Source organism: Ruegeria sp. CDSA021 (assembly GCF_059612325.1).
Genome location: NZ_JBXWQJ010000006.1, coordinates 111,736 through 167,370, shown reverse-complemented (window position 1 = coordinate 167,370; position 55,635 = coordinate 111,736). Strand labels below are relative to the sequence as shown.

At 56.7% G+C, this 55,635-nt stretch carries 55 protein-coding genes and 1 pseudogene (2 of these 56 cut by a window edge); 26 read left to right on the top strand and 30 right to left on the bottom strand.

From position 1 onward, the window contains the following. On the bottom strand, positions 1 to 174 hold the beginning of the coding sequence (gene dddP / locus AC2FLD_RS10300; RefSeq protein WP_496669135.1) for a dimethylsulfonioproprionate lyase DddP. Its footprint begins 1,170 nt before the window's first position; the window shows 174 of its 1,344 coding nt (coding positions 1–174); its start codon is at positions 172 to 174; the stop codon falls past the left edge of the window. A gap of 123 nt (positions 175 to 297) precedes the next feature. Between dddP and AC2FLD_RS10295 the strand changes: the two genes are divergently transcribed. Further along, positions 298 to 1,041, top strand: a complete 744-nt coding sequence (locus AC2FLD_RS10295; protein WP_496669133.1) for a heme-dependent oxidative N-demethylase family protein — start codon at positions 298 to 300, stop codon at positions 1,039 to 1,041. A gap of 36 nt (positions 1,042 to 1,077) precedes the next feature. Here the strand turns inward: AC2FLD_RS10295 and AC2FLD_RS10290 are convergent, their stop codons facing one another. The 5 genes from AC2FLD_RS10290 to AC2FLD_RS10270 form a co-directional block, all read right to left on the bottom strand. Then, the gene (locus tag AC2FLD_RS10290) at positions 1,078 to 1,989 is read right to left on the bottom strand and encodes a hypothetical protein (protein WP_496669131.1); all 912 of its coding nucleotides are present in this window, start codon (positions 1,987 to 1,989) and stop codon (positions 1,078 to 1,080) included. 199 nt (positions 1,990 to 2,188) lie between these two features. After that, entirely contained in the window at positions 2,189 to 2,977 is a 789-nt protein-coding gene (locus tag AC2FLD_RS10285; RefSeq protein WP_496669129.1) for a lytic murein transglycosylase, read from the bottom strand. A gap of 66 nt (positions 2,978 to 3,043) precedes the next feature. Continuing rightward, positions 3,044 to 3,691, bottom strand: a complete 648-nt coding sequence (locus tag AC2FLD_RS10280; RefSeq protein WP_050602103.1) for an MSMEG_1061 family FMN-dependent PPOX-type flavoprotein — start codon at positions 3,689 to 3,691, stop codon at positions 3,044 to 3,046. Positions 3,692 to 3,817: 126 nt separating this feature from the next. Continuing rightward, on the bottom strand, positions 3,818 to 5,224 hold the full coding sequence (gene glnA, locus AC2FLD_RS10275) for a type I glutamate--ammonia ligase (RefSeq protein WP_496669127.1): 1,407 nt from the start codon (positions 5,222 to 5,224) through the stop codon (positions 3,818 to 3,820). A gap of 33 nt (positions 5,225 to 5,257) precedes the next feature. Then, positions 5,258 to 5,596 (bottom strand): P-II family nitrogen regulator, encoded by a 339-nt coding sequence (locus AC2FLD_RS10270; protein ID WP_050602105.1) that lies wholly within the window; start codon positions 5,594 to 5,596, stop codon positions 5,258 to 5,260. A gap of 169 nt (positions 5,597 to 5,765) precedes the next feature. Between AC2FLD_RS10270 and AC2FLD_RS10265 the strand changes: the two genes are divergently transcribed. The 3 genes from AC2FLD_RS10265 (at position 5,766) to tig (ending at position 10,318) form a co-directional block, all read left to right on the top strand. Beyond that, positions 5,766 to 7,370: an NAD(P)H-hydrate dehydratase gene (locus tag AC2FLD_RS10265; protein ID WP_496669125.1), complete on the top strand. Its 1,605-nt coding sequence runs from the start codon at positions 5,766 to 5,768 to the stop codon at positions 7,368 to 7,370. A 307-nt stretch (positions 7,371 to 7,677) separates the two neighbouring features. Then, the gene (locus tag AC2FLD_RS10260) at positions 7,678 to 8,802 is read left to right on the top strand and encodes a porin (protein WP_496669123.1); all 1,125 of its coding nucleotides are present in this window, start codon (positions 7,678 to 7,680) and stop codon (positions 8,800 to 8,802) included. Positions 8,803 to 8,986: 184 nt separating this feature from the next. Next, positions 8,987 to 10,318: a trigger factor gene (tig, locus tag AC2FLD_RS10255; protein ID WP_496669121.1), complete on the top strand. Its 1,332-nt coding sequence runs from the start codon at positions 8,987 to 8,989 to the stop codon at positions 10,316 to 10,318. Between the two features lie 98 nt (positions 10,319 to 10,416). Here tig and AC2FLD_RS10250 read toward each other — a convergent pair whose 3' ends face one another. The 6 genes from AC2FLD_RS10250 to rpsF all read right to left on the bottom strand — a co-directional run bounded on the left by AC2FLD_RS10250 (position 10,417) and on the right by rpsF (position 14,202). Further along, entirely contained in the window at positions 10,417 to 11,271 is an 855-nt protein-coding gene (locus AC2FLD_RS10250; protein WP_496669119.1) for an acyl-homoserine-lactone synthase, read from the bottom strand. 107 nt (positions 11,272 to 11,378) lie between these two features. Then, entirely contained in the window at positions 11,379 to 12,080 is a 702-nt protein-coding gene (locus AC2FLD_RS10245) for a LuxR family transcriptional regulator (protein ID WP_050602109.1), read from the bottom strand. Between the two features lie 235 nt (positions 12,081 to 12,315). After that, on the bottom strand, positions 12,316 to 12,801 hold the full coding sequence (locus AC2FLD_RS10240) for a transglycosylase SLT domain-containing protein (protein ID WP_083445152.1): 486 nt from the start codon (positions 12,799 to 12,801) through the stop codon (positions 12,316 to 12,318). Between the two features lie 158 nt (positions 12,802 to 12,959). Next, on the bottom strand, positions 12,960 to 13,580 hold the full coding sequence (gene rplI, locus AC2FLD_RS10235; RefSeq protein ID WP_050602110.1) for a 50S ribosomal protein L9: 621 nt from the start codon (positions 13,578 to 13,580) through the stop codon (positions 12,960 to 12,962). A gap of 12 nt (positions 13,581 to 13,592) precedes the next feature. After that, positions 13,593 to 13,820 carry a 30S ribosomal protein S18 gene (gene rpsR, locus AC2FLD_RS10230; protein ID WP_005608650.1) on the bottom strand — a complete coding sequence of 76 codons (228 nt, stop codon included), beginning with the start codon at positions 13,818 to 13,820 and terminating at the stop codon, positions 13,593 to 13,595. A gap of 28 nt (positions 13,821 to 13,848) precedes the next feature. After that, complete coding sequence (rpsF, locus tag AC2FLD_RS10225) at positions 13,849 to 14,202, bottom strand: 30S ribosomal protein S6 (RefSeq protein WP_050602111.1); 354 nt, start codon at positions 14,200 to 14,202, stop codon at positions 13,849 to 13,851. Between the two features lie 283 nt (positions 14,203 to 14,485). Here rpsF and AC2FLD_RS10220 point away from each other — a divergent pair, with 283 nt between their 5' ends. Together AC2FLD_RS10220 and AC2FLD_RS10215 are read left to right on the top strand one after the other, a co-directional pair. Further along, complete coding sequence (locus AC2FLD_RS10220; protein WP_050602112.1) at positions 14,486 to 15,004, top strand: hypothetical protein; 519 nt, start codon at positions 14,486 to 14,488, stop codon at positions 15,002 to 15,004. A 125-nt stretch (positions 15,005 to 15,129) separates the two neighbouring features. After that, positions 15,130 to 15,702 carry a YceI family protein gene (locus AC2FLD_RS10215; RefSeq protein WP_496669117.1) on the top strand — a complete coding sequence of 191 codons (573 nt, stop codon included), beginning with the start codon at positions 15,130 to 15,132 and terminating at the stop codon, positions 15,700 to 15,702. Positions 15,703 to 15,761: 59 nt separating this feature from the next. Here AC2FLD_RS10215 and AC2FLD_RS10210 read toward each other — a convergent pair whose 3' ends face one another. Continuing rightward, positions 15,762 to 16,982: a cytochrome b/b6 domain-containing protein gene (locus AC2FLD_RS10210; RefSeq protein WP_496669115.1), complete on the bottom strand. Its 1,221-nt coding sequence runs from the start codon at positions 16,980 to 16,982 to the stop codon at positions 15,762 to 15,764. 174 nt (positions 16,983 to 17,156) lie between these two features. Between AC2FLD_RS10210 and fabD the strand changes: the two genes are divergently transcribed. The 7 genes from fabD (at position 17,157) to mltG (ending at position 23,465) form a co-directional block, all read left to right on the top strand. After that, a complete protein-coding gene (gene fabD / locus AC2FLD_RS10205) occupies positions 17,157 to 18,095 on the top strand; it encodes an ACP S-malonyltransferase (protein ID WP_496669113.1) in 939 nt (312 codons plus the stop codon). Positions 18,096 to 18,137: 42 nt separating this feature from the next. Beyond that, positions 18,138 to 18,875, top strand: coding sequence for a 3-oxoacyl-[acyl-carrier-protein] reductase (gene fabG / locus AC2FLD_RS10200; RefSeq protein WP_496669111.1), 738 nt, complete (start codon positions 18,138 to 18,140; stop codon positions 18,873 to 18,875). A 208-nt stretch (positions 18,876 to 19,083) separates the two neighbouring features. Beyond that, positions 19,084 to 19,317, top strand: a complete 234-nt coding sequence (locus AC2FLD_RS10195; RefSeq protein ID WP_050602116.1) for an acyl carrier protein — start codon at positions 19,084 to 19,086, stop codon at positions 19,315 to 19,317. Between the two features lie 138 nt (positions 19,318 to 19,455). Continuing rightward, a complete protein-coding gene (locus AC2FLD_RS10190; protein WP_496669109.1) occupies positions 19,456 to 19,995 on the top strand; it encodes a GNAT family N-acetyltransferase in 540 nt (179 codons plus the stop codon). 122 nt (positions 19,996 to 20,117) lie between these two features. Further along, entirely contained in the window at positions 20,118 to 20,861 is a 744-nt protein-coding gene (locus AC2FLD_RS10185; protein WP_496669107.1) for a 1-(5-phosphoribosyl)-5-[(5-phosphoribosylamino)methylideneamino]imidazole-4-carboxamide isomerase, read from the top strand. A 180-nt stretch (positions 20,862 to 21,041) separates the two neighbouring features. Next, positions 21,042 to 22,307: a beta-ketoacyl-ACP synthase II gene (fabF, locus tag AC2FLD_RS10180; protein ID WP_050602119.1), complete on the top strand. Its 1,266-nt coding sequence runs from the start codon at positions 21,042 to 21,044 to the stop codon at positions 22,305 to 22,307. Then, the gene (mltG, locus tag AC2FLD_RS10175) at positions 22,308 to 23,465 is read left to right on the top strand and encodes an endolytic transglycosylase MltG (RefSeq protein WP_496669105.1); all 1,158 of its coding nucleotides are present in this window, start codon (positions 22,308 to 22,310) and stop codon (positions 23,463 to 23,465) included. An 87-nt stretch (positions 23,466 to 23,552) separates the two neighbouring features. On the opposite strand, the gene AC2FLD_RS10170 is transcribed toward mltG, so the two are convergent. Then, the gene (locus AC2FLD_RS10170; protein ID WP_496669103.1) at positions 23,553 to 24,818 is read right to left on the bottom strand and encodes a DEAD/DEAH box helicase; all 1,266 of its coding nucleotides are present in this window, start codon (positions 24,816 to 24,818) and stop codon (positions 23,553 to 23,555) included. Between the two features lie 916 nt (positions 24,819 to 25,734). On the opposite strand from AC2FLD_RS10170, the gene AC2FLD_RS10165 reads away from it, so the two are divergent. After that, positions 25,735 to 27,036, top strand: coding sequence for a DNA-packaging protein (locus tag AC2FLD_RS10165; protein ID WP_496669308.1), 1,302 nt, complete (start codon positions 25,735 to 25,737; stop codon positions 27,034 to 27,036). Positions 27,037 to 27,064: 28 nt separating this feature from the next. Here the strand turns inward: AC2FLD_RS10165 and AC2FLD_RS10160 are convergent, their stop codons facing one another. Continuing rightward, entirely contained in the window at positions 27,065 to 28,024 is a 960-nt protein-coding gene (locus AC2FLD_RS10160) for a cation efflux transmembrane domain-containing protein (RefSeq protein WP_496669101.1), read from the bottom strand. A 179-nt stretch (positions 28,025 to 28,203) separates the two neighbouring features. On the opposite strand from AC2FLD_RS10160, the pseudogene AC2FLD_RS10155 reads away from it, so the two are divergent. The 3 genes and pseudogenes from AC2FLD_RS10155 to AC2FLD_RS10145 all read left to right on the top strand — a co-directional run. Next, a pseudogene (locus AC2FLD_RS10155) lies at positions 28,204 to 28,698 on the top strand (phage portal protein); the annotation flags it as partial. Beyond that, positions 28,637 to 30,625: a phage tail protein gene (locus tag AC2FLD_RS10150; RefSeq protein ID WP_496669099.1), complete on the top strand. Its 1,989-nt coding sequence runs from the start codon at positions 28,637 to 28,639 to the stop codon at positions 30,623 to 30,625. The pseudogene AC2FLD_RS10155 and the gene AC2FLD_RS10150, both read left to right, overlap by 62 nt. Further along, positions 30,625 to 30,921, top strand: coding sequence for a DUF7742 family protein (locus tag AC2FLD_RS10145; RefSeq protein WP_496669097.1), 297 nt, complete (start codon positions 30,625 to 30,627; stop codon positions 30,919 to 30,921). The genes AC2FLD_RS10150 and AC2FLD_RS10145 overlap by 1 nt, the downstream gene beginning before the upstream one ends. Here the strand turns inward: AC2FLD_RS10145 and AC2FLD_RS10140 are convergent. Next, positions 30,902 to 31,240 carry a TraR/DksA family transcriptional regulator gene (locus AC2FLD_RS10140; protein WP_496669095.1) on the bottom strand — a complete coding sequence of 113 codons (339 nt, stop codon included), beginning with the start codon at positions 31,238 to 31,240 and terminating at the stop codon, positions 30,902 to 30,904. The genes AC2FLD_RS10145 and AC2FLD_RS10140 overlap by 20 nt on opposite strands. A gap of 84 nt (positions 31,241 to 31,324) precedes the next feature. Between AC2FLD_RS10140 and cysE the strand changes: the two genes are divergently transcribed. After that, positions 31,325 to 32,134: a serine O-acetyltransferase gene (cysE, locus tag AC2FLD_RS10135; RefSeq protein WP_050602128.1), complete on the top strand. Its 810-nt coding sequence runs from the start codon at positions 31,325 to 31,327 to the stop codon at positions 32,132 to 32,134. Positions 32,135 to 32,140: 6 nt separating this feature from the next. Here cysE and AC2FLD_RS10130 read toward each other — a convergent pair whose 3' ends face one another. The 5 genes from AC2FLD_RS10130 to AC2FLD_RS10110 form a co-directional block, all read right to left on the bottom strand. Beyond that, positions 32,141 to 32,383, bottom strand: a complete 243-nt coding sequence (locus AC2FLD_RS10130) for a hypothetical protein (RefSeq protein WP_496669093.1) — start codon at positions 32,381 to 32,383, stop codon at positions 32,141 to 32,143. Between the two features lie 146 nt (positions 32,384 to 32,529). Continuing rightward, positions 32,530 to 33,834, bottom strand: a complete 1,305-nt coding sequence (locus AC2FLD_RS10125) for a pyruvate dehydrogenase complex dihydrolipoamide acetyltransferase (RefSeq protein ID WP_496669091.1) — start codon at positions 33,832 to 33,834, stop codon at positions 32,530 to 32,532. A 14-nt stretch (positions 33,835 to 33,848) separates the two neighbouring features. After that, the gene (locus AC2FLD_RS10120) at positions 33,849 to 35,207 is read right to left on the bottom strand and encodes a pyruvate dehydrogenase complex E1 component subunit beta (RefSeq protein WP_496669089.1); all 1,359 of its coding nucleotides are present in this window, start codon (positions 35,205 to 35,207) and stop codon (positions 33,849 to 33,851) included. A gap of 15 nt (positions 35,208 to 35,222) precedes the next feature. After that, on the bottom strand, positions 35,223 to 36,212 hold the full coding sequence (pdhA, locus tag AC2FLD_RS10115) for a pyruvate dehydrogenase (acetyl-transferring) E1 component subunit alpha (protein ID WP_496669087.1): 990 nt from the start codon (positions 36,210 to 36,212) through the stop codon (positions 35,223 to 35,225). A 177-nt stretch (positions 36,213 to 36,389) separates the two neighbouring features. After that, positions 36,390 to 36,689, bottom strand: a complete 300-nt coding sequence (locus AC2FLD_RS10110) for an FtsB family cell division protein (protein WP_496669085.1) — start codon at positions 36,687 to 36,689, stop codon at positions 36,390 to 36,392. Positions 36,690 to 37,454: 765 nt separating this feature from the next. Between AC2FLD_RS10110 and AC2FLD_RS10105 the strand changes: the two genes are divergently transcribed. Further along, positions 37,455 to 38,168 (top strand): sulfotransferase domain-containing protein, encoded by a 714-nt coding sequence (locus AC2FLD_RS10105; RefSeq protein WP_496669083.1) that lies wholly within the window; start codon positions 37,455 to 37,457, stop codon positions 38,166 to 38,168. A gap of 189 nt (positions 38,169 to 38,357) precedes the next feature. On the opposite strand, the gene AC2FLD_RS10100 is transcribed toward AC2FLD_RS10105, so the two are convergent. Continuing rightward, positions 38,358 to 39,548: a phosphoglycerate kinase gene (locus tag AC2FLD_RS10100; RefSeq protein WP_496669081.1), complete on the bottom strand. Its 1,191-nt coding sequence runs from the start codon at positions 39,546 to 39,548 to the stop codon at positions 38,358 to 38,360. A 133-nt stretch (positions 39,549 to 39,681) separates the two neighbouring features. On the opposite strand from AC2FLD_RS10100, the gene AC2FLD_RS10095 reads away from it, so the two are divergent. Together AC2FLD_RS10095 and AC2FLD_RS10090 are read left to right on the top strand one after the other, a co-directional pair. Continuing rightward, the gene (locus AC2FLD_RS10095) at positions 39,682 to 40,188 is read left to right on the top strand and encodes a peptidylprolyl isomerase (protein WP_050602137.1); all 507 of its coding nucleotides are present in this window, start codon (positions 39,682 to 39,684) and stop codon (positions 40,186 to 40,188) included. Continuing rightward, on the top strand, positions 40,181 to 40,738 hold the full coding sequence (locus tag AC2FLD_RS10090) for a peptidylprolyl isomerase (protein ID WP_496669079.1): 558 nt from the start codon (positions 40,181 to 40,183) through the stop codon (positions 40,736 to 40,738). Before AC2FLD_RS10095 ends, AC2FLD_RS10090 begins: the two co-directional genes overlap by 8 nt. A 65-nt stretch (positions 40,739 to 40,803) precedes the next feature. On the opposite strand, the gene aqpZ is transcribed toward AC2FLD_RS10090, so the two are convergent. The 6 genes from aqpZ to AC2FLD_RS10060 form a co-directional block, all read right to left on the bottom strand. Further along, complete coding sequence (gene aqpZ / locus AC2FLD_RS10085) at positions 40,804 to 41,493, bottom strand: aquaporin Z (protein ID WP_496669077.1); 690 nt, start codon at positions 41,491 to 41,493, stop codon at positions 40,804 to 40,806. Positions 41,494 to 41,605: 112 nt separating this feature from the next. After that, positions 41,606 to 42,415, bottom strand: coding sequence for a M90 family metallopeptidase (locus AC2FLD_RS10080; RefSeq protein WP_496669075.1), 810 nt, complete (start codon positions 42,413 to 42,415; stop codon positions 41,606 to 41,608). A gap of 120 nt (positions 42,416 to 42,535) precedes the next feature. After that, on the bottom strand, positions 42,536 to 43,036 hold the full coding sequence (locus AC2FLD_RS10075) for a bactofilin family protein (protein WP_050602141.1): 501 nt from the start codon (positions 43,034 to 43,036) through the stop codon (positions 42,536 to 42,538). Then, entirely contained in the window at positions 43,026 to 44,357 is a 1,332-nt protein-coding gene (locus AC2FLD_RS10070; RefSeq protein WP_496669074.1) for a DUF5930 domain-containing protein, read from the bottom strand. The genes AC2FLD_RS10075 and AC2FLD_RS10070 overlap by 11 nt, the downstream gene beginning before the upstream one ends. A 173-nt stretch (positions 44,358 to 44,530) precedes the next feature. Then, entirely contained in the window at positions 44,531 to 45,349 is an 819-nt protein-coding gene (locus AC2FLD_RS10065; protein ID WP_496669306.1) for a ferritin-like domain-containing protein, read from the bottom strand. A gap of 90 nt (positions 45,350 to 45,439) precedes the next feature. Beyond that, entirely contained in the window at positions 45,440 to 45,901 is a 462-nt protein-coding gene (locus AC2FLD_RS10060; protein ID WP_496669072.1) for a peroxiredoxin, read from the bottom strand. Between the two features lie 68 nt (positions 45,902 to 45,969). On the opposite strand from AC2FLD_RS10060, the gene AC2FLD_RS10055 reads away from it, so the two are divergent. The 4 genes from AC2FLD_RS10055 to AC2FLD_RS10040 all read left to right on the top strand — a co-directional run bounded on the left by AC2FLD_RS10055 (position 45,970) and on the right by AC2FLD_RS10040 (position 52,507). Further along, the gene (locus AC2FLD_RS10055) at positions 45,970 to 49,344 is read left to right on the top strand and encodes a YhdP family protein (protein WP_496669070.1); all 3,375 of its coding nucleotides are present in this window, start codon (positions 45,970 to 45,972) and stop codon (positions 49,342 to 49,344) included. A gap of 42 nt (positions 49,345 to 49,386) precedes the next feature. Next, positions 49,387 to 50,433, top strand: a complete 1,047-nt coding sequence (gene queA / locus AC2FLD_RS10050) for a tRNA preQ1(34) S-adenosylmethionine ribosyltransferase-isomerase QueA (protein WP_496669068.1) — start codon at positions 49,387 to 49,389, stop codon at positions 50,431 to 50,433. 111 nt (positions 50,434 to 50,544) lie between these two features. Further along, the gene (locus AC2FLD_RS10045) at positions 50,545 to 51,822 is read left to right on the top strand and encodes an MFS transporter (RefSeq protein WP_496669066.1); all 1,278 of its coding nucleotides are present in this window, start codon (positions 50,545 to 50,547) and stop codon (positions 51,820 to 51,822) included. A gap of 109 nt (positions 51,823 to 51,931) precedes the next feature. Then, positions 51,932 to 52,507 carry a DUF924 family protein gene (locus AC2FLD_RS10040; protein WP_050602147.1) on the top strand — a complete coding sequence of 192 codons (576 nt, stop codon included), beginning with the start codon at positions 51,932 to 51,934 and terminating at the stop codon, positions 52,505 to 52,507. Between the two features lie 49 nt (positions 52,508 to 52,556). On the opposite strand, the gene AC2FLD_RS10035 is transcribed toward AC2FLD_RS10040, so the two are convergent. Then, the gene (locus AC2FLD_RS10035) at positions 52,557 to 52,994 is read right to left on the bottom strand and encodes a hypothetical protein (RefSeq protein ID WP_496669064.1); all 438 of its coding nucleotides are present in this window, start codon (positions 52,992 to 52,994) and stop codon (positions 52,557 to 52,559) included. 214 nt (positions 52,995 to 53,208) lie between these two features. Between AC2FLD_RS10035 and lpdA the strand changes: the two genes are divergently transcribed. Beyond that, entirely contained in the window at positions 53,209 to 54,603 is a 1,395-nt protein-coding gene (lpdA, locus tag AC2FLD_RS10030) for a dihydrolipoyl dehydrogenase (RefSeq protein ID WP_496669062.1), read from the top strand. A gap of 135 nt (positions 54,604 to 54,738) precedes the next feature. Here the strand turns inward: lpdA and AC2FLD_RS10025 are convergent, their stop codons facing one another. Further along, positions 54,739 to 55,635 carry the 3' portion of a dipeptidase gene (locus AC2FLD_RS10025; protein ID WP_496669060.1) on the bottom strand. 489 nt of this gene lie beyond the right edge of the window, so 897 of the gene's 1,386 nt are visible here — the last part of the coding sequence; its start codon lies beyond the right edge, outside the window; it ends in the stop codon at positions 54,739 to 54,741.

Genomic DNA, 55,635 nt, shown 5'->3' with positions numbered 1-55,635 from the left:
ATGTTCGCGCATCCGTGCGAGATTGGGCAACTCAAGCCCTGCAGCGGCCCATTCGTCAAATGCCAGCTGCGTCGGTCCGATTTCAATCCGTTCATTGTCATTTGGGGTGCCATCCCCCAACGTAGCACCTCGGCTGGGGTCAATCTTGCGCGAATCTCGGTAATGCTGGTTCATGACTGACCTCATTGTGTGTTCAAGCAAAGTTAGAGAGCCGCTCTTTTCCGTCTGAAAAAAATGCGACGGCGTGGTTGTCGTTTTTTGACCGAAACGTGGAGAAAGGCATGTTAAGTCTTTTCCATGCCACAGATTTTGCAAGAAACCATCCCTTATGATTTTGCCAACTTGCGTGCCTTACCGGGAATACAGCCGACGACTCTGGACCAGTGGGTGCATCAGGACGAAGCGTTTGTGGGACAGATGCAACGCCGCGAAGAGTTGCTGTCTGAACGTCGCGACGAGGTTCTAATGCTTGATCCACAGGCCGAGCCCGCGGCCCGCGAGCTGCTGGATCTGGTGTTGGCACAGGTCTACCCCTCGGCCGGGACAACTGTGGTCCGAACCGATGGCGTGACGGTTCCTGTCGATGAAGATCGACCGCTGGATACGTTGTGCAAACTGGTGCAGGAAGATTTCTGTATTCTTCAAAAACATGGGGAAGAGCATGTTCTGACCGGTGCGATCCTATGCTTTCCAGCCAGCTGGCGTTTGTCAGAAAAATTCATGCGGCCTCTGATTGGCATTCATGTGCCTGTCGAGAGCTACGATGAAAATATCGCAAAGCGGGTGCAGCGGTTGTTTGACGGTATTCAACCCGGTCGTCCGTTGTGGCGTTTCAATGCACTCTGGTACGAGGACCCCGAGCTTTTCCAGCCCCGCAGTATCCATGCGCCGCGCAAGATAAAGGATCGGCGGCAAGACTCATTTTTGCGCAGTGAGCGACAGACGCTGTTGCGCCTTCCGAAAACGGACGCGGTCGTGTTTTCGATCCACACCTATGTTCTAGCCGCAAACATGGTTGCAGAAATGGAAAACCCCGCCTGACGGCGGGGCCTCCAAGGAGGGTCTTGGGTAATTTGGTTACATGCCCAGTGCGTTTGCAACTCCGGCAAAGGCATCGCTGGCGTTCAGGGCAACAATGGCGAAGGTCAAAACAAGCACCTGGGTATTGAGGCGAAAGTCTTCACCACGGACCAAGTTGACCGCTGCCATCGACGCGGCGATCGGAGTGGAGACAGTGGCCAGAACGCCTGTCATGCACCAACTGCTGAGGCGAAGGGCATCGCTTGGTCGTTCATCGTCTTGCGCGTTTTCCATTTGCGGCTCTGCCTGATCGGATTGAGCCGCGTCTTCGCTGCGGAACGCGATGCTGAGCAGTTGCTCATCGGTCAATTGGATTGGTCGCGCCGACGGAGTGTGAAGGGCACTGATGCTTTCATCCGGTTCGGGTATGGATATGCTGGAAAACTGACCATTCAGCGCTTGAAAGATCTGCTTTCTATCCCGTGTTGCGCGGCTTGGGGTCAGTGTGTCAAAGGCGCTCATGAACTGTTCGACCGTCAGCACCGTTTTTGGCGAAAGCCATTCTACGCGCCGGGTCGAGCAAATATCGACCATGCGATACAGAATGACGACCAGCATCAGTTCGGAAATTTCTGCGTCATCCAGTAACGGTGACACTGGCGTAATCGACAACACAAGGCGGTTCTGAGGATGTGACACGCGGGGCTTTGTTATGGTTTTTAGCCCCGCGGCACGATCCATGCGCTCGTATCGGTCTTCCTGCTCGGGTTTGCCTGCATCCAGTGTCAACCGAACCAGATATTGGCTCGAGACAATACTGGCCTCGGACATGCTCAGCAGGGCCTTGCGCTCGACCAGATGACCGTAGTCCTCAAGCGTCGCTGCAACAATTGTGCCAAACCGCTCAATCGTTCCGCTTGCGTCGCCATCAAATTGCAGGCCGCCATGGTAGCTGTGCTTCCGAGCCACTGCTCTGTCCTTATTCAAGAAGTGTTCCAGAGGTACTCTAACAACTGTTCTGGGGCAGAATTTGGCAAAAAATGCAAAAAAATGATTTTTTCTCGTGATTGGTTACGCTTTGGAAACCAAGAAACTAAAGGCTTTTCTTTGTCACTGTGGCTCAAATGTGGCGAAACTTGGCGTGACGCGTGTTTTCCCTGAGGCGGGGCTATTGATCGATTCGGGCGGCCATGATGGCAATGGTTTGTTGATATACAGAAGCCGCGTTCCACTGCTGCAAGATGCGAAAATTTGGTTCTCCTGGCTGATAGCCGCGCCCCGGTTTCCAGCCCTTCTTGCGAAGAAAATTCGCGGTTGAGGCCAGTGCGTCCGTCATATCGTAAAAGTCGACACGCCGATCGCCGGTGGCGTCGACCCCATAGGTCAGGGCATTGCCCGGTAAGAACTGCGTATGGCCCAACTCGCCATGTTTTGCCCCTTTTGTCGCCATTGTGATGCTACCCATGTCCACCAGTTTCAGTGCCCCAATTGCGTGAGGAATGAAGAACTCGGACCGGCGACAATCATAGGCCAGTGTTGTGATTGCGGAAACAACCTGACTATCGCCCATGAAATTACCAAAGCCGGTTTCCATGCCATGAATGGCGATCAGAACGCCTGCAGGCACACCGTATTGCCGTTCAAAGGCTGCATAATAGTTTGGGTTGGCGGCTTTGCGTTTGCGCCCTTGTGCGACGATCGTATCGGCCCCTCGGACCCGCATGAATTTATCCAGCGAGTATTTAAAGCTTTTCTGATTGCGGTCCGCCGAAATGGTGCGCGTCGCGTACTGTGTCTGGGACAGTGCTTGCAATCCTTTCTTTTTGACCCCGGCCTTGCGTGCCTGTTTGGCAAAATCTGCCTTCCACGCTTCAAAACCTGCACTGGTATTCCCGCAGGGTGCTGCCAGAACAGGGGAAGTCAGGGAAAGAACAAGTATGGCGGCAAGGCGAAACATGGGCGTAATCCGATCGAGTTGAAATCTGGTCTAAGCCTAACGTGGGCTTTGGTTCCGGCAAAGCGGTTAGTACAGGTCCAACTCACCCTTTTCCTTGAGCGTTTCGAACCATTCTTCGGGAGTAGCCTTGATGCGCGCGTGCTTCACCATCATTGCGTTCATGTTTGGCAGATTGGCCGAATCCGGCCAGTCTTCTGGTTGCCACAGGTGCGAGCGGATCACGCATTTCGGACAATGTGCAAAAACGGTCTCGACATGGATCAGCAGCGCCAGTTTAGGCGCGTGCCCGTCTATGGCCATGCTTTCCAACAATTGGGGGTCGGCACAGATGCGGGCTGCGCCGCGGATGCGGAGCGTTTCCAACTTGCCGGGAACAAAGAAAATTACGCTGACGCGCGGGTCCTTCAGAACGTTGTGGAACGTGTCCACACGTTTGTTGCCCGGCCGATCCGGGATTGCGATCAGGGTATCGGACAGCACCTGAACAAAACCGGGCGGGTCGCCGCGGGGTGAAATATCCAGGTACCCGTCCGGATTGGCCGAGGCGATCAGGCAGAACGGTGAGGTCGCGATGAAGTCGCGACACATCTGATCGAGTGAGGGCATTTCCTTGGCAATGATCTGAGGCAGCGGGTGACCGGAAATCTGTCTCAGTTCCTGTTCGGATGTCACGATGTTTGAGTATTCTGAAAAAGGTGAAGGACTATGAGGCATGCGGTTGTCTCCGACCGGAAGTATCCGCACAATTCTGTTGGATCAATGGCGGCGCGTCAAACCTAGTGCAAAGTAATGACAAGGGCGCCCTAATGGACGCCCTTGCAAGTCGTTTCTGTATGCAGCTTAGCAGCTGTAATACATGCCGTACTCAACCGGGTGCGGCGTGTGCTCGTAGGTTTCGACCTCTTCCATCTTCAGCGCGATGTAGCCGTCGATCTGGTCTTTGGTGAACACGTCGCCCTGCAGCAGGAAATCGTGATCCGACGCCAGAGCTTCCAGAGCCTCGCGCAGCGAGCCGCAGACGGTTGGAATGTCTGCCAGTTCTTCGGCAGGCAGATCGTACAGGTTCTTGTCCATCGCTTCGCCCGGATCAATCTTGTTCTTGATGCCGTCCAGACCGGCCATCAGCAGCGCGGCAAACGCCAGATAGGGGTTTGCGGCCGGATCGGGGAAACGGGCCTCGACGCGCTTGGCTTTCGGGCTTTCGGTCCACGGAATACGGACACAACCGGAACGGTTACGTGCCGAGTAAGCACGCAGAACGGGGGCTTCGAAACCGGGGATCAGACGCTTGTAGCTGTTGGTCGCCGGGTTGGTGAAGGCGTTCAGGGTCTTGGCGTGCTTGAGGATGCCGCCGATGAAGTACAGCGCTTCGTCCGACAGGTCGGCATATTTGTCGCCAGCGAACAGAGGCTTGCCGTCTTTCCAGATCGACATGTTCACGTGCATGCCAGTACCGTTGTCACCTGCGATCGGCTTCGGCATGAAGGTTGCCGATTTGCCGTAGGCGTGCGCGACGTTGTGGATGATGTACTTGTATTTCTGCAGCTCGTCGGCCTGCTTGGTCAGGCTGTCGAAAATCAGACCCAGTTCATGCTGACACGAAGCAACCTCATGGTGGTGCTTGTCGACTTTCATGCCCAGACGTTTCATGGTCGACAGCATTTCTGAACGCAGGTCCTGAGCTTCGTCGATGGGGTTTACAGGGAAGTAGCCACCTTTGACGCCCGGACGGTGGCCCATGTTGCCCATCTCGTACTCGGTGTCGGTGTTCCAGGACGCGTCTGTTGCATCAACTTCGTAGGATACCTTGTTGATGCTGTTCGAGAAACGAACATCGTCAAACAGGAAGAATTCGGCTTCAGGGCCCATATAAGCCACGTCACCGATGCCGGATGCTTTCAGGTAGGCCTCAGCTTTCTGGGCGGTGCCACGCGGGTCACGCTCATAGGCTTCGCCAGTATCTGGCTCAACTACCGAGCAGTGCACACAGATGGTTTTTTCTGCATAGAACGGATCGACATATGCGCTGTCGGTGTCGACCATCAGCTTCATGTCCGACGCTTCGATCGACTTCCAGCCCGCGATGGACGAACCGTCGAACATAAAGCCTTCTTCCAGAAAGTCTTCGTCGACCTGATCGGCCATCAGGGTCACGTGTTGCAGCTTGCCACGGGGGTCGGTGAAACGGACGTCGACATATTCGGCGCCCTCTTCCTTGATCAGCTGAAGAACTGCGTCCTTGCTCATTCTCTTGATTCCTCTGACTTGAAGATTGGTGTGTTACAGTGCGTCCGAACCGGTCTCGCCGGTGCGGATGCGGATGGCTTGTTCAACGGGCGAGACAAAGATCTTGCCGTCGCCTATTTTGTCGGTCTTGGCGGCAGACACGATGGCTTCGATGGCGGCATCGACCTGATCATCGTCCAGCACGACCTCGACCTTCACCTTGGGCAGAAAGTCGACGACATATTCTGCACCGCGATACAGCTCGGTATGGCCTTTCTGACGACCGAAACCTTTGACCTCGATCACGCTGAGGCCCTGGACGCCCACGTCCTGCAATGCCTCTTTCACTTCGTCCAGTTTGAACGGCTTGATGATCGCTTCGATCTTTTTCATCCCGGCTCACCTTGAATGGTTGTCTCAGGGGCAGTGATCACGTCTAAGATCGGGCGGCAATGTGATTGCGATTTTGGGCAGTGCGGTATGCGTCGAAAACGGGCGCTGTGCTAATTTATGGGCGCGTTGCCTAAAAACTAATCAGAATTGAATCGCGCGAGGGTTTGGGATGACGGAATTGCTGACAGCGGCGCAAATGCGGGTCATCGAAAAGACAGCCATCGAGTCCGGTGAAGTGACAGGTCTCGAGTTAATGGAGCAGGCCGGGCAGGGCGTTGTAGATGCAATCTTCGAGGAGTGGCCAGCGTTGGACAGGCGAGGGGCCAGCCCCTCGCGCTCCCCGGGATACTTGGGGCCAGATGAAGGGGATCCGCTGCGCGCGGTGGTGCTGTGCGGGCCGGGGAATAATGGTGGGGACGGATTTGTCGTAGCGCGGCTGTTGCGGGAACTGGGCTGGGCGGTTGAGGTCTTTTTGTACGGTGATCCGGAGAAACTGCCGCCGGATGCACGGGTAAACTATGAGAGGTGGGGAGAAGAAAACGAAGTTCGCGTATTCGCCGTCGACCCCGCCCCGTTAGAGGATGATTTTCTTCGGTTTCCGAATGAAATGGATCTGGTTGTCGACGGGGTTTTCGGCACTGGTCTCACCCGGCCATTTGCAGGTGCGTTTTCCATGTTGGCCAACGCACCGGCCAGAACCCTGCTGCGAGTTCGAGGCATAAAGGTCGTTGCAATTGACACTCCAAGCGGCTTGTGCGCCGACAGCGGGCGTGTTCTTGGCCACGCAATTGCTGCGGACATGACGGTGACGTTTCACAGTAGAAAGTTAGGACATGTCTTGAGTGATGGTCCGGCGACATGTGGGACATTGAAAATCAAGTCAATTGGGCTCGATCCAGCAGAAAACGATCAGATCGTTCATGCGACCGATGCCGATAGGGTGAAGCTTTCGAAAGCTTCAGGCGGGCACAAGTATGCGCATGGTCACGCTCTGATTCTGTCCGGCGGCTCTGGCAAAACCGGTGCAGCGCGATTGGCGTCCCGGGGCGCTTTGCGGATTGGCGCGGGTTTGGTGACGCTGGGTGTGCCACCGTCCGCACAGATGGAAGTGGCCAGTCAGATCACTGCTCTCATGTTGCAGCGTGTCGAGGGAAAAGATGGTTTGGCCGACGTTTTGACTGACACGCGCCTGAATGCCCTTTGTCTGGGGCCAGCGCTTGGGTTGGAACGGGCACAGGCGCTGGTGCCGGTTGCCTTGGCGGCGCAGCGGGCGACGGTGTTGGATGCGGATGCTTTGTCTGCTTTTGCAGACGACCCCGATGCATTGTTCGCGAAAACCCACGAAAACTGCGTGCTGACCCCTCATGGCGGCGAATTTGCACGGCTCTTCCCGGACATTACCGAGAAGCTGAATGCGGTGCCTACCAATGGCCCTGCCTATTCCAAGGCCGACGCTGCGCGCGCGGCTGCAAAGCGGGCAGGGTGTGTGGTTCTGTTAAAAGGGCCGGATACGGTGATTGCGTCACCTGATGGGCAATGCTCGGTCAACTCGGCCTCATACGAAAGAGCAGCCCCTTGGTTGGCGACTGCCGGATCCGGTGATGTGCTGGCGGGATACATCACCGGTTTGCTGGCGCGCGGATTTGCACCTATGCACGCTGCTGAAGCTGCGGCGTGGTTGCATGTGGAATGCGCACGCCAATTCGGCCCCGGGCTGATCGCCGAGGACTTGCCAGAGCAGTTGCCAGATGTGTTTAGAAAGATGAATATTTGAGTATATTGGCGGGAGTTGGCTCAAAACTCACCGAGTCGGCGATATTTCGCCGTCAAGATCAACGTCAATGCAGACCGGATGTTTGCCAGACGCATAACTGGGGGTCACAATTCATTTGCGTGCCCTTACAGCAGATGTGCCATGTTTCATGTAAATATATGGAATATATTGTTAAATTGTAATAGTGATCGTGGCTTTTGTTGCGAAATTGCAATGCTTGCGCGGGATAGAATGCGGGCCACTGGAATGCTCGCGCTCAGTAACATTTGGGTAGTACCTGAAACCCGAACCTTTCATGGTGAGTGAAATGACCCCTTGTATCAAATACATGTCAGTTGCAGCCATTTTGACTGCGACAACCGCAATTCCGGCTGTTGCGGAGTTAAAGTATGAGAACAACTCTGGCGGCTATGTGCTGTTGTATGGACAGTTCAACCCGGCCTTGATTTCAGTTGATGACGGGCAGGATACCGAGACCCGTGTTCTCGACAACGATCTATCGAACAGCCGCGTCGGCCTGCGTCTTATGCAGCCTTACGGACAAAACGAATTCACGTTCCGATTTGAATCTGCGCTCGGATTGCCGAACTCGACCGAGTGGAACCAGAACGGTACAAATTTTAGTGGCTGGACCCGTGAAGATATTCGTCACGTGGATTTCGCTTTGAAGGGAAATTACGGTAAATTCTCGGCGGGTCAGGGCAGCATGGTGTCTGATGGTGCCGCAGAAACCGACCTCAGCTACGTTGGAACTGCGCTGTATTCGTTTACCAATGACGAAAACTCGGGCTTCTTCTATCGCGACACGACAGGTTTGCTGAGTGGTATTACGGTTGGCGACAGTTCCAGCAACTTTGACGGCGCGCGTCGCGGACGCGTGCGGTATGACACGGCATCGTTCAATGGGTTCTCGGCTGGTTTTGCCTATGGTCAGAACATCCTGTCCAGCAGTGATGATGATGACTACTACGACGTCGGTTTGTTCTATGAAAACACCTTTGTCGGCGGTGTGGAGTTCGCAGCATCCATTGCTTATGCGGTAAGAGATCGGGACGACAACTCGGGCGATCGCAAAGACACGATCGGCTCAGCGTCGGTCCTGCTGCCCAGCGGTCTGGGTTTTACGATCGCAGGCGGTACACGAGACGATGACCAGGCCGGTGCTACGGATCCGAACTACTGGTACGGCAAGATCTCGTACGAAGGTAACTGGGTATCTTGGGGCAAGACGGGTGTCGGTATCGATTACTATGGCGGCTCGGACTTCGAAAGCAACGGTTCGGACACCAAAGCATGGGGTATCGCCGTGGTTCAGAAGGTCGAAGCGATCAACACAGACGTCTATCTGAAATATCGTAACCACGACTTTGATGACGGTTCATCCTTTGACAACAACGAAGCCTGGGTATTGGGCGCGCGTTGGAAGTTCTGATCGCACTGAAAAAATCAAACATGAACGCTCCGGTTTCCGGAGCGTTTTTTTTGCGGTTTAGGCGATCAAATACTGTTGGATTCCGCCTTTGCCCCTTGCACGTAAGCTGCTGTCCAAATAGAAGGCGTCAAATTTGCCTGGCGCGCCCTTTTTGCGCGCCCCGAATCCTATGGGGACTACCATAATGCAGGTTACCGAGACGCTGAACGAAGGTCTGAAACGCGGCTACAACATCGTTGTGACCGCAGCCGAGCTGGACGCGAAGGTCAATGAAAAGCTGAACGAAGCGCAGCCGGAAATCGAAATGAAAGGTTTCCGCAAGGGCAAGGTGCCGATGGCGTTGCTGAAAAAGCAGTTTGGCCAGCGCCTGCTGGGCGAAGCGATGCAGGAGACCATCGACGGTGCCATGAACAAGCACTTTGAAGACAGCGGCGACCGCCCTGCGCTGCAGCCCGATGTCAAGATGACCAACGAGGACTGGAAAGAAGGCGACGACGTAGAAGTCGCGATGTCCTACGAAGCACTTCCCGCGATCCCCGAAGTCGACCTGAAATCGGTCGAGCTGGAGAAGCTGGTTGTCAAAGCCGATGACGCAGCCGTGGAAGAAGCGCTGAACAACTTGGCCGAAACTGCACAAGACTTCAAAGCGCGCCGCAAAGGCTCGAAAGCCAAAGACGGCGATCAGATCGTGTTCGACTTTGTCGGCAAGGTTGACGGAGAAGAGTTCGAAGGTGGTTCGGCCGAAGAGTACCCGCTGGTTCTGGGTTCGAACAGCTTCATCCCCGGTTTCGAAGAGCAACTGGTTGATGTGAAAGCCGAAGAAGTCAAAGACGTCAACGTCACCTTCCCGGAGGAATACGGCGCGGAGCATCTGGCCGGTAAAGACGCTGTTTTCACCTGCACCATCAAAGAGGTGAAAGAGCCGGTTGCGGCTGAGGTCAACGACGATCTGGCCATGAAATTTGGTGCCGAAGATCTGGACGCCCTGAAAGCCCAAATTTCCGAGCGTCTGGAGGCAGAATATGCCGGTGCATCGCGCGCTGTCATGAAACGCGCCCTGCTGGATGCACTTGACGAGAAAGTATCGTTCGACCTGCCGCCTTCGCTGGTGGAAGCCGAAGCCAAGCAGATCGCGCATCAGCTGTTCCACGAGGAAAACCCGGACGTGGAAGGCCACGACCACGGTGAGGTTGAGCCCACTGAAGAGCACACCAAACTGGCCGAGCGTCGTGTACGTCTGGGTCTGTTGCTGGCCGAGCTGGGTCAGAAGGCCGAGGTTGAAGTGACCGACGCGGAAATGACTCAGGCGATCATGAACCAGGCGCGTCAGTACCCCGGTCAAGAGCGTCAGTTCTTTGAGTTCGTTCAACAGAACGCTCAGATGCAGCAGCAGTTGCGTGCGCCGATCTTTGAAGACAAGGTTGTGGACTACGTCTTCGAACTGGCTCAGGTCGCTGATAAAGACGTCAGCAAAGATGATCTGCAAAAAGCTGTCGAGGCATTGGAAGAGGAGTAATCCTCTTCCGCCCATCCCCAATGGGCACAAAAAAACGGAGCCGCCTGTTCATCAGACGGCTCCGCTTGGGTGGCTTTTGTACCTATGAGGTGAGGGGGTCATGCCTCATGAGCAAAAGCACGGGGGGTTTGTAGCAGAGCGGTTTTCTGCTCTGGTGTGAACGTGTTCGAGAGCGCTTCGATCAGCTTCAGCACATCTTGCCGTTCAGCTTCTGTCTTGGCTGCGCTCATCTGTTCGACAAAATACTTCTCAAGATCCGTCAGTGGTTTGTGATCTTGATTTGCTGGCGCACGCGCTGCGGCTTTCTTGGCGGCGAACAGAGCCAGTGCATCGTCTTCATCGATAAAGACATCGTTGCGAATGCCCGCGAATTCTCGCAAACCCGCGATGCGTTCGTCGGTGCAATCCAGCAGGGCGGCCAGTGCATGGACCTTGCCCATCGGAACTGTTTTACCGACATAGTCATATGGGGCGCAGTTCGACCGTTTCAGAACCCGGTCCATGACCGGATCGATAACAGTGATGATATCCTGGATACCTGCGTTCTTTGCATATTCCAAAGAACCGATCATCAACTCGCATGTTGCGTAGGAGACCGAGTTCTTGTCCTTGCCCCGAGTGAGACGTTGGGTGTCGACGCAGAAGCGGGTCGATTCCCACATGGTTGCGCTGCGCAAGGGAGCTTCCCCGCACAAGATCGCCGAGAAGACATCCGACAGCATGTGAGGGCCGGTGGTCTGGAGGGCACGCACGGCTGCGACGACATTCCCCTCATCGTCGAGTCCGATTACATATGCCGGGTCCAGATGATCGAACTCGTCGATTTCTTTTCCGTCCTGAATATTAACGTCCCATCCAAGACGTTCGCCAAAAACACGTGCTCTCAACTCGAACATTTCGTCAAGAACCTCGCTGAACATATGTCTGTTCAGGCCATCTACCACGATGATCATTTCTTCCCCCTTCGAGTGGTTGTTCGGTAATTTCGACGTTACCGCTCTCTGGGGATATTTCTATTGGGGGATTCCCGTATTTTGGCGAAATTTTGCGTTTTTTATGATTAGCCTGGGGTAATTAGACCAATCGCTATCGCCCGACCGACGGCTTGCGGCGTTGTCAGCGCACTAAGCTTTTCTCGGCTTGAACGCAAGTGAACTTCTACCGTCCGGTGTGAAATGGACAAAATATCGCCGATGTCCTGTTGGGATTTACCTGCAGCAACCCATTGCAGGATCTCCGCTTCTCTGGACGAAAGCGTCGGATGATACAGCGCATTCGTCAGTTCATCTGTCGAAACGACGTGGTCATGAATGTGAACCGCCATGGACTGCAGATCGCTGATCACATGAGTGTAGAGCTTGCGCCACTCTTCCTTGCTGCAGTTGCGCGTGGCGCTCAGCAGACCGATGTCCCCATAGGGGCCGCGCACGGGAATTGTAACGCCTTGATTGGACAGACCAAAATCACTTGCATCTCGGAACACGCGCTGGAAATCGGGGCTGCGCTCGAGGCGACTCCAGTCGACAGGAGCAATGCTGCGGCGGGCCATGTGGATGGTGGGATCCACCATGATCAAACCCTGGTTTTGGTAATGCTCGGTCCACGCGTCATCATATGTAACGAAACCGGCAACCGTCCCAGCGGCTGGGTTCATGCCCGCATAAGCGGCATGGTCCATCTCATGCTTATCACAGATTTGCCTTAGAAATTCAGTGTAGCGAACTTCTGAATCCGGCAGAGTGCTCAGATCGACAATTTCCATGCGGCGCCTACCAACTGCGGCCCATCTTTGTGCTCGATGGTGTGGTCGAGCAAACGTATAAACAGAGTGGAACCCGATTACCTCACTCGAGCAGAACACCATATTTTCTTAAACGTGACAAGGCGAGGCATATATTGTCTGCGCAATTCAGGACATTGCGATGATCAATAGAACATTTTTGTCACTATATCGCCTGAAGTGCTAACCTTCAGGCGAAAACTGACGCCAAACACCGTCAAGATGCGGGTCTGAGCCCGGTTTCTACCAGCATTCCACGCGCTTTGGCTTCGGGGTAAAAACCCTTGGCGTAAAGGAAAATCGCCCTTTGCTGATCGCCATCAGAAATCAGCCAGGCCCCGCGCAGGTATTTTCCAGCGAACTCAAGGTTGGTATCTGCGTCCAGAAGGCCTTCGGCATTTCCTTTGTAACCCATCGAGCGGGCAGTGGCCGGGAGGATTTGAAGAAGGCCATAGTAAGGGCGGTTCACGGCCCAGGGGCGATGCGTGCTTTCGCGGATGGCCAGCTTGTGAACAAGCTCACGCGGGAGTTCGTAATGATCCGCCCATTTGTTGATCGACGCTCTGAGTTCAGGCGTTTCATTTGGATAGAGCGGCGGGTTGAACTGAGACGTGTCGGCTTTGGAGACCTCTCCACCGCTACATGCAATCAGTGGGATCGTGAGCAGAAAGGCAAGGGCGCTGCGGCGGGGATAAGCGGGCATCTAGAATCTCCGGGCGATTGAGGGGCAATGATATGAAACGTTGATACGGTCGCAAGACTAGCGTTAAATTTGGGCCGAAATTTGCTCGTGCACCAACGCCATGAAAAAAGGCCGCACGAAATTGTGCGGCCTTTCGATTGGTTAAAGCTAAAGCCTAATCAGGCTTTGGCTTCGTCTTCCTCAGCAGGGACAGCTTCAGCAGCCAGATCATCGTCTTCCGATGCGGCCGAGCCGATGTCGTCGAACAGTTCTGCGATCTCGAATTCAGCGGCTGCTTCTTCTTCAGCGGCCAGTTCCTGGATCGATTTGCCCGATGCCTGCAGTTCGGCTTCTTCTTCCGAACGTGCAACGTTCATCTTGATCTGGACTTCAACTTCGGGGTGCAGTCTGACTGCGACCGAGTGCAGGCCCAGTTCCTTGATCGGCGCGATCAAGATGACCTGTTTCTTGTCGACGGTGAAGCCTGCTTCGGTTGCAGCGTCTGCGGCGTCACGCGGAGTGACAGAGCCGTACAGAGCGCCAGCGTCCGATGCCGAGCGAATCACAATGAACTGCTGTCCGTCCAGCTTTTCAGCCAGCGCTTCAGCTTCTTTCTTGGTTTCCAGGTTGCGTGCTTCCAGCTGCGCTTTCTGGGCTTCGAACGACGCGATGTTGGCGTCCGACGCGCTCAGGGCTTTGCCCTGGGGCAGCAGGAAGTTGCGGGCATATCCGGACTTGACGTCAACGACGTCGCCCATCTGACCCAGTTTCGCAACGCGTTCCAGCAGGATAACTTGCATGTCAGTCTCTCCTTACTTCACGGCGTAGGGCAGCAGGGCGAGGAAGCGCGCGCGCTTGATCGCACGGGCCAGTTCACGCTGCTTTTTCGCCGAAACGGCGGTGATGCGCGAAGGTACGATCTTGCCACGCTCAGAGATGTAACGCTGCAGCAGACGTGTGTCTTTGTAGTCGATCTTCGGCGCGTTCTCACCCGAGAACGGGCAGACCTTACGACGGCGGAAAAATGGTTTTGCGGCCATGGTTTAGTGTCCTTTCCTCAGGCGGTGATCAACGACGCTCGCGGCGGTCGCCACGTTCGTCACGCTTCTGCATCTGAACCGACGGGCCGTCTACGTGGCCGTCGACCTTGATGGTCAGAACGCGCATGACGTCATCATGCAGGCGCATCAGACGTTCCATTTCCTGAACCGCACCCGAGGGGGCGTCGGTCTTCAGGAAGGCGTAGTGGCCTTTGCGGTTCTTGTTGATCTTGTAGGCCATCGTCTTGACGCCCCAGTACTCGCTATCAACCAGCTTGCCGCCGTTGTCAGCCAGAACGGTGCCGAAATGTTCGACGAGGCTTTCCGCCTGCGCGTTGGACAGATCCTGACGCGCGATCATTACATGCTCATACAGTGGCATGTGCACTCCTGTTTATATCAAGGCGCATTTCATAGGCGGGGCCATTTGGTCCTTCGCGACCCTGCCACGAGAGGCTGCGCGATTCATATGACTGCGAAGGATGGCCCCGTATACACGTTTGATCCGTAGGGGCAAGCCCTGCCACATATGCCTCTGAGAGGCCGCCCAATTTCCTTTGGGACGCCCAATTGCTGACGCTTTTCGGCTCAAAGTTGTTTTTCGTACCGGGCGTTACCCGGACCCAACCGAATTTCGACAGTAACCTGATAAAAGGTGAAATGGTATGACCGCGACAAACACAAACACATACCGGGAAGAGGCGACAAGTTCGCGCTTTGAAAATTCGGTACCGGTAATGATCACCTTCGCACCGAACTGGAAGGCCCGTTTGATCCTGGCGCGTATGGTCGGTGCATTCCTGATCGTTTCGGCATTCTCGATGTGGCTGATGCCTGGATCGATGATCAGCGCAGATGTTTGGCCGATCAAGATGGTGGCATCGATGCTGTTTCTGATCGTGGGAGTCAGCTTGCTGACGATCGATATCATGGACCCCCGGCCGGATGCCTATTTTGATCCCATTCGTCGTGAAGTTCGGGTGCTGCAGAAGAACGAAGGTGGGCGTCCGCAGACCGTTTTGCGCCGCAGCTACGACTCGCTGGGTGGTGCGCGTTTCGAAGAGAACGAAGTTCATCTGTTCGACGTGGACGGCAGCCTGTTGATGAAGCTGCCGCTTGAATCGGCGGATGTCAGCCGAGCCCTGAAAGGACAGTTGAGCAAAAGCGTAACAATTTTCGGCTGAATTCTATTCTGTTCAAAAAGGAACAGAAGTTGTGTCGAAATGAGGGTTGTGTGCCGCCTATAGGCGGCACATTTAGTTTGTGAGCAACCGTTACGGTTTGCATTCACAAAAACGCGGAGATTGTTATGAAATCCACCCTTCTTGCTGCCGCACTGGCTGTATCGGCGACCACGGCATTCGCCAGCGCCGAGAAATACGTGTTGGACCCGAGCCACAGCCAAGTTGTCTTCAGCTATGACCACTTGGGCTTCTCGACCACAACTGGCATGTTTTCGGGCTTTGAAGGCGAGATCATGTTTGATCAGGAAGATCCGGCTGCATCGAGCGTAAGCGTATCGATGCCGGTCTTGGAGATGTTCACAGGCTGGAAGCCGCGTGAAGATCATTTCATGACGGAAGATTTCTTTGGTGCGGTCGAGGGTGATCTGATTACCTTTACCTCGACAGGTATTGAGGTAACCGGTGAAAACACTGCCAATATCACCGGCGACCTGACCATGAACGGCGTGACCAAGTCTGTTGTTCTGGACGCCGAGTTGAACAAAGCTGACAACCACCCGATGGCAAACAAGCCTTGGGCCGGTTTCAACGCGACCACAACTCTGGTCCGCAGCGATTTCGATCTGGGTCAATTTGCACCGTTCGTCGGCGACGAAGTGCAGGTTCAGATCTCGGTCGAAGCTCAAAAAGCTGAGTAAATACAGAGTTTCGAAAATCGAAGCCGTCGGTGATTGTTTCACCGGCGGTTTTTTTAGCTTTATTGGTTGCGGCTGGCTGTGAGCTCGACGGTAGCGGATACAGCAAAGCCCAACGACTCTTCTGTGGGTTGTGACGTACCGACGTTAAAGTCCAGCCGATTCAGTTCAACAGACCCTGCCATGCTGGCCGTATCGCCCTGAAGATCCAGCGAGAAGGGCAGAATGATGTCCATCGTGCTATCGCGGATGGTCAGCGGGCCGCGAGCCTCGAATCCGGATTCGGTTTTGAACAGATCCGCAGTGAATTGAGCCGTGGGGAACTGCGCTGAGTCAAAGAAGTCTGCACCCATAGCCTGATCAGTGACCGAACCAAGGCTGAGCGAGCCAATGGCAATGGTAACATCCACCGATCCCGCAGGCCCGGCTTGCGCCGGATCGTCGAAGGTAATGGCCGCCGTCCAATCTGCAAAGGAACCAGTGACGGGGCTGCCCAGTTGCGAGATGGTTATTGACAGGGTGCCGGTCTGTACCTGCCAGTCCGATTGAACCTCGGCCAGTTCGATGTCGGCGTCGTCGGCTTCTTTCGCAAATTCCCCTGTGATCCAGCCGCCCGACAACACCATGGCCCAAACGGCCACAGCGGCAACCGCAGGAACCAGAGAATGGTGTTGCTGCGGAGGCTCGGGTGAGTCTGCCTGGCCTGGCAACATTCTGCGCAGTGTACTGTCTTTATCAACGACATGGTGTTTCAGCGCGCCAGCGACGTGCAAGACAAGGGATCCAACCAAAACCCACATGAACAGCCAATGAAGTACGCCTGTTACTTCGGCCACTGCTTCGGATTTCGGGACAAATGGCAGGTTTTGCCCGAAAGGCCACAAGATCGGGGCAAAGCCTTCTGTTGCGGCGTGATGGACCCAGCCGCTCAGAGGAACAAGGACCAGCGACCCGTACAGGAGCCAGTGCACGGTTTCTGCGGCAAAAGCTTCGGGTTTGTTGTCGGCATTCAAAAGGCCCGGTTTGGTCTGAGTTAAGGCCCACAGAATGCGCGCCAGGGCGACGAAGAATACAGTGATCCCGACCGTTTTATGTAATGAGAAGACACGCGCTGCGCGGGCGATCTCGGCCTCGGTCGGGGCGGTGTTGGCGTGAAGAACCGCATACGCCAGGTTGTCCGCGATCCAGCCGAGCGGCAGGGCCGTCAGGATCAGCAGGGCGGTGAGCCAGTGAAACGTCTTTGTAACGCTTCCGTAGCTGATAAAAGAATTGGTCGCGGCCATGTGTCGAGGACTCCAAGATTCTTGGTTTTGTCCAAAGTAAAGCCACGCGAGGCTTACACAAGTAAGCGTGGGTGCACAGTAATAGTGCCAGAATGCAGAACGCAGGCAGCGCTTGTGCCAGACGGTCAGTCAGTTTACACCCCGCCGCAACCTAACAATATGCATGAGGTTGGCATGACACTCGCGTTCGTTTTTCCGGGGCAGGGCGCCCAGACTATCGGTATGGGCAAAGCTCTGGCCGAGACTTACCCGGCGGCTCAAGCCATCTTTGATGAGGTGGACGAAGCGCTGGGAGAGAAGCTGAGCAGCCTTATCTGGGAAGGCGACATCGCCGAGCTGACGCTGACACAAAACGCCCAGCCCGCACTGATGGCGACATCGATGGCCGCTATGCGTGCCTTGGAGGCCGAAAGTGTTTCGACCAGCAAGGCGGCTTATGTGGCTGGTCACTCGCTTGGTGAATATTCCGCATTGGCTGCTGCTGGTGCTTTGTCGGTCGCCGACACCGCACGTCTTTTGCGCGCGCGTGGGCAAGCGATGCAAAGCGCCGTGCCCGTGGGCGAAGGAGCCATGGCTGCCATCCTCGGGTTGGATCTGGATACTGTACGTGCCGTGGCTGAAGAAGCCGCGCAGGGCGAGGTTTGTCAGGCTGCAAATGACAACGACCCAACCCAGGTAGTAGTATCAGGATCAAAAGCCGCCGTGGAGCGTGCTGCTGAAATCGCCAAGGAAAAAGGCGCAAAACGTGCAGTAATGTTGCCTGTAAGTGCTCCATTTCACTGCAAGCTGATGCAACCGGCTGCAGATGTTATGGCAGAAGCGCTTGCTGCTGTAGAAATCAAGGCGCCTGCGGTGCCTTTGGTGGCCAATGTGCGCGCTGACGCGGTCAGTGACCCGGATCTGATCCGTCAGTTGCTGGTCGAGCAGGTGACAGGTTCGGTACGCTGGCGGGAAAGTGTGCAGTTCATGGCGGCGCAGGGCGTGACTGAAACATGGGAAATCGGTGCTGGTAAAGCGCTGTCCGGCATGATCCGCAAGATTGATCGTGCCATCGCGGGCAAGGCTGTTGGCACCCCGGAAGATGTTCAAAAGGCCGTTCAGGCCGAATCGTAAGCTCAAAACGCGTCGTAGCCGACGCACGAAGAGGGAAACCGAATGTTTGATTTGACAGGTAAGAGCGCGCTGATCACCGGTGCATCTGGTGGCATCGGAGGTGATATTGCGCGTGCGCTGCACGGGGCGGGCGCAACGGTTGGATTATCCGGTACGCGAGTCGAGCCCCTGCAAGCTTTGGCAGATGAACTGGGCGAGCGCGCGCACGTACTGCCTTGCAACCTGAGTGATCCAGAGGCGGTCGACGCATTGCCGAAGCAAGCGGTCGAGGCGATGGGTTCGGTGGACATTCTGGTCAACAACGCCGGCATCACGCGGGACAACCTGTTCATGCGCATGTCCGACGAGGAATGGCAGAGCGTCATTGACGTGAACATGACCTCAACCGTGAAACTGTGCAAAGGTGTGATCCGGGGCATGATGAAGGCGCGCTGGGGCCGGATTGTGAATGTCTCGTCCGTAGTGGCCGTGATCGGTAATCCGGGGCAGGCGAACTATGCCGCGTCTAAGGCCGGAATGATTGGCTTTTCCAAGGCTTTGGCCCACGAAGTTGCAACACGCGGAATTACCGTGAATGCCGTTGCACCAGGTTTTATCACGACCGCAATGACCGAGAAACTGACCGAGGAACAGAAAAAGGGTCTGTTGCTGAAGGTTCCGGCGGGCCGCATGGGCGATCCCGAAGAAATCGCGGCAGCCGTTCTGTACCTTGCAAGCCCCGAAGCAGGCTATGTTACTGGAAGCACCTTGCATGTGAACGGCGGTATGGCCATGTTGTGATCGCGTCAGGGGCGAACGCGAAAGCGTTTGCCTCTTGCGTCGACTATGCTATAGGCGGCGCATCTATGCGGGGCCGGTCTTTCAGGTCGGCCTTATACTTTCCCGTTTACACGGGACCCAAACCGCCCGAAACGGGCAAATCAAAGCCAACCCGTGCGGGCATGGGCAGAATCGGGCAGACCGCCCTGTAAAGGAATGAGGAATAGACATGAGCGACGTCGCAGATCGCGTTAAGAAGATCGTTGTTGAGCACCTGGGTGTTGAAGAAGACAAAGTCGTGGAAAACGCGTCTTTCATCGACGATCTGGGCGCAGACAGCCTGGACACCGTTGAGCTGGTAATGGCCTTTGAAGAAGAGTTCGGCATCGAGATCCCTGATGACGCAGCCGAAACCATCCAGACCTTCGGCGACGCGGTCAAGTTCATCAGCGAAGCGTCCTAAGCGCTTCTTTCTGATCAAAAGCGGCGCTTCCGGGCAACGGAGGCGCCGTTTTTTTATGCCTGGTCAAAATTCGGTCTTGCACGGCTTTTTTACACTGCGCACTGTTTCCAATGAGGCAAAACTCGATGTGGACAGGGCATGATAAGATCCACTCCAATGATAAATACCGCGCGTTTGACGCTCTGCGCCATGCGCCCCGAGGATTTTGAGCGGTTTGCCGAGATCTGGCGTGATCCTTGCGTCGTGCAACATGTTGGCGCGACTCCGCGAACACGTGGCGAAGCGTGGGATTCATTTCTACGCAATGCGGGACACTGGCAAATGGCCGGATTTGGCCAGTGGGGAGTGATGCAGCAATCAACGCGAACGCTGATTGGGCAGGCGGGGTTCTTTTACGGCAACCGTCGCATGGGCGAAGATTTTGATGGTTTCCCTGAGGCCGGTTGGATTCTGGCCACAGAAGCGCAGGGGCAGGGGCTGGGGTATGAGGCGGCGAAGGCCGCGCATGACTGGTTCGACCGCGTGATTCCCGGACCTTTGGTTGCGATGGTGAACGCGTCCAATCTGTCTTCGCAGAAACTGGCGAAAAAGCTGGGCTATGTTTTGATGCGGGAAGGGGTGTATAGTGAAACCCCGGTGCATTTGTTACGGCGCAAAGGACCGCCCGCCCACGCGTAATTCCGCCACTTTGCCTATATGCCGCAAAATGGCCAAACTGTGCCGATCCCGGTGAATCGGGTTTGGATTGCGCGATCTATGCTGCCGGGGACTTCAAAGCGATTGAGCGGAGGAACAAGCTCATGAGGATTTACCCCACGATGGAACTACAGAACGGCCGGTGTGTCACGCTGGACAAAGGCCGTCTGGATAATGCGATGATCTGGCACGTGAATCCGGTTGAAACCGCGCGGAGCTGGGCCGAGGCCGGCGCCGAATGGATGCATCTGACCGATTTCGATGCGATTGAAGGCAAAGACACCAACGCGGAGCTGATCGAGGAAATCATTCGGGGTGCCGAGATTCCGGTGCAATTGGCCGGTGGTATGCGCACCCGTGAACAGGTCGAATACTGGATCGACAAAGGGGTGGGGCGTGTCGTGATCGGCACTTTGGCCGCACTCGAGCCGAATCTGGTCAAGGAACTGGCCAAGCTGTATCCGGATCAGATCGTGCTGTCTGTCGACGTCTGGCAGGGATATGTCATGACGGATGGCTGGCGCAACCAGAGCGCTTTCACCCCCGAAGCATTCATCGACGCGTTCGAGGGTGTACCGCTTGCCGCCATCGTCGTGACGGATATCGACAGTGACATGGAAGATGTCGACGCTCAGCTGGGTCTGATTTCTGGGTTGGCCGCGCATTCCCGTACCCCGGTAATTGCAAGCGGTGTCGTGCGTACGGCGGATGATATTTCCCGGTTGGCTTATATTCCCAACATCTCGGGCGCGATTGTCGGGCGCGCGCTGTTCCGCAAATCGCTGGATCTGGCCGAGGCGCTGGATACGGCGAAAGCGGCGCATGAGCCGGTGGCACAGTTTCAATAACCCGTTCCGCCCTTTCTGACGTGTGCATGAAAGGGCGGGCACACCGTTTTTCCACAATTTGTACTTCTTTGGATGATCGGCGGCAGGATGCCTGCTCGGAAATCGCCCTTGCTCTTGCCCCCGCACCCCGGGCCGGGGTATGAGCGGTTCTCATAACAGGAAGCAGGCAAGAGGCATTTCATGCGCAGAGTCGTTGTAACCGGTCTTGGATTGGTCACTCCTTTGGCCAGCGGGGTCGAGGAAACATGGTCGCGGCTGCTGGACGGAGAATCCGGCGCGGGCCCCATCACGCATTTCGACGCCGAGGCAAGCGGGGTCACCACGACCTATGCCTGCGAAGTGCCGCGCGGTGACGGAACCGACGGCACGTTCAACCCTGACGACTGGATGCCGCCGAAAGAGCAGCGCAAGATCGAGGATTTCATCCTGTATTCGATTGCGGCTGCGGAAATGGCCTGCAAGGACGCGAACTGGTTGCCTGAAGATGAGGAAGACCGCCTACGGACAGGTGTCCTGATTGGTTCGGGTATCGGTGGGCTGGGCTCGATTGCCAACACCGCCAATCTGATCCGCGACAAAGGCCCGCGCCGTGTATCGCCGTTCTTTATTCCGGGCGCTCTGATCAATCTGGCTTCGGGTCAGGTATCGATCCGTCACGGATTCAAAGGGCCAAACCATTCGGTTGTGACAGCATGTTCTACCGGCGCCCACGCCATCGGCGATGCCAGTCGGATCATCCGGGCGGGCGACGCGGATGTCATGGTCGCGGGTGGCGGTGAAGGCTGTATCTGTGAAATTGGTATTGCAGGTTTCAACGCGTGCAAGGCGCTGTCGACCAAGTACGCCGATGACCCCAAGAAAGCCAGCCGCCCCTATGATGTCGACCGTGACGGGTTCGTCATGGGCGAGGGCGCGGGCATTGTGGTGCTTGAGGATTACGAACACGCCAAAGCGCGTGGCGCCAAGATCTATGCCGAGGTACTGGGTTATGGCATGTCGGGTGATGCGTATCACATCACCGCACCGTCAGAGGATGGCGATGGGGCCGAACGCTCAATGAAAGCCGCGCTGCGCAGTGCTGGGCTGGAGCCGAAAGACCTAGACTATATTAACGCGCATGGAACCTCGACCATGGCGGATACGATCGAACTTGGCGCTGTTGAACGTTTGCTGGGGGATCACGCCGCAAGCGCCACAATGACCTCGACTAAATCGGCAACCGGACACCTGTTGGGGGCTGCGGGCGCGATTGAGGCGATCTTTTCGGTCCTGGCGATCCGCGATCAGGTTGCGCCACCTACGATCAACTTGGACAACCCGGCTGTCGAAACCCCGATTGATCTGGCGCCAAACGCAAAGCGCGAGCGTGAGATCAACGTGGCTCTGTCCAACTCGTTCGGGTTTGGCGGTACCAATGCCAGCGTAATCTTCGGAAAGGTCAGTTAAATGTGGCGGGCCATTGCTTCGAACGCGCTGACCATGTTGGTGGTCGGCCTGTTTCTGATGGGCGGTCTGATCCTTTGGGGGCAGTCCCAGTACAAAGCGGAAGGCCCGCTTGAAACCGCAATCTGCCTGCAGGTCAGAAGCGGGTCGAATATGACGCGTGTCAGCCAGGAACTGGAAGAGCAAGGCGCGATCCGCAGCGCCACGATCTTTCGGATGGCTGCGGACTATACGGATCGGGCGCAACGTTTGAAAGCGGGTAGCTTTCTGGTGCGCGAAGGCGCGTCGATGGAGCAGATCATCGACGAGGTTACCAGCAGCGGCGCCAGCACCTGCGGGTCTGAAATCGAATATCGTATCGGCGTTACGCGGGCCCAGACACGGGTGCGCGAACTGAACCCGGCAACCTTGGATTTTATCGAGATCGCTTCGTTCGATGCGGCTGAAGAAGAGACACCGGAAGCCTACACCGAGAAACGCAACGAGGCGGACACAAGGTATCGCGTGTCGTTGGCCGAAGGTGTGACCTCGTGGCAAGTGGTTGAGGCGTTGAAGTCCTTCGAGGCCCTGTCAGGTGAGGTGACCGAGATCCCGGCGGAAGGAATGCTGGCACCCGACAGTTACGATGTCGTGGCGGGTCAGGATCGCAGTGCCATTTTGCAAGAAATGCAGGATAAGCAGCAGTTGCGGATCAATGCCGTTTGGGAAAACCGTCAGGACGGGCTACCGTTGGAGAGCCCCGAAGAGATGCTGATCCTTGCGTCGATCATCGAAAAAGAAACCGGCGTTTCGGAAGAGCGCGGGCAAGTGGCCAGCGTATTTGTGAACCGGCTGAATCAAGGGATGCGGCTGCAGACGGACCCGACTGTGATCTATGGTGTCACCAAAGGGCAGGGCACCTTGGGCCGTGGATTGCGGCGCAGCGAGTTGAACCGCCCGACGCCGTGGAACACCTATCAGATCGACGGGTTGCCACCGACGCCGATTGCCAACCCCGGTTTGGCAAGTCTTGAAGCCGCCGTTGCACCGGATGACACGAGCTTTGTGTTCTTTGTCGCGGATGGCACTGGTGGGCACGCATTTGCCGAGACGTTGCAAGAACACAATCGCAACGTCGCCAAATGGCGCGAGATTGAGGCAGAGCAGAACTCGGGAAATTAGTCGGAACGAAAAGCGTTTTCGTTCTTTGGATTTGCCAACGCCGGTTCTTGACCCGGCGTTGGCTTTTTTGTTGGTGCCGTTCCGGCCTTACGCCGCAGGGCGTTTGCCGCGGGGGCGACGCCGTTTGTTGGCAGCGGGTTTTCCATCCCCATTAGCAGGCTTGGGCTTGAACGCCCGACGGCGGTTGTTCGGGCGGCGCGCAGGCTTTTCTGCTACGGTTCCTTCAGGCAGGGTCCCACTAGCGACCGGGATCTCGATTTTCATCAGCTTTTGGATCTGACGCAGCAGATCAACTTCTTCGGCTGAACAGAATGCAATTGCCTCACCCTCTCGGCCCGCACGTGCAGTTCGACCGATGCGATGGACGTAGTTATCGGGAACCTCGGGCAGATCATAATTGATGACATAAGCCACACCGGGGATGTCGATACCACGCGCGGCGACATCGGTAGCCACGAGAACGTTAACCTCGCCTGCGCGGAAGGCCTTGATCGCGCGGTCACGTTGCCCCTGGCTCTTGTTGCCATGGATCGAGGCGGCGTTAAATCCGTCGGCGACCAGTCCTTTCATCAGTTTTTCAGCGCCGTGCTTCGTGCGCGAGAATACCAACGTCAGAGCGTCCATATCCTTGGACAGAATCTCGCGTAGTTTGTGGGGTTTTCCCGGCTTGCTGACAAAATGGATCGATTGAGTGATCTTGTCGGCGGCTTTACCCGGGGGCGAGACCTGAACGCGCTGCGGATTGGTCAGGTAGGCACGGCTGAGCTCTTCCATCTGCTTTGGCATCGTGGCCGAGAACAGCATGGTCTGGCGCGGTGTACCCAGTTCCGGCGCGATGCGGCGCAGGGCGTGGATGAAGCCCATGTCAAGCATTTGGTCAGCCTCGTCCAGCACCAGGTGCCGGACCGAGCTTAGGTCGACCGCGCGGCGATCCATCAGGTCAATCAGGCGGCCCGGCGTGGCGACAAGGATGTCAGTGCCGCGCGACAGGAACATGATCTGTTTGTTGATCGATTGGCCCCCAACCACGGTGGCGACGCGCAGTTTGGTGTTCTTGCAAAGACCGCGCAGGCTGTCGGCGATCTGGTTGACCAGCTCGCGGGTCGGCGCCAGGATCAATGACTTGGCCATTTTCGGCTCGGGTTTGCCAGGCTGCGCCAGAAGGTGATCGATCAGCGGCAGGCCGAAGGCCAGAGTCTTACCAGTGCCGGTCTGAGCAAGGCCGAGGATATCGTGCCCATTCAGCGCCAGCGGAATGGCCTGATTCTGAATCGGAGTGGGTTGTGTAAAATTGGCGCTTTTCAGCGCTTTGTTAAGTGCGGGGGCAAGGCCCAGCATATCGAAGTCGAACAAATAACTATCCTTTATGCCCGGAGCAATCGCCCACGGACAAATCGTGACGGGTCGCACATGGCGACCTGCAGGGGTTGTGCGAGACCTCGGGACGGGCAGGCGCACCCTGCGCCATCCGGTCATCGCGTCAAGAACCCTGCGTGATGGGGAACTGTGATGTGGATCGGGCGCTGTAGGGCGGAAGAGGTCCGCGCAAGCTCACGCAGCAGCGCTTTGATTGAGGGCACATGAGGGTTGAGGGAGGAATTGTCAAGCTGGCATTTGAAATTGGAGCGAGGTGTTGGCAATGAAGTCGTCGCATTTCCGTCGTTTCTCCGCCCAATTCTGAATGACGTTCTGAAACGTGTTGGCCATACAAAACGGATTTTTCAGCGCGAGCCGTTTTCGCAAAACAGTTAAGCTGAGGAAGGAAAAACTTATCGCATCGAACGGTCTGTGTTGCGTCTGTGTTGCGCAAATCATTGACTTTACGGGCTTAATCCCGTATAGGTTGTGTCATGCTAGAAGAAGTGGGCAATGGCCCCGGGGCGACCCGGTGGCCGTTTTTCGTTTCTCTCGTGCGGAGAAAACTCACGCATGAGGTCACAGGCAAACATGACTTTGATTACCCCGGAAGAGCGGATTTCCCAGACGGCTGACTTGTTGCAGTCGCTTGAGAGGTCCATTCGCGATCTGCGGCAAGCGGCGGAAGACCTGCGCAAACAGATCGGTGCCGGGGAGGATGCAGATCTTGCTGGTTCAGCCAGACAGCTCGGGCAGTTAGAGGGGCTGATCCGAAGTTGTCAGAAAGTGGAGACAAGCTTTGTCGAACAACATCACAGACAAGCCGGAATTGCCCAAGGCGGGTACGCGCTTGACCTTGACCGAGCTCGGTTTGAGGTCGGGTGCAGGTTGGCTCGCCTCCGCACCTGTTGCGGTGCAGAACAGATTTCTGAGTGAGATCGGGGAGGGGGGGCTGTGTGCCCTCCCTTTCCTGTTTGAGTTTTGGGCACTGCCGCATCAATTGCCGCCCGAGGGCGACTGGCGATCCTGGGTGATCATGGGCGGGCGTGGTGCAGGCAAAACGCGGGCTGGGGCCGAGTGGGTACGGTCGATGGTTGAGGGGTCGAAACCGTTGGATAAAGGGGAGGCCAGTCGCGTGGCACTGGTCGGTGAGACCTTTGATCAGGTGCGCGATGTGATGATCTTTGGCGATAGCGGGATATTGCAATGCTCGCCACCGGATCGCAGGCCTGTGTGGAAAGCGTCGGAACGCAAGTTGATCTGGCACAATGGGGCTGAGGCGCAGGCGTTTTCGGCGCATGATCCTGAGGGGCTGCGCGGCCCTCAGTTCGACGCGGCCTGGGTGGATGAGTTGGCCAAGTGGAAGAAGGCCAGGGAAACCTGGGATATGCTGCAATTTGCGCTTCGATTGGGGGATCGGCCCCGGGTCTGTGTGACGACCACGCCGCGCAATGTGAAGGTTCTGAAGGAGTTGCTGGCGTCGCCGTCCACCGTGCAGACCCATGCACCGACTGAGGCGAACCGGGCCAATCTGGCGGGCTCGTTTCTGGACGAGGTGCGCGCGCGCTATGCGGGTACGCGGTTGGGGCGGCAGGAGTTGGACGGGGTGCTTTTATCGGATGCAGAGGGCGCGTTGTGGACCGGGTCGATGCTGGAGGCGGCGCGCTGTACGCAGGTGCCAGAGTTGGATCGCATCGTGGTGGCGTTGGACCCGGCGGTGACGGCTGGGTCGAATGCGGATGCCTGCGGGATCTTGGTTGTGGGCGCTCAGGTGCAAGGGCCGCCCGAGAGTTGGCGCGCCTATGTGCTGGCCGACCGGACGGTGCAGGGCGTTGGTCCGGCGGGCTGGGCGCAGGCAGCGATTGACGCAATGGATGAATTCGGGGCCGAGCGGTTAGTGGCCGAAGTCAATCAGGGCGGGCAATTGGTAGAAGAGGTCGTGCGGCAGGTGGACCCTCTGGTGCCTTATCGCGCGGTGCGGGCGTCGCGCGGCAAGGTCGCGCGGGCTGAACCCGTGGCAGCACTGTATGAACAGGGACGGGTTGCGCATGTCACCGGACTGGACGCGCTGGAGGAGCAGATGTGCCAGATGACCGCACGCGGGTTCGAGGGGCAGGGTTCGCCGGACCGAGTGGACGCTTTGGTCTGGGCGCTGCATGAGTTGGTGGTGGGTCCGGCGGGGGCGTATCGGCGGCCTAGGGTGCGAAGTTTGTAAACCCATTGCGGCAAGTGCAGCAAGCGCTTTAGACAGGGGCCAGTTCATCTGGCCATCGTCTGGAAAGTTCAGAGATAATCAGCAGAACGTCTGCCCCGGGTAGAACGGCTTGAATATCGTGTATCAAGCGCAGGTTGAGGCGATCGACTTCGTGCGCGAGAATGGAACGATGTGGGTCGTAGTAAACCGTTACATAATAGGAACGGCCCAGTTTGGTGACAGACAGATCCCGGATCTTCCCGCCATCCTCGACCAGGGTTGCACGTAGGGCGCGGCGCGCGGTCGCGATGGTTGCGGGGCTGGCGCTTACGCCAGCAAGCTCGCCCAATCCGCCTCTGAATTCACGGATATACGACCCGAGGGCCAGCAGACAAAGTAGCAAGACGACCACGGAATCCCCGATCGGTGCGAGCGCAGCAAGAGGGCCTTCCTTAAAGTAGTAGATGGCTGCCAAACCGATGCCTGCCGCCGCAGTGATCAGCCCGTCAAAAAGCGCCGCCTTGGCCTCCAGTCGCAGAATTGCGCTGTTTCGTCCGATGCGGTGCCAGGTGAAATGATGAAAGGCCCAGAGAAAGGTGCAGGTCACGCCAATCCCCGAGAAATAGAGGATCATGGGCGCAAAGCTTAGGGGTTCAGGAGGCAGGCCGATCAGATAGTTGTAGATGTTTTTGAGAGCACTGGTAATCGCAAACAGTACAAGACCCAAAAGAGATAGAGAGCGGAATGTTGAAAAGATCGCCTCGTCTGCGGCATAGCCGAAAGGCCTAAGCTTGTCGGGTCCTGCATCAATTCGTTGGCTGATCTTTCGGCCGAGAAAAGCCGAAGAAAAACCTATCAGTGAGAACAGCCCGTCCATCATGATTGCGTTCGAGTTCGATAGAATGCTCGCTAGGATTCCAGCCGCACCCATAAAGAGGTTGCCCCACATGGCTACCACGAGTGCGCGACTTTCCATTCGTTTTCTGGTGGCCAAATCTGGCTGAGTCATCCGGTCGGTCCTGGATTGATGTCAAGTGCTTCTACCAATAGCCATTCATTCGAAATTGGCCACCCCTTTGGCTAAGCCTGTTGCCCATCCTCCGTACGCCCCATTCCCAAGGCTTAAACTTCTTTCCTTCATAACTCTTTTCAACAAGCCGGGCAGAGCGGCGGCAGAAAGGAGCACAGATGGTATTCGATTTCTTGCGTCGTGGATCGGCTGGGGAAGCGCCCGAGGCAAAGGCGAGCGCGGCGGGGCCTGTGGTGGCTTGGCAAACGGGCGGGCGCGTGGCGTGGAGCCCTCGGGATGCGGTATCGCTGACGCGGACGGGGTTTTCGGGGAACCCGGTGGGGTTCCGCTCGGTCAAGCTGATTGCCGAGGCGGCGGCGGCTCTGCCTCTGGTTCTTCAGGATCAGGTGCAGCGATACGATGTGCATCCGATCCTGTCCCTGATGCGCCGTCCGAATGCGGCACAGGGGCAGGCGGAGTTGATGGAGGCGCTGTTCGGGCAGTTGCTGCTGTCGGGCAATGCCTATGTTGAGGCGGTGCAGGCTGACGAGAGCCTGCCGGTTGAGCTGCATCTCTTGCGCTCGGACCGGATGAGCGTGGTACCTGGCGCGGATGGGTGGCCCAAGGCGTATGATTACGCGGTGGGTGGCAATCGACAAAGGGACGAACCAGCCGAACAAGTTCCTGGACCCCAAGTCGTCGGAATCGCTGTTGCCGGTCTTTTCGAACGGGTTGCGGGATGATTTCATTCAAACCCAATTTTTGGCGGCGACCCTTGGCTACTGGAACGACCCCGAAGTCAATCCGGTATCACGTATCTACGGCAAGCCAATGCTGGACTTGTCGAATGCCTATGTCTGGGCGTGGGATACCCGCCCGTTTCCGACCTTTCCCAACCTGCGACGCCAATGGGACGATGGGACAAACTACGCACGGGGGCATTGGCTGAACGGGCGATCCGGGTCGCGTACATTGGCGTCGGTGGTAACTGAAATTTGCCATGGGGCAGGGGTGACGGATATTGATGTCTCGCGACTTTATGGCGTGGTCAGGGGGTACGTCATCGAAGATGTAACCAACGCTCGATCTGCTTTGCAGCCTTTGATGCTGCGCTATGGTTTCGATGCCATCGAACGGGATGGTCTGTTGCGGTTTCAGATGCGCGACGGCTGCGGCGCGGTTGCCATCAACTCTGACCATTTCGCAATTACCAGCGATCTTGAAGGTACGATCGAACACAGGCGCGAAGCCGAAGCCGAGATGACGGGGCGGGTGCGCCTGCGGTTTGTGCAGTCAGATGCGGACCACGACCTGGTAGCCGAAGAAGCCGTCCTGCCCGAGGACAAGACCCATTCGGTGTCGGTGAACGAAATGCCCCTGTCGATGACCCGAACCGAAGGCCGACAAACGGCAGAGCGCTGGCTGAGCGAGGCCCGGGCCTCGCGCGATACGGTACGTTTTGCGTTGCCACCGTCGCAGATGCATTTGGGGGCGGGTGATCTGGTGCGGTTGGCAGACGGTGAAACCAGCCCCATCTACCGCATCGACCGTCTGGAAACATCAGACTTGCAACTGGCCGAGGCGGTTCGGGTGGAACAGGGCGTCTATAAAGCATCGGACTTGCTGGACGAGGCGCCGACAGTCAAACCCTATGCCGCACCAACGCCTGTGCTACCGGTTTTTCTGAACCTGCCTTTGTTCACAGGTGCAGAAATTCCACACGCACCTTATCTGGCCGTCTCGGGGGATCCCTGGCCTGGGGCTGCAACAGTCTACACTTCGTCCAACGACGAGGGTTATGCTCTGGGCGATATCATCCCAAATCGGGCGATCATCGGCGCTACCGAGACGCCGCTGCGGCGAGCCAGCGCAGGGATCTGGGATGAAGGGCATGCGTTGCGCGTCAAACTGATTTCAGGGCAGTTGGAGTCGCGCCCACGCAGCTCGGTCCTGAGCGGCGTCAATCTGGCCGCGATCGGTGATGGAACACCCGGAAATTGGGAAGTGCTTCAATTCTCTGACGCGGTCCTTGAAGCACCGGGTGTCTATGCGTTGTCAGGGCGCCTTAGGGGGCAGTTGGGGTCGGATGCGTTAATGCCGGATGTCTGGCCGGACGGATCAATCTTTGTGCTGCTGAATGATCGGGTGCAACAGATCAACTTGCTGCGCACCGAGCGCCGGATTGCCAAGCATTACCGCGTTGGCCCAGCAAGCCGCAGTTACGATGACGGGTCTTTCCAACATCTGATCGCCTCTTTCGACGGGAACGGATTACGCCCGTACGCCCCCGTACATCTGAAAGTGCAATCCAGCGTTTCAGGGGATGACGTCACTTGGGTCCGACGGGCACGCCTGGACGCGGATGATTGGTCCGGGCTGGAGATTCCCTTGGGCGAAGAGCGTGAGTCTTATCTGGTGCGTATCCGCGCGAATGGCACCTTGCTGCGTGAAGATCTGGTCGACGAGCCGAGATGGACCTATTCAGCGGCAATGAAAGTGGCGGATGGCCTGAGCGGCGCTTACGAGGTCGAAGTGGCACAGGTGTCCGCCATCTATGGCCCAGGTCTGGCTGCCCGTCATTTGGTTGGACAAATGATCTGATGCGGCCGGTCCTGCACGGAGATGTCAGCTCAGCCGCGCGTGCCTTGTTGGCCGTTCCGCAAATGGACCGGGCCCGTTTATGTGTTCGGATGATCCATGAGGCAGAACTGGCCGACCAGCATCTTGAACGCACAGGGCGGCTTCACCCTGTGTACGGCAACGGCTCGCTCATGGCCGTTGCCCGAAACAGACCCCTGGCGGATGAGCCGGGGTTCGATAATCTGCAATATTGTCAGTGTTTTGAAACAGTCCTGCACCATCTTTCGAGGTTTTTGGTCACCCGGCAGCACAGCTAACACATCTGCTGGCCGCAAGATCCAGTTTCAATCGACCATCCGGGATGCGTTCGCCGCAGTCTTCACAATACCCGTATTTTTCCTCGTCAAGTCGCACCAATGCGGCTTGAAGGCGGCTTCCTTCGATATCGCGATTGGCTTGTTGCGCCTTGGCCATGGCCTGATTTTGCAGCGCATCCATGCGACTCAGCCGACCAACGGCTTGCTGATCCAGCTCGACAACGGCCTGAGCCTTTCGCCCCGAGGCTGAAAGCTGTTCCAGTTCAACCAGTCGTTCGCGAATTCGTGTCTCAAAATATGCGCGTTTGGACTCATTCATTTTCGTTGCAATGCAGATCACGGGTTTGCGTTTGGCCTTTTTACCACTAAATGGCATTCTAGGCGCAGCAAAGGATCAAAAGCCATGTTTGAAAAGCGCAGCCACGTGACACCGGTCGATCCGGTGTGGACCCGCATCACCTCCGAGGCCCATGCGGCCGTTGAAGAAGAGCCCCTTATGGGCGGTCTTGTGCACGCTTGTATCCTGCATCACCGCAGCCTCGAGCGCGCGCTGTCATATCGGGTCGCGGCCAAGCTGTGTTCAAACGAGATGTCGATGATGGTCCTGCGTGAGATCGTGGATGAGGCTTATGCCGATGATCCCGGTTTGATCGAATCGGCCCGGGCGGACTTGATGGCCGTGTATGAACGTGATCCCGCTTGCCACCGCCTGTTGCAGCCGATCCTGTACTTCAAGGGTTACCAGGCCATGCAGGCGTATCGCGTGGCGCATTGGCTATGGCAAAAGGGTCGTCATGATCTAGCGTATTTCTTCCAGATGCGCTCGTCCGAGATTTTCGGCATAGACATTCATCCTGCTGCCAAGATCGGCAAGGGGATCATGATCGACCATGCCCATTCCATCGTCATCGGTGAAACAGCTATTGTGGGTGACAATGTCTCGATGCTGCATTCGGTGACGCTGGGCGGGACTGGCAAGGAAGAAGAACAGCGTCATCCCAAGATTGGCAATGGCGTACTGATCGGAGCTGGTGCGAAAGTGCTGGGCAATATCGAAGTTGGCCATTGCAGCCGTATCGCTGCCGGTTCGGTGGTTCTGCAAGAGGTGCCCCCCTGCAAAACCGTAGCAGGCATTCCGGCCAAGATCGTCGGTGAGGCCGGGTGTGATCAGCCCTCGATCTCGATGGATCACATGCTGGGTAAAGACCAGTAAACGGTTTCAGTTCGAGCGGTTACTGCGTCTTTCCAACCGCTCGCGCCGCCGTTCTTCCCTCTTTTCTTTGCGCAATTCCCTGCGGCGGTCTTGCTCGGCTTTTTGCTGAGCGATCACCGTAGGATCACTCGATCTGAACTTGGAATTCTCACCGGGGTAACTGTTGGGTTTTGCCATAGCTGCGTCAGGTGTTGTACCTGTCAGCAGGGCCAGAACGATCAGACTTTGAATGAGGGTTTTCGGGGACATCACGCACCTTCCTTCTGTCTGCGCCAGGAGTTAGGAAGGTGGGAGGTCTTTTTGCGCAAAGCAATCTGAGCCCCGATCACACGGGCTCAAATCAGTGCTATGACCCTCGCCCTGAGTCTTTCGGGCGAGGGCCTTGAGACAAATCCTCAGGCCAGCATGACCATCGGGTTTTCCAAGTTTTCGACGATGGCCTTGAGCAGTTCCGCCCCCAACGCGCCGTCGATGACGCGGTGATCGACTGACATGGTGACAGACATCACAGTCGCCACAGTCAACTCACCATCATCCCCGACAACAGGTTTTTTCACACCGGTTCCCACGGCCAGAATACCGGCATGAGGCGGGTTCACGATGGCGTCGAAGTTGTCGATGCCGAACATGCCGAGGTTCGAGATCGCAAAGGTTCCGCCCTGGTATTCATGCGGGGCCAATTTGCGTTCGCGGGCACGGGCCGCAAGGTCTTTCATTTCGGTTGACAGTGCGGACAGAGATTTCATGTCAGCGTCCTGAAGAACCGGGGTGAACAGACCGCCCTCAATAGCGACCGCGACGGCTACGTCCGAAGGTTTCAGTTGCAGCACACGGTCACCTGCCCAAACCGCATTGCAGGCCGGAACCTGTTGCAACGCGTTGGCGACGGCTTTGATGATGAAATCATTGACGCTCAGCTTGATGCCGCGCCCTTCCAACTGCTTGTTCAACTGGCTGCGGAACTTCAGCAGCGCATCCAGCTTGATGTCGCGACGCAGGTAGAAATGCGGGATGGTCTGCTTGGCTTCACTCAGACGCGCAGCGATGGTTTTACGCATACCGTCGAGCTGAATCTCTTCATACTCGCGGCCCTCATACATCCGCGCGACCATGTCCGCGGACGGACCAGTGGGTGCAGCTGGTGCAGCCGCTGGCGCTGCGGCAGCAGCCGTAGGAGTTGGTGCCGGTGCGGTGGCAGTTGCCCCTTCGACGTCTGCTTTGACGATGCGGCCATGCGGGCCAGAGCCTGCGATCTGAGCCAGATCGAGGCCCTTCTGTGTGGCAATCCGGCGGGCCAGGGGAGAAGCAAAGATACGACCGCCATCCGCTTTGACCGGAGCTGCCGGAGCAGGGGCGGACGCCTCGGGTGTCGCTGGCGCGGCAGCCTCGTTGCCCGCGGCGGCAGGGGCCGCCTCAGGCGCCTTGGCAGGCGTGGCAGCTATGTCATCAGCGCTTTCGCCATCTTCCAGCAGAACTGCGATGGCGGTGTTGACCTTGACCCCTTCAGAGCCTTCGGGGATCAGGATCTTGCCGATGGTGCCTTCGTCAACAGCCTCGAACTCCATCGTGGCCTTGTCGGTTTCGATCTCTGCCAGCAGATCGCCGGAGGAGACGGTGTCGCCTTCCTGGACCAGCCATTTGGCAAGCGTGCCTTCCTCCATGGTCGGTGAAAGGGCGGGCATCAGAATTTCAGTGGGCATCTGTCTGTCGCTCCTTACCGGTAGGTCACTTGTTTGACGGCTGCGATCACCTCATCGGTGGTGATCAGCGCCAGCTTTTCGAGGTTCGCGGCGTAGGGCATCGGGACGTCCTTGCCTGTGCAGTTGATGACCGGGGCGTCGAGGTAATCGAACGCTTCCTGCATCATCACCGAACTGATGTAACTGCCGACCGAGCCTTGCGGCCAGCCTTCTTCCACTGTCACCAGACGGTTTGTTTTCATCACCGAGTTGATGATCGCGCCAGTGTCCATCGGGCGGATGGTGCGCAGGTCGATCACTTCGGCGCTGATGCCGTCTTCGGCCAGCTTGTCCGCAGCTTCCAGTGCATATTGCATACCGATGCCGAAGCTGACGATGGTCACATCAGACCCTTCGCGCCAGATGCGCGCCTTGCCCAGCGGGATAGTCAGGTCATCCACCTGCGGCACGTCGAAGGTGCGACCGTAGAGGATTTCGTTTTCCAGGAAGACCACCGGGTTAGGGTCGCGGATAGCCGATTTCAGCAGGCCTTTGGCGTCAGCCGCCGAATAAGGCATCACCACCTTCAGACCGGGGATCTGCATATACCAAGCAGCGTAATCCTGAGAGTGCTGAGCCGCCACGCGCGCCGCAGCACCGTTGGGGCCCCGAAACACGATGGGGCAACCCATCTGACCGCCGGACATATAAAGCGTCTTGGCGGCAGAGTTGATGATCTGGTCAATCGCCTGCATGGCGAAATTGAAGGTCATGAACTCAACAATCGGTTTTAGACCGCCAAAGGCCGAACCCACGGCGATACCGGCAAAACCATGTTCGGTGATCGGCGTGTCGATCACGCGCTTGGAGCCGAACTCATCCAGTAGACCTTGCGAGATCTTGTACGCGCCCTGATATTCGGCAACTTCCTCGCCCATCAGATAGACATCCTGGTCGCCGCGCATTTCCTCGGCCATCGCGTCGCGCAGGGCTTCGCGCACAGTTTCCGATTTCATCTCGGCGTCGGCTGGCCAGTCGGGTGACATATCGACGACCGGTGCAGCGGGTGCTGCGGCAGTGGCGGGGGCCTCAACCACCGCAGGTGCGGCCTCAGCCACCGCTGCGGCAGCAGGTGCGGCAGAGGCGTCTTCGCCTTCTTCGACCAGCACCGCGATGGGGGTGTTGACCTTGACCCCTTCGGTGCCTTCCGCGATCAGGATTCTTCCAACGATGCCTTCATCGACAGCTTCGAATTCCATCGTCGCCTTGTCGGTTTCAATCTCGGCCATAATATCGCCCGAGGAGACGGTGTCGCCTTCCTTGACCAGCCATTTGGCCAGCGTGCCCTCTTCCATGGTGGGCGAAAGGGCGGGCATGAGAATTTCGGTTGCCATGTCTTAATCGTCCTCTCAGGCGTAAATATCGGTCCAGAGCTCTTCGACGGAAGGCTCGGGACTTTCTTTCGAGAATTCGGCGGCTTGGTTGACGACCTCTTTGATCTCTTTGTCGATCGCTTTCAGGTCATCCTCGGTCGCGTGTTTTCCGGTCAGCAGAAGTTCGCGCACATGCTCGATCGGGTCGCTTTGCTCGCGGACCTTCTGAACTTCTTCGCGGGTGCGATACTTGGCCGGGTCGGACATCGAGTGACCGCGATAGCGGTAGGTCTTCACCTCTAGGATGTAAGGGCCTTTGCCCGCTCGACAGTGGGCCACAGCTTTTTCACCTGCAGCCTTTACCGCCAACACATCCATCCCGTTGACGATCTCACCGGGGATGCCAAACGCTTCGCCGCGCACAAAGATATCTGGCGAAGACGTCGAGCGCGCCTGCGCGGTGCCCATGGCGTATTGGTTGTTCTCGATCACGAAAACCACCGGCAGATCCCAGAGAGCGGCCATGTTGAACGTCTCATAGACCTGACCCTGGTTGGCTGCACCGTCACCAAAATAAGTGAAGGTCACGCCGCCGTTCTCTTTGTACTTGTCGGCGAAGGCCAAACCTGCACCCAAAGGCACCTGTGCGCCAACGATCCCGTGGCCGCCATAGAAATGCTTCTCTTTCGAGAACATGTGCATTGACCCGCCTTTGCCCTTGGACAGGCCGCCCTCGCGTCCGGTGAGTTCGGCCATCACGCCGCCCGGCTCCATGCCGCAGGCCAGCATGTGGCCGTGATCGCGATAAGAGGTAATGCGTTTGTCACCTTCTTGAGCTGCGGCTTCGAGGCCGACAACAACCGCTTCCTGTCCGATATAAAGGTGGCAGAAGCCGCCAATCAGACCCATACCATAAAGCTGACCCGCCTTTTCCTCGAATCGGCGGATCAATAGCATCTCGCGGTAGTACGTTTTGAGTTCTTCCGCAGAAACGTTTGGTTTCTTTGTGGTTTTTCGCGCAGCCATCGTGGCGATCTCCCCCTTTCGGACAGATAGTTTAGCGTTAAACTATTTCATAAAGCATTTAGGGCTTTCTGGCGAGTGTAAATGTGACGCAGCGTCGTGACACGCTTCGAAAAACCAGTCGACGAAGGGCAAACGACGGATTGTATGAAATTTTCTGACGAAAAATACAGGCTCGGATCAGCGGATAACGATTTCATCTGCACGGATCATGCCCAGCACCGAGCGCGCCTGCTGATCCAGCAAGTCAAGATCCAGATACGTATCCGACAGACGCCGGGTCAGGTTTTCCATCTCGGCAATTTCGACATTCAGGTTTTCCAGGTTGCGTGACAGAGCGTCCCGTTCCGCTGCAATTTCGACTCGTCGGAACAAGCCATAGTCGCCTTGCACGGCAGCAAAGGTGAAGTACACACCCAGCATGAAAGCCACCGAAAAGAAGACTACTGCGCCCAAACCGGGCCGATGGGAACGGGACACTCTGTTTACCGCCGTATGAAAACTTGCCTCAATAACGGGTCCTTTGCGAACCTCTGCCTGCACTATGTCACAGGTGATTCGGGTTGTGAATCCCCTGATTCGTTTTTTTCGTCAGTATTTTGTGTAGTTTAAACTCAGATCATCGCCGGGGCACATGTGCCCGATTTCGTGCGCCTATCTGCTACTTCATGCATGTCTGATAGGCCATCGAGGGCACGTTACCGAGTTCTCCCATAAGTTGTTTATCTTAGGTGACGCCCCGTGCCTTAAGCTTGATTGTTGACCTGCCAAGTGTTTCTAGGGAAGGCAATTTCCCCGTTCAACAAGTTTGGATCACAACTGATCCCTCAATCGTTTGAGCAAACTGCAGCACTCAACACAACCTACAAACAGAAGCTGATCGCCGAAGTCGTGGAATGATGCTTTCTTCTACCCAGTTACTATTGAGGGCAGCTTTAGGTCGATGTCTTTTTTTTAAAAATGCGGTTCGCGAAGTGCTCGCTTTTCTACGCTGCTGGTATGCCGAAAAATGCCCGTCAGAAATGGTTGTTGAAGATCGAATTCATAGAATGCATAGAATGCTATGTGTGAATCGGATTGCGTTGCTTTCCAAATCAATTTGTCTTGAAGGATCTGCTGAAAATGACGTCTGAGACTCGATTTTACTTTGGGCACCACAAATGCGCGACCCGATATCTCATTTCCATTTGCCGACAAGTTTGCAATGCACTTGGGTTGAATGACAAAGAATTTCACAATGACAGAATGTTCAACAACGACCTGGCCGCTGAACTGAATGCCAACCCTGTCGATTTCGTTTATTACACCAACGCAAAAATCAACTCAGTTAGACAACTTGAAGGTCGTTTCAAAGGCTTTCACGTGGTGCGCGATCCCCGCGATCTTATCGTATCAGCGTATTTCTCTCACAAAAGCAGCCATGGCACTAGGGCTTGGCCGGAATTGGCGGAGTTGAGAGAGAAAATTTCGAAGATGTCTCTCTCAGATGGCTTAATGTTCGAAATTGAGGTGATGGTTAACACAATTACTGATCTCACAGAATGGGACTACGACCAGAGCAACGTCCTTGAAGTTAAGTACGAAGAGCTCATTCAGGATCCGTCCCATGTCCTTTTGGACGTGTTCCAGCACCTGGGTCTTGCCAAGGAAATCCATGCGGATAGGACAAAGCAGATCGTACGCCTGTTGCGCTCGTATATTGGGAATCGTATTCCTAAGAAGCAAGCCAGAGATTTTCTATATTTCTCGGAAACGATGCAAATCATTCAAGACAACAGCTTTTCCAAGAAATCTGGTGGCCGAAAGCGCGGTGAAGAGAATGCCGGACACCATTACAGGAAGGGTGTCGCTGGGGATTGGCGGAACTATTTCGAAGATCAGCATATCGACCTTTTCAAAGAACGCTATAACGATTGCCTGATAAAGCTGGGTTATGAAGAGGACGAAGATTGGCACTGAAGAGTTTGGAAGCAGTTCCATCACTCACTTTTGCCGTCCGTAAGGGTTTGGAAAGGCCGCAAGTTTAGACACTTCGGTCTTAATCGTTTCAAACAACAAGGGTGCACAGAGGAAAACGGTTTATTGCGTGCAGCAAGACGGTAATGTCAATAAGGACAGTACCGTGAATACAAGAACCGCTTGTCAGGCTTACTGTTCCAGCGCAGCCACGCCGGGCAGGGTTTTACCTTCCATCCATTCCAGAAACGCACCGCCTGCGGTGGAGATGTAAGAAAAATCATGCGCTGCGCCCGATGCGTTCAGCGCTGCAACAGTATCGCCGCCACCAGCAACCGACACCAACTGGCCCGAACGTGTCAAAGCCGCCGCCTTCAGAGCTGCTGCATTGGTGGCTTTGTCAAAGGGTTCGAGCTCGAACGCACCCAGTGGACCGTTCCAGATCAGAGTTTGGCTTTTTGCAAAGATCTCGGTGATTGCGGCGACGCTTTCAGGGCCTGCATCCAGGATCAAACCATCTTCGGGGCATTGATCGGCGGGCAGGATCTGAGTTGGAGCGTTGGCTTCGAACTTTTCTGCCACAACAATGTCCGTCGGCAGGACGATGGTACAGCCCGAGCTTTCGGCTTTGGTCAAGATCTCGGCGGCGGTGTCTTTCATGATCCGTTCAGCCAGCGATTTGCCCACGTTCAGACCTTTGGCCACCAGGAAGGTATTGGCCATGCCGCCGCCGATGATCAGGTAGTCCACCTTGTCTATCAGGTTGCCCAGCAACTCCAGTTTGGTCGACACTTTCGCACCGCCCACAACCGCAGTCACAGGACGTTTCGGAGCGCCCAGAGCACCTTCCAGCGCCTCAAGCTCAGCCTGCATCAGTCGGCCTGCGCAAGCGGGCAAAAGCCGCGCCAGAGCTTCGGTTGAACTGTGGGCGCGGTGCGCGGCCGAGAACGCGTCATTGCAATAGACATCACCCAGCTTGGCCATGCCTGCGGCCAGATCGGTGTCGTTCTTGGTTTCGGATGCGTGAAAGCGCGTGTTTTCCAGCAGCAATACCTGACCCGGTTGCAGCGCATCGGCGGCCAGTTCAGCCTCGGTTCCGACGCAATCGGCTGCAAACAGGACCGGAGCACCAAAGGCGCTTTCCAGTGTCGGCACAAGTTGCTTGAGCGACAGGTTCTCGCGCCGCTCGCCACCAGGGCGGCCGAAATGAGCCAGAAGGATCGGCTTGCCACCAGCGGCCAGAATATCGCGCACCGTTGGCACGATCCGCTGAATTCGGGTGGCGTCGGTCACAACACCGTCAACGACAGGTACATTGATGTCCACGCGCACCAGCACGCGTTTGCCGTTCAGATCCATATCGTCCAGTGTGTTCCAGCCCATCGTGCATTCCTTCTCAGTGGCAACCGATTTAGGCGGTTCTTTTCCTGCATTTTGCCCTCAGGTCAATGCGTCACTTGGCATTCACGCGCTTGGGGCATAGGTATTTGCGCAAGACTAACGACAGGAGGGCCACATGGCCGAGATCAAAGATCCCGAAAACACAATCATCGTCGAGCTGAAGGGCGGTAACGTCGTCATCGAGCTGCTGCCGGATGTGGCACCTTTGCACAGCGCGCGGATGAAGGAACTGGCCCGTGGCGGAGAATATGACAACGTGGCCTTTCATCGTGTGATCGACGGCTTCATGGCGCAAACCGGCGACGTGCAGCATGGCGATATGGAAGACGGTTTCAACCTGCGCATGGCGGGTACTGGCGGGTCCTCGCTGCCGAACGTTCCGGCAGAGTTTTCCAAGCTGCCCCATGATCGCGGCACGTTGGGTGCTGCTCGGTCGCAGAACCCGGATTCGGCCAACTCGCAGTTCTTCATCAACTTCAATGACAACCATTTCCTGAACGGCCAGTACACCGTCTATGGCCGGGTCATCGATGGCATGGAGCATGTGGACGCGATCGTTCGGGGCGAGCCGCCTGCGAACCCGGATCGCATGATCAGCGTCAAGGTGGCCGCCGATGCATAAGCTGGCCGCAGCCTTTGCACTTCTGGCCAGCCCCGCGCTGGCCAGCGGTTTGCAGATCGACGTCGAAGGGGAAGGGGCCAATGGCACGATCTCGATCGACCTTTTCGAAGACGTTGCGCCCAAGCATGTGGAACAGATCACCGCTCTGGCTGCCGATGGCCAGTATGATGGCGTCGTGTTTCATCGCGTGATCGACGGCTTCATGGCGCAAACCGGAGATGTTCAATTCGGCGATTCCAGCGCTGGCGGATTCGACATGCGCAAAGCCGGGCGCGGCGGTTCCGACCGCCCGGATCTGCCAGCCGAGTTTTCCGATGTAACCTTTGATCGGGGCGTGGTCGGCATGGCCCGCTCGAACGACCCGGATTCAGCCAATTCGCAATTCTTCATCATGTTCGAACCGGGCCCGTTTCTGGATGGCCAATATACTGTTGTTGGTCAAGTAAGCGACGGTATGGATGTCGTTGATGCGATCAAACGAGGCGCAGGTCAGAACGGTGCGATTATCGGCGCACCTGACGTGATGACAAAAGTCACCGTCACCGAATAAACCGAAAAGCCCGACGCTATTCAGAGCGTCGGGCCTTATCTTGTCACTGGTTGCGAGAACAAGCATCAATCGTCGGGTGACATCAACTTCCAGATCACCGCGCCGATCGCTCCACCGATCAGTGGGGCCACCCAAAACAGCCAGAGCTGCGCCAGGGCAGGGCCTTCGGCAAACAAGGCCACTCCGGTAGACCGTGCAGGATTGACCGAGGTATTGGTCACAGGGATCGATACCAAATGGATCAGGGTCAGTGCCAAGCCGATGGCGATGGGGGCGAATCCGGGGGGGGCCTTTTCCGATGTTGAACCCAGAATGATCAGAATGAAGAACGCGGTCAGGACAATCTCGATCACCAGCGCCGAGGTCAGCGAATACCCTTCGGGTGAAGCTTCACCATAACCGTTGGAGGCAAACCCTCCGACACCCGAAAAATCAGGTGCGCCGCTGACGATCAGATAGAGGACAACGGCGGCGACAATTGCGCCCAAAACCTGAGCGACCCAATAGGGCAGCAGGTCTTTGGCCGGAAATCTCCCGCCGATCATCAATCCTAAACTGACAGCCGGGTTGAAGTGCCCGCCCGAGATGTGGCCCACCGTGTAGGCCATGGTCAGTACCGTCAGGCCAAAGGCGAAGGACACGCCAAGCCACCCGATGCCGACATCCGCAACACCGGCTGCCAATACGGCACTACCGCACCCCCCAAGAACCAGCCAGAAAGTGCCGAAGAACTCGGCAAGTAATTTCGATGACATTAAAAATCCTCCGCAATGTTATTAGGTTAAGTGTAATTCAAAAATTAACTTTTGTTAAATTATGGCGAACGGGGAATTTGCCGGGTGCCTTCTCATCTTGGGCAATAAGCGATTAGTGCCATCGTACGGGGTCCAGGTGAAACAGTTTTGACAACTGTTCATAGACCTCCGGATCAGAGGTGCGCAGCGCCTTGGGTCGTTCAAAAAACACTTCAACCGAAACGGCAAAAAATTCTTCATGCCCTTCTGCGCCGTAGGGATCAATCACAGTTGGGCGCCCCATTTCAACGGCCTGTACATGGGCGTCATAAGCCGTCAGAAACGCTGCCTCCCATTCTGAAAAGCTCTGGTTACCGCTGAGCACGGGTACACCATTGGCCGAGCCTGTCAGATCGTCGATCTGATGGGCGAATTCGTGAAAGACCACATTTTGTCCGTCGTGATCGTTCATCGCGCCGCGCTGGCTATGGGCCCAGGACAGGATCACAGGGCCGCGGTTCCAGCTTTCTCCGGTGCGCACGATCTCTTTTTCCGTGACGACATAACCGCTGTGGCGGCTTTGTCTGGATTTGAAAGCACTGGGATAGATCAGGATGGTGGTCAGGTTGTCATACCAAAGATCGGTGTTCACGACCAACAGACAGGCCTGCGCGGCGATGGACATTTGCATGTCTTCGGTAACGTCCAGACCGTCGCAGCCGATGAACTCAACCTGGTCCATGAACAGGTTGATCTTGCCCTCAAGCTTTGCGCGCAAATCTTGCGGCAGTTTCCGCAAGATCGGCACCTGAGCGTCGATAAGGTGCCGTTGCTGATCGGTCAACGGCGCGGCCAACAAGGCGCGGCGCGCCTGCTGTTTCGACCAAAAGTAATAAGTCACACCTCCAGCGATCAGCGCGACAAGTGTCAGAAATATCAACATGGCCCGACCCTAGCGCGATCCCTGCGGGATCAAAACCAGTTTCCCGGGCAAGCAATTGCCAAAAAAAAATGACGCCGCTGGTTTCCCTGCGGCGTCTCGGTTCTGACTTGAGAGTCAGGATTATTGTTTGACGTCTGCTGCCGGGTTCGATCCGGCCTTGGCGCTGCGACCGGGGTTCAGCGGATCGTCCTGACGCTGCACGGAACCTTCGAAATGCGCGCCGCTTTCGATCGCGATGGTCTTGTGGATGATGTCGCCCTCGACGCGTGCGGTCGAAGTCAGGCGCACCTTCAGGCCACGTACGCGGCCCACGATACGTCCGTTGATGACGACGTCATCTGCGGTGACTTCACCTTTGATCGTCGCCGACTCACCAATGGTCAGCAGATGGGCACGAATGTCGCCCTCCACGGTGCCTTCCACCTGAATGTCACCAGAGGTCTTGATGTTGCCGGTGATGTGCAGGTCCGAGGACAGAACCGACGCAGGCGGCTTTGGCTTGGGTGCAGTGGCAGGTTTCGACTCTGTCGGTGCAGGTGCCGCTGGGGTCGCCGATGCGGCAGGTTTGGCCGCCTCAGGTGCCTTGGATGCGGGTTCGTTGATTTTGCTTTTAGAAAACATTTCTCGCAGCCTTAATGTAAGTCATTGGATTTCTTGGCACACCGTCGACGCGAACCTCATAGTGCAGATGCGTGCCGGTAGACCGTCCGGTGCTACCCATATCAGCAATATGATCCCCGCGCGAGACCCTTTGACCAACCTTCACGTTGATCTTGGTGTTATGAGCGTAAAGTGTCTCAACTCCAAACGCGTGCTTGATCTTCACTAGCCGTCCGAAACCCGATTGCCAGCCTGCGTGAGTGACCACGCCATCCGCAGTTGCAAAGATATCAGTGCCGTGCGCACCAGCAAAATCCGCGCCGTTATGCATACGGCGACCGCCGGATTTGGGGTCGCGACGTGTGCCAAACCCGCTGGTGTATCGAACCGCGCTGTGGACCGGACTGGCGAAGGGGGCCTTTTCCGCAGCAATCCGGTACAGGTTCAGCTGATCCATCTGTTGAAGCAATATGTTCGCGCGGGCTTCTTCGGCGGACAGCTCGTCCTCCTCGCCACGCGTGCTAAGGGATAAAGGGGTCAGCGGACCGCCCATACCGCTATATCCGCGCCGGACCTCTTCAATGATGCGATCGGTGGGCATTCCCGCCTGGCGGAACATCTTGTCCAGTGGCTCGACCGAGATCACCATGGCTTCTTCCAACTGGCGGAAAATCTCGTCGCTGCGCTCTTGCATCAGACGGATTTCCAGCTCCAGTTCGTCCCTCAGAACCAATGCATCTTGCGCGTCCGAAGCGATTTGGTCGCGTTCTTCGGCAGTGCGGGCCAGTGCATCGGTCATGAAGGCCATTTGCACCGGGGCGGTGGAGGCCGTCATGTACATGTCGGTGTCACTGGTTTCCTGTTTCAGGTTTGCCAGTTCCGTCCGTGCCTCTTCCCGCTGCTTCATCGTGCTGCGCAGCGTCGTCTGGATGACTTCGATGCCGGTCTCAAGTTCGCGACGACGGTTTTCCGACGCCAGCAACTCGGACTGCATCGCGGAAATCTGTTCCAGTGCAGCGTTAAAGCGGTCTTGCGCGGCCAAAGCTTCTTGAGCGCGTGCGTCCCTTTCGGCTGACAGGATATTCAGGCGTTCCTGATAAGTAGCCTGATCGCGCTTGGCCTGTTCCCTGAAGTTGCCCGACCCGATGCTGTCCATCAGCAGAATGGCCGTCGCAATCACCGCCCAACCAACCATCACCGAAACACCAGCGACAGCTATCACCTGCGTTTCCGAGCTGAGCCGGATAAAACGCGTGTCTTTGTCGGATTTCAGAAAAACCCGGCGTTCCGGGAAGCGCCGTTCAAGCAGCGAGTGAAACTTTATTGCCAGACGTGTTCGCACGCGTCTTACCTCTCATCCCCAAGATCGGGACCGGTCATGAGTGCCTGCCGTCCCTTGGGCCGATTGCATAAACGGACGCTCGCGTTCGGGCAAGTTTGTTGACCTGTCTGCGTCAAACAGCGCAAGAATCCCCCGAAGATCGGCGGGAATTTGCCGAAAATGACAGAGAAGTGTCAGTTTGTGATTTCGCCGGGCGCGGGCAGGTCTTCGGTCAGTGGCCAATAGAAATCGGGGGGCAGGCCAGCCTCTGCACGTTTTTCCTCGTTAAAGGGCGGCTTCAGCACACCGTGAAAATAGCGCCGGACCAGCGCGTGAAACACATCTTTAGGATCGGCATTTTCGCGACCACACAGGAAATGGAACCACTTGGACCCATAGGCGACGTGACCGACTTCCTCTGCATAGATCACCTCTAGCGCCGCGATAGCTTGGTCTGCCTTGGCCTTGCGGAAGATCTCAATCATGCCGGGGGTAACATCCAGCCCGCGTGCTTCAAGCACCATTGGAACAACGGCCAGCCGCCCCATCAAATCTTCGGCTGTATCCTCGGCGGCCCGCCACATGCCGGCATGGGCGGGCAGGGCGCCGTAATGGCTGCCCATTTGCTCCAGGCAATCGCAGATCATTTCGAAATGGCGCGATTCCTCTTCGGCGCATTTCACCCAGTCATCGTAAAAGCCGATCGGCATGGGCACATGCCCGAACCGCGCGATGATGTCCCAGTGCAGATCAACCGCGTTCAATTCGATATGCGCCACAGCGTGCAATAGGGCTATGCGCCCTGCCTCGGTCCCCGGTTTCCGCTTTGGCACTTCACGGGGTGACAGAAGCTCGGGCTTATCCGGGCGGGCGGGGTTCAGGGGCGGAGTAGCTGTACCGATCTCGATTGCGCCGGCGTCGCTCTTGCGGGCTGCGAACCATGCGGCTGCGTGGGCCTTGGACAGGGCGGTCTTGGCCCGCCCGTCCGCTGTTGTCAGAACCTCTGTCGCCATCTGTGTCAGTGTCTTGGTCACGGGGGTCGCTCCGCCTCAGTCGTGTCGAGGCGGGTGATAAACCGGATGGCATGACAGGTCGAGGGGGGCTTACAAAGCTTTCACCGCATCGAGCACCTCGTCCACGTGACCGGGCACTTTGACCTTGCGCCAGATTTTGGCAATACGACCATCGGCATCAATCACAAAGGTCGAGCGTTCGATGCCCATCGACTTTCGGCCATACATGTTCTTTTCCACCCAAACACCGTAGTCCTCGCAAACGGTCGAGTTTTCATCCGACAGAAGCGGCGTGGTCAGCCCGTGTTTCGCAACAAATTTGTCATGCTTGGCGATGCTGTCGCGCGAGATGCCGAAAACTTGAGCGCCTGCATCCGCAAAGGCCTGAAGTTGCTCTGAGAAACCGATGGATTCCTTGGTGCAGCCCGGCGTATCATCGCGGGGATAGAAGAACAAAACCACAGTGCCACCGCGCAGTGCCGAAAGCGTCACCTCGCCGGCGCCGTCGCGCGGCAAAGTGAAGTCGGGGGCCATGTCTGAAATGTCGGGCATTGGAAACTCCGCTAAAGGTTTTTAAAGGCTGCCTGATATCATAGGGCAACACGTGCGGGTTGGAAGGCGTGGATAGCAAATTGAAGCAGCAGGACGGCGACGAACTAAACGAACCGGATCAACCGGTGCGTCGTCGGTCGCGTCGGCGCGCAGCCGGTCTTTGGGCCATGCGCGGTGTCATCATTCTGGTGCTGTTGGCGATGTTCACTGGCTTCATGGTGGTGGGGCAAAGGATGCACGCGCCTGCCTGGCTAAGGGACAGGGTCGAGGCCCGGCTGGAACAGGCGCTGGGGGGGCTGCAAATCCACTTTGGTGATGTCAGTTTCATCATTCACGAAGGTTGGCGGCCTCGGCTGCGCCTGACCGACGTTGCCATCAGCGACGCGGCGGGCCAGCAGATTGCGCAGGTCTCGGACATGCGCGCCAGCCTTGCCATGCGCCCGTTGTTGCGTGGACATGTCCGCCCGAAACGCATCATCCTCAGCGGAGCGCAGATCGCCCTGACCCGAGACACGGATGGCGCGCTGACCCTGACGGTGGGGTCGGACAGCGCACCGGTGCAAGAGGCACCGAACCTGGCAGAGTTGATCGAGGCATCCGATCAGGTGTTCCTGTCTCCGGCCCTGTCTGCACTGACTTCGATCGAACTGGATGCGATCACGCTGGATTACAGTGATTTGCGACAGGGGCGATCATGGGTGCTGGATGGTGGCCATATTCAGGCCAACCGCAGTGACAACGAAGTGCGACTGGCCACCGGGTTTTCGGTTCTTTCGGGGCGGGATTACGTCAGCGCCATCGAGGCCAATTACACCAGCGTCCTGGGCACCCCCGCCGCGAGTTTTGGAATCTCGGTCTCGGACCTGCCCGCCGAAGACATTGCCGGTCAAAGCCCTGTATTGGCATGGCTGCAGGTCTTGCGGGCGCCGATCTCGGGCGCGTTGCGGGGCAGTATCGACGATAGCGGTGCCATCGGAACGGGCTTTGCAACGCTTAATCTTGGCGCCGGGGCCGTGCAGCCCAACCCCAAAACGCGCCCGGTGCCGTTTGAATCTGCCCGCACTTATTTTACCTATGACCCAAAATCGCAGATGCTGGATTTTAACGACGTCTCGGTGGTTTCGGCCTGGGGCGAAGTGCAGGCGGACGGCAAGGCGTTCCTGCAAGGGGTGGAAGAAGGCGTTCTGGATAGTTTGACCGCGCAGATGCGCCTGTCCGGGATCAATGTGAACCCGGCCAACCTGTTTCCGGAACCAATTCAGCTGTCCCGCGCCAGCCTGGATTTCAAAATGGAATTGGACCCGTTCAGGTTGCAGCTGGGGCAGGTTACTGTCGAAGATCCAGATCACATCGTGCGCGCTTTTGGGGTGCTGAGCGGCAGGCCCGATGGCTGGGCCGTAGAGCTTGATGCCCATCTGGATCAGATGACCTCTGACAAGGTTCTCAGCTACTGGCCCGAGCTTTTGGCACCGAAACCGCGCGAGTGGGTCACGAAGAACCTTTACGAAGGCGTTCTGTCGGACATGGATTTCGCGCTGCGGCTCGAGCCCCGATCGAAGCCCGATCTGTATTTGGACTTCGGATTCGAGAAAGCCAAGATCCAGTTCGTTAAAACCCTGCCGCCGATCGAAAGCGCCCAAGGGCAGGCCAGCCTGATTAATCGGCGCTTTACCGTCACCGCGCAAAAGGGAGAGGTGATTGCGGACGAAGGTGGGGCCGTGGATGCCGCGGGCACGTCTTTCATCATTCCCGATACGGATATCAAGAAATCCGCACCTGGAATTGTGCGCATCCAGGCCAAGGGCAGTGTGACGGCTGCACTGTCCCTGTTGGACCGGCCCCCGCTTGAATTGCTGACCAAAGCGGGATTGCCCGTCGATGTTGCCAATGGAACGGCCTCGCTGGTCGGTACCCTGTCCTTGCCGCTGAAAAAGGGGCTGAAGTTTCAGGACACGACGTTTCACTTCGATGGCACGCTGGCCAACCTGTTCAGTGATCGTTTGGTGCCGGGGTTCACGGTCAGCGCTGCATTGCTGGACCTGTCCGGCAACCAGTCGGGTGTTCAGATACAGGGACAGGGGCAATTTGGAGATGTTCCGCTTGAGGCACTTTGGCGGCAACCGATTGATGGCGAAAATGCTCAGCGCAGCACGCTGATCGGCCAGATCGAACTGTCCCCACGCTTGATGGATGAAATCGGGGCTGGTTTGCCTCCGGGAATGCTGACCGGGTCTGGTGTTGCAAATCTCACTCTGGGTCTTGGTGCGGACCTTCCCCCCAAGCTGTCAGTGGAATCGAACCTTCAAGGCGTTTCGCTGGCGATCCCGGAATTGGGCTGGCGGAAGGGGGCTAACACGACGGGCTCGCTGACCGCAGAAGCGACGTTGGGCAAGCAACTGAAGGTCGACAGCCTGCGCATCGAGGGCGCTGGCTTACGTACAAGCGCATCGATGACCTTTCACGAGAATGGCGATTTCGACCGCATAAGGTTCAGCTCATTCGATCTTGGGAATTGGCTGGCAGTTCCGGCCGAGATGATCGGGCGCGGGAATGCCGTTCCGGACATTCGTGTTCTCGGCGGTGTGCTGGATATGGGCAAGGCGACGTTCGGCGAAAGCAGCGGTGGCGGTGCAGGGCCCAAACTGGACGTGGCACTTGATCGTCTGCAAGTGACCGAAACAGTTGCGCTGACGGGTTTCAAGGGCACGTTTCAGACAACCGGTGGGGTGAACGGAGGGTTTACCGCTCAGGTCAATGGCGGGGCATCGGTTGCCGGCCAGGTGAGCCCACGCGGAAACCGTAGCGCGGTAACACTTTCGTCGAAAGATGCGGGAGCCGTGTTGCGCTCTGCCGGGGTGCTGACCCAAGCACGCGGTGGTGACATGACCCTCAATCTCGAGCCGGTTGCCGGACCCGGCAGCTACGACGTCATCCTGAAAATCGTCAATACTCGCATCACCGATGCTCCGGCCATGGCGGCCTTGCTGAATGCGATCAGCCTTGTTGGCCTGCTGGACGAGATGGCAGGGCAGGGCATCTTTTTCTCGGCGATCGACAGCCGCATGAGGATTACGCCAACGGAAATCAAAGTGCTCAATGGCAGCGCCGTCGGGCCGTCAATGGGCCTGTCATTTGATGGCACCATCGACACGGTGAATGAGAGGCTGAACCTGCGTGGGGCTATATCGCCAATTTACCTGCTGAATGCTGTGGGCAGTGTTTTCACCCGAAAAGGCGAAGGGGTTTTTGGTTTCAATTACACCCTCACAGGGCCGCTTGCGTCTCCGAAAGTCTCGGTCAACCCTCTGTCCGGTCTGGCTCCGCTTTTCCTGCGTGATCTGCTGCGCCAGCCCGCGCCAAAAGTGTCGGATGGCCCAAACGCAACGCCGCAATTACCGGATGAGCCCAAGCAGCCCTTTGGGTCACCCCCCAGCGACCGCTGACAGGATATGGCCGAATCTCTTGTGGGGATGTAAGGCGCGGGCATGAAACTCAGCGATTTTGATTTCCATCTGCCCGAAGACCTGATTGCCACGCGGCCAGCCAGCCCGCGTTCTTCTGCGCGTTTGCTGGTGGCGCAGGGGAATGAGACGACGGACAGCCGTGTGTTCAACTTGCCTGATTTTCTGCAACCAGGCGATCGGCTGGTTCTGAACGACACGCGCGTTATTCCGGCACGGCTGAATGGCCGTCGCCACCGGGACAGTGCCCAAGGTCCGGTGTCTGCCGGGGTCGAAGCGACTTTGCTGGATCCGCAGGCTGACGGCAATTGGTCAGCACTGATCAAGCCCTTGAAAAAAGTGAAGATTGGGGAAGAAATTGTCTTCTCGGACGATTTGAGCGCTACGCTGGATCGGGTCGAGGACGGGCAGGCCCATCTGCGGTTTAACCTGAGTGGCGAAGATTTCGATGCCGCATTGGAGCAGGCCGGCGCGATGCCTCTGCCCCCTTACATCGCGGCCAAACGCCCGGCGGACGAGCAGGACAAAACCGATTATCAAACCATCTGGGCGCGCAACTCCGGCGCTGTCGCGGCCCCGACCGCATCGCTGCATTTCGATGATGCGCTCATGCAGGCATTGGCCGAACGCGGCGTGAGTTTCACCCATGTGACTCTGCATGTTGGTGCAGGGACCTTCCTGCCGGTCAAGGTCGAGGACGTGACGACCCACAAGATGCACGCGGAATGGGGGCACGTCAGCCCTACGGCAGCCGCCGAGATTCAGGCGACCAAAGATGCAGGTGGGCGTGTGATCCCGGTGGGCACCACGGCCTTGAGGTTGATCGAAAGTGCTGCGCGCTCCGGCAGGATTCAGCCATGGGAAGGGGGCACGGATATCTTCATCTATCCAGGCTTCCAATTCCACGTCACTGATGCGCTCGTGACCAATTTTCACCTGCCAAAATCAACGCTGTTGATGCTTGTCTCGGCACTGATGGGGCAAGATCGGATGTTGCGGGTGTATGAACACGCGATCGCACAGAGCTATCGTTTCTTTTCTTACGGCGACGCGTCGCTTTTGATCCCGTGAACGGCGTTGATTTGGTATCAATACCGCACGATGTCGTAGACAAGCGCGACAGTCGTAGGCATTGGTCGCACGAAGACTCGCAAGTTTCGGAAGCATAATTCGGAGACCCCAATGATTCAGGTCCTTTCCAGCGCGTGGGCGTTGCTGCTCGGCATGGGGTTGCTGATGGTCGGAAACGGCCTTCAAGGCACGCTTCTGGGTGTCCGTGGTGAGATCGAAGGCTTTTCGACTCTACAAATGTCCTTTGTGATGTCAGCCTACTTTGTCGGCTTTCTGGGCGGCTCACGTCTTGCGCCGGAAATGATCCGGCGCGTTGGGCATGTGCGGGTCTTCGCGGCGCTGGCGTCTTTTATTTCTGCTGTCATGATCATGTACCCGATGATGACCAACCCAATCGCTTGGGTTTTGGGGCGTGTGATCATCGGGTTTTGTTTCTCGGGCGTGTATGTCACCGCAGAAAGCTGGCTCAACAACGCGGCGAACAATGAAAATCGAGGACAGGCATTGTCCCTGTATATGATCGTTCAGATGTCAGGGATCATCGGCGCCCAAGCCCTATTCCTTGTGGGCGATCCGGCGGGTTATGAGACCTTCGTAATCGCCTCAATCCTCGTTTCTGTGTCTTTTGCCCCGATTTTGCTATCTATTTCACCGACACCGGCCTTTGATACCACCAAACCTATGACCTTGCGCGAGTTGATGAACAAATCGCCGCTGGGATGTGTTGGCTTGTTCCTTCTGGGCGGGGTATTCTCTGCTCAATTTGGTATGTCAGCGGTATACGGCGCGCAGGCAGGGCTGAGCTTGGTTGAGATTTCGATCTTCGTTGCCGCGTTCTACATCGGCGCAGTTGTTTTGCAGTATCCGCTAGGTTGGTTTTCCGATCGTATGGATCGGCGTTTATTGATCCTTTTGGTATCGGCGTCAGGGGCAGTCGCATCCCTTTCGGGAATGCTCTACGGGGTAACTTTTGAAATCCTGCTTGTATCGGCGTTTTTCATCGGGGGAATGTCCAACCCATTGTATTCATTGCTTATTGCACACACCAATGACTTTCTTGATCATGAGGATATGGCGGCGGCATCCGGCGGTCTGGTTTTCATTAACGGGCTGGGTGCCATCGCTGGTCCACTGATCACCGGTTGGTTGATGGGAAAGGCTGTATTCGGCCCGCCAGGCTTTTTCCTGATCATTTCGGTGCTGCTTTTCTTTCTGGCCGTTTATGCCGCGTACCGGATGACGCAGCGTGCCGCGATCCCAGTGGACGAAACTGGCACCATGTCGCCCATGTATCCGACCGCCTCGCCTGTTGCTCTTGAGGTTGCGCAGGAGGTTGCGATCGAAGCAGCCGAAGCCGAAGTCGAAGAAGCCGCGCAAGAAACTGCTTAAGACACGGATTTATGTCGACTATGTTGCAATATGTTACTGTAACAGTTCTGTAAAACGGACTTAAATGACGTTACGTCCCGGATGTGGGCACAAGACGGAGTTTAAGGCAATGGCAACGCCTGAAGAAGTATTGAGTTTTTGGTTAGATAAAGTTGGCCCAAAGGGCTGGTATATTCAGGATGACGCGCTGGACGCAGAGATCCGCGAACGTTTCTTATCCACTTGGGAGGCTGCGGCCGAGGGAAAGTTTTCACTCTGGCTCACGTATCCCAGCGGTGCACTGGCTTATGTTATTCTGACAGACCAGTTTTCACGTAACATGTTCCGAGGTCAGGCGCGTGCTTTCGCGACGGACAAGGCGGCTTTGGCGGCAGCGAAATGCGCGGTCGACAAAGGTTGGGACAAAAAGATCGACGAACCGGCGCGGCAGTTCTTTTACCTGCCGATGATGCACTCGGAAAACCTGTGCGATCAGGAACGCTGTGTGCGGCTGATCTGTGAAAACCTCAGCCGTGACACAAGCAACCTGCTACACGCACGGGCCCATCGCGAAGTCATCCGCAAGTTTGGCCGGTTCCCCTATCGGAACGAAGCGCTGTCGCGCAATTCGACGCCGCACGAAGTCGAGTATGTCGATATGGGCGGATACGGTGCAACCGTGCGCGAACTTCAGGCGGCTGTCTGAGCGTACCGAAACTGGTTGAGAGGCCGCGCGCAAATGGCGCGGCTCGGGCTTACGATCCCGGTTCACAACCTTTGAACTCCAAAATGCGCGCGGATACGACGTCCGCGCCGTTTTCGATTGTCTGAGCGATCAGAACTTGAGGCTCATCTGCCAGATTTATTAACCGTTCCTGTACTGCTTGCAGCTTTTTATCCAAGCTGTTCAGCCGGGCCAGGGTTGACCTGATATCCTGTGCAACTTGGCTATTTGCACCAGCAGGGGCTTCCAGTGACAGCGCTGACAAGTCTTCGCGCAATGCAGCAAGCTCTGTTCGAATACCTTTCGTCTCGACCCGGATCGGGGCAACGGCCTGCACGGTTTCGGAAAACTCTGCTGTAATGCTCTCAACCTTTGACGCAAGCTGCCAGCCCAGAAACAGGCACAGCGCCACAAGGATTAATGTAGCGTTGAGCAGAGCAAGCAGCAGGTCTTTGAGTGTTTTCGCCATGGTCAGCCTCTTGAATGTCTTTTGATAAGAAATGCTCGAACGGTGTCGGCGGTTCTGTTCTAGCCAGAGCCGGGCCTTGGGTATAGGCTGAAATCCATGTCTTCAGATATTGCTTACCCTGCGTCGCATTTGTCGCGGGGAGGTCCTGTTGATGTGTTTCGAAAAGTAGTTTAATGGTAAACTAATTTCTCAACACCTGCGCCGAGAGGGACACATGGCTGCACAATCTTATGATCTGATCGTAATCGGGGCTGGCCCCGGCGGCTATGTCGCTGCAATCCGTGCCGCCCAGTTGGGTCTGAAAACCGTTGTTGTCGAACGCGAACATCTGGGTGGCATTTGCCTGAACTGGGGCTGTATCCCGACCAAGGCGCTATTGCGATCGTCCGAGGTGTTTCATCTGATGGAACGCGCCAAGGAGTTTGGCTTGAAGGCCGATAAGATCGGCTACGATCTGGACGCGGTGGTCAAAAGATCGCGGGGCGTGGCCGGGCAACTCTCGGGCGGGATTGGCCATCTGCTGAAGAAGAACAAGGTCGCTGTTGTGATGGGCGAGGCAACAATTCCGGCCAAGGGCAAGGTAAGCGTCAAGACCGACAAGGGCACCGAAGAACTCACCGCCAAGAACATCATTCTGGCGACCGGTGCTCGCGCAAGGGAATTGCCGGGGCTTGAGGCGGATGGTGATCTGGTGTGGACCTATAAACATGCGTTGCAACCGCCGCGGATGCCGAAGAAACTGCTGGTCATCGGTTCAGGCGCGATCGGCATCGAATTTGCCAGCTTCTACAACACGCTGGGCGCAGATACGACCGTGGTCGAAGTGATGGACCGGGTGCTGCCCGTAGAAGATGCCGAGATCAGCGCATTGGCGAAAAAGGCGTTCACCAAGCAAGGCATGACCATCATGGAAAAAGCCATGGTCAAGCAACTGGACCGCGGCAAAGGCAAAGTGACGGCTCATATTGAGGTCAAGGGCAAGGTTGAGAAGCACGATTTTGACACCGTGATCTCGGCCGTTGGCATTGTCGGCAATGTCGAGAACCTTGGGCTCGAAGCTTTGGGGGTCAAGATCGATCGGACCCATGTTGTGACGGATGAATATTGCCGCACCGGTGTCGAAGGTTTGTATGCAATCGGTGACATCGCGGGCGCGCCCTGGCTGGCACACAAGGCCAGCCACGAAGGCGTCATGGTCGCGGACCTGATCGCGGGTCAACATGCGCATCCGGTCAAACCCGAGAGCATTGCGGGATGCACCTACTGCCAGCCTCAGGTGGCATCCGTGGGATACACCGAAGCCAAAGCCAAAGAGCTGGGGTATGACATCAAAGTCGGTCGCTTCCCCTTCATCGGCAACGGCAAGGCGATTGCTCTGGGCGAGCCGGAAGGTCTGATCAAGACCGTCTTTGATGCCAAGACGGGAGAGCTGCTTGGCGCACATATGATTGGCGCGGAAGTGACGGAACTGATTCAGGGATATGTCGTAGGTCGCCAGTTGGAGACCACCGAGGAGGACCTGATGAACACCGTTTTCCCACACCCAACCTTGTCAGAGATGATGCATGAAAGCGTGCTTGATGCGTATGATCGCGTGATCCACATGTAAGGAAAGGGGGCTCTGCCCCCGCCGCGGCAAGCCGCGACTCCGCCGGGATATTTATAGCCAGATGAAGCAGGGGATCCGTACTTCATCTGGCCGAAAATATCCCGGAGCGCGAGGCAGAGCCTCGCAAAAAACCGTCTATTTGTTCAAAGCATCCAGAATACGGGCCCAGGAGCGGATGCCCTTGTGGAAGCTTTTGACGTCATATTTCTCATTCGGAGAATGGATGGCATCATCGTCGTTTGCATAGCCAACCAGCATCGAATCAAGCCCCAGTACGGTGTTGAAATACCCGACGACAGGAATTGACCCGCCCATCCCGGTAAAGACGGCCTCGCGATCCCATTCGTCCGAAAGTGCGGCGCGCGCGGCTTCGAATTCAGGGCGGTTGATGTTCATGACCGAAGCGGGAGAGCCTTCCAGGTCGTTGTCCCAGACCACTTTGGCGTCCGGAGACAAGCGCTCCTCTACATGTTTGCGAATTTTTGTACGCAGTGCATCGGGGTCCATGTCCCCCACGAGGCGGCAGGTGATTTTACAATGCGCTTCCGATGGAATCACGGTTTTCGAGCCCGCTCCATTGTAGCCGCCCCACAGGCCGTTCACCTCGAGCGTTGGACGCGCCCATTGCTGTTCGAGTGTCGAATATCCCTTTTCGCCATGTGGTTGGGTATAGCCGACCGAATTCAGGTAGTCTGCTTCGTCGAAACCGCAGTTTTGCCATTGTCGCAATTGGTCATCTGGCACTTCGTGGACGCCTTCGTAAAAGCCCTCAACCGCAACGCGCCCGGTTTCATCATCGTAGAACGAGGCGACGATTTTTGACATCTCACGCAGCGGGTTCAGACCAGGACCACCGTAATGGCCAGAATGCAGATCGATGCGGGGCCCTATGATGGTGAACTCATCCTTCAGCATTCCGCGAAGTTGGGCAGCAATGGATGGAACCCCGCGTGAGACCATCGAGGTGTCGCAGACCAGTGCGAGGTCCGCTTTGAGCTCTGCCGCGTTTTCCTCGAGGAACGGGACCAGTGA

What these genes read in the sequence shown, in the direction of transcription:
- AC2FLD_RS10040 (WP_050602147.1), top strand. Translation starts at nt 51,932, where the DNA reads ATGGCAACGCCTGAAGAAGTATTGAGTTTTTGGTTAGATAAAGTTGGC.
- rpsR (WP_005608650.1), bottom strand. Translation starts at nt 13,820, where the DNA reads ATGGCCGCAAAACCATTTTTCCGCCGTCGTAAGGTCTGCCCGTTCTCG.
- aqpZ (WP_496669077.1), bottom strand. Translation starts at nt 41,493, where the DNA reads ATGTCATCGAAATTACTTGCCGAGTTCTTCGGCACTTTCTGGCTGGTT.
- AC2FLD_RS10120 (WP_496669089.1), bottom strand. Translation starts at nt 35,207, where the DNA reads ATGGCAACCGAAATTCTCATGCCCGCCCTTTCGCCCACCATGGAAGAG.
- AC2FLD_RS10080 (WP_496669075.1), bottom strand. Translation starts at nt 42,415, where the DNA reads ATGTTGATATTTCTGACACTTGTCGCGCTGATCGCTGGAGGTGTGACT.
- rpsF (WP_050602111.1), bottom strand. Translation starts at nt 14,202, where the DNA reads ATGCCACTGTATGAGCATGTAATGATCGCGCGTCAGGATCTGTCCAAC.
- rplI (WP_050602110.1), bottom strand. Translation starts at nt 13,580, where the DNA reads ATGCAAGTTATCCTGCTGGAACGCGTTGCGAAACTGGGTCAGATGGGC.
- AC2FLD_RS10265 (WP_496669125.1), top strand. Translation starts at nt 5,766, where the DNA reads ATGACGGAATTGCTGACAGCGGCGCAAATGCGGGTCATCGAAAAGACA.
- AC2FLD_RS10095 (WP_050602137.1), top strand. Translation starts at nt 39,682, where the DNA reads ATGGCCGAGATCAAAGATCCCGAAAACACAATCATCGTCGAGCTGAAG.
- AC2FLD_RS10045 (WP_496669066.1), top strand. Translation starts at nt 50,545, where the DNA reads ATGATTCAGGTCCTTTCCAGCGCGTGGGCGTTGCTGCTCGGCATGGGG.
- queA (WP_496669068.1), top strand. Translation starts at nt 49,387, where the DNA reads ATGAAACTCAGCGATTTTGATTTCCATCTGCCCGAAGACCTGATTGCC.
- AC2FLD_RS10295 (WP_496669133.1), top strand. Translation starts at nt 298, where the DNA reads ATGCCACAGATTTTGCAAGAAACCATCCCTTATGATTTTGCCAACTTG.
- AC2FLD_RS10130 (WP_496669093.1), bottom strand. Translation starts at nt 32,383, where the DNA reads ATGTCCCCGAAAACCCTCATTCAAAGTCTGATCGTTCTGGCCCTGCTG.
- glnA (WP_496669127.1), bottom strand. Translation starts at nt 5,224, where the DNA reads ATGAGCAAGGACGCAGTTCTTCAGCTGATCAAGGAAGAGGGCGCCGAA.
- mltG (WP_496669105.1), top strand. Translation starts at nt 22,308, where the DNA reads ATGTGGCGGGCCATTGCTTCGAACGCGCTGACCATGTTGGTGGTCGGC.
- AC2FLD_RS10270 (WP_050602105.1), bottom strand. Translation starts at nt 5,596, where the DNA reads ATGAAAAAGATCGAAGCGATCATCAAGCCGTTCAAACTGGACGAAGTG.
- AC2FLD_RS10125 (WP_496669091.1), bottom strand. Translation starts at nt 33,834, where the DNA reads ATGCCCACTGAAATTCTGATGCCCGCCCTTTCACCGACCATGGAGGAA.
- tig (WP_496669121.1), top strand. Translation starts at nt 8,987, where the DNA reads ATGCAGGTTACCGAGACGCTGAACGAAGGTCTGAAACGCGGCTACAAC.
- AC2FLD_RS10145 (WP_496669097.1), top strand. Translation starts at nt 30,625, where the DNA reads ATGCGGCCGGTCCTGCACGGAGATGTCAGCTCAGCCGCGCGTGCCTTG.
- AC2FLD_RS10060 (WP_496669072.1), bottom strand. Translation starts at nt 45,901, where the DNA reads ATGCCCGACATTTCAGACATGGCCCCCGACTTCACTTTGCCGCGCGAC.
- AC2FLD_RS10185 (WP_496669107.1), top strand. Translation starts at nt 20,118, where the DNA reads ATGAGGATTTACCCCACGATGGAACTACAGAACGGCCGGTGTGTCACG.
- AC2FLD_RS10210 (WP_496669115.1), bottom strand. Translation starts at nt 16,982, where the DNA reads ATGGCCGCGACCAATTCTTTTATCAGCTACGGAAGCGTTACAAAGACG.
- pdhA (WP_496669087.1), bottom strand. Translation starts at nt 36,212, where the DNA reads ATGGCTGCGCGAAAAACCACAAAGAAACCAAACGTTTCTGCGGAAGAA.
- AC2FLD_RS10285 (WP_496669129.1), bottom strand. Translation starts at nt 2,977, where the DNA reads ATGTTTCGCCTTGCCGCCATACTTGTTCTTTCCCTGACTTCCCCTGTT.
- AC2FLD_RS10215 (WP_496669117.1), top strand. Translation starts at nt 15,130, where the DNA reads ATGAAATCCACCCTTCTTGCTGCCGCACTGGCTGTATCGGCGACCACG.
- AC2FLD_RS10260 (WP_496669123.1), top strand. Translation starts at nt 7,678, where the DNA reads ATGACCCCTTGTATCAAATACATGTCAGTTGCAGCCATTTTGACTGCG.
- AC2FLD_RS10195 (WP_050602116.1), top strand. Translation starts at nt 19,084, where the DNA reads ATGAGCGACGTCGCAGATCGCGTTAAGAAGATCGTTGTTGAGCACCTG.
- fabF (WP_050602119.1), top strand. Translation starts at nt 21,042, where the DNA reads ATGCGCAGAGTCGTTGTAACCGGTCTTGGATTGGTCACTCCTTTGGCC.
- AC2FLD_RS10090 (WP_496669079.1), top strand. Translation starts at nt 40,181, where the DNA reads ATGCATAAGCTGGCCGCAGCCTTTGCACTTCTGGCCAGCCCCGCGCTG.
- fabD (WP_496669113.1), top strand. Translation starts at nt 17,157, where the DNA reads ATGACACTCGCGTTCGTTTTTCCGGGGCAGGGCGCCCAGACTATCGGT.
- lpdA (WP_496669062.1), top strand. Translation starts at nt 53,209, where the DNA reads ATGGCTGCACAATCTTATGATCTGATCGTAATCGGGGCTGGCCCCGGC.
- AC2FLD_RS10075 (WP_050602141.1), bottom strand. Translation starts at nt 43,036, where the DNA reads ATGTTTTCTAAAAGCAAAATCAACGAACCCGCATCCAAGGCACCTGAG.
- AC2FLD_RS10190 (WP_496669109.1), top strand. Translation starts at nt 19,456, where the DNA reads ATGATAAGATCCACTCCAATGATAAATACCGCGCGTTTGACGCTCTGC.
- AC2FLD_RS10220 (WP_050602112.1), top strand. Translation starts at nt 14,486, where the DNA reads ATGACCGCGACAAACACAAACACATACCGGGAAGAGGCGACAAGTTCG.
- fabG (WP_496669111.1), top strand. Translation starts at nt 18,138, where the DNA reads ATGTTTGATTTGACAGGTAAGAGCGCGCTGATCACCGGTGCATCTGGT.
- AC2FLD_RS10100 (WP_496669081.1), bottom strand. Translation starts at nt 39,548, where the DNA reads ATGGGCTGGAACACACTGGACGATATGGATCTGAACGGCAAACGCGTG.
- AC2FLD_RS10035 (WP_496669064.1), bottom strand. Translation starts at nt 52,994, where the DNA reads ATGGCGAAAACACTCAAAGACCTGCTGCTTGCTCTGCTCAACGCTACA.
- AC2FLD_RS10245 (WP_050602109.1), bottom strand. Translation starts at nt 12,080, where the DNA reads ATGGAAATTGTCGATCTGAGCACTCTGCCGGATTCAGAAGTTCGCTAC.
- AC2FLD_RS10140 (WP_496669095.1), bottom strand. Translation starts at nt 31,240, where the DNA reads ATGAATGAGTCCAAACGCGCATATTTTGAGACACGAATTCGCGAACGA.
- cysE (WP_050602128.1), top strand. Translation starts at nt 31,325, where the DNA reads ATGTTTGAAAAGCGCAGCCACGTGACACCGGTCGATCCGGTGTGGACC.
- AC2FLD_RS10280 (WP_050602103.1), bottom strand. Translation starts at nt 3,691, where the DNA reads ATGCCTCATAGTCCTTCACCTTTTTCAGAATACTCAAACATCGTGACA.
- AC2FLD_RS10150 (WP_496669099.1), top strand. Translation starts at nt 28,637, where the DNA reads ATGGGTGGCCCAAGGCGTATGATTACGCGGTGGGTGGCAATCGACAAA.
- AC2FLD_RS10160 (WP_496669101.1), bottom strand. Translation starts at nt 28,024, where the DNA reads ATGACTCAGCCAGATTTGGCCACCAGAAAACGAATGGAAAGTCGCGCA.
- AC2FLD_RS10105 (WP_496669083.1), top strand. Translation starts at nt 37,455, where the DNA reads ATGTTCAACAACGACCTGGCCGCTGAACTGAATGCCAACCCTGTCGAT.
- AC2FLD_RS10065 (WP_496669306.1), bottom strand. Translation starts at nt 45,349, where the DNA reads ATGGCGACAGAGGTTCTGACAACAGCGGACGGGCGGGCCAAGACCGCC.
- AC2FLD_RS10250 (WP_496669119.1), bottom strand. Translation starts at nt 11,271, where the DNA reads ATGATCATCGTGGTAGATGGCCTGAACAGACATATGTTCAGCGAGGTT.
- AC2FLD_RS10240 (WP_083445152.1), bottom strand. Translation starts at nt 12,801, where the DNA reads ATGCCCGCTTATCCCCGCCGCAGCGCCCTTGCCTTTCTGCTCACGATC.